Raw genomic sequence first — 57671 nt, forward strand, 5'->3', positions numbered from 1 at the left:
CAGACTGACATTGCTTATGTATTGTAATAGAGATGTCACACTGAGCGGAGTCGAAGTGTCTTTAATTATTTATTTTCCTTCCACTTCGGATTCGCAACAAAAATCTTTTCATTGATTTTACAATTCTCAGAATGTGCGCCTTTCAAAAAACCAATACTCATAAGGAATTCCCCAACGATTTCTCCACCTGTGAATTTGAATGTTTTCTTGAACAATTTCACCCATTCTTCCTTAGTTTTTGGATGGTAATGCTCTAGCCATTTTTCGAATGAACCAAATTCTTTTTTTAGTTCCAAGATGGCTTTAGCATTTTCAATCGCTGCGTTGACCTTTAATTTATTTCTAATAATTCCTGCGTCAGACAACAATCTTTCGCGGTCTTTTTCCGTGTAAGCTGCAATTTTCGCAATACTGAAATTACTGTAAGCTTTTCGGAAAGACTCTTCTTTTTTCAAAATCGTCTCCCAGCTCAGTCCAGCTTGGTTGATTTCCATTATTAATCTTCCAAAAAGCTCATCATCATTATGAATCGGGAAACCGTAATGGTTGTCGTGGTAATTTTGGTGCAATGCTTTTCTATCTTCGGGTTGCATTGTTTCTATGGCGGCGCAATATGACATAATTTTGAATATTAGTTTAATAATTTTGAAAGGTAAAGATAATTAACGACCGACAATTATTAATTAGAATTTACAATTTCTTATCTTCGTCAAAAGCTTTTTTAAAATGTACAGATCATTATCTTTTTCCTTTTTTCTTTTCTCTTTTGTCTTGTTCAATGCTCAGATTGAAGAAAAAAAACTCGACGAACTGATTCAGAATTCACTTAAAACCTTCGACGTTCCAGGAATGTCGGTCGGAATTGTGAAAGATGGAAAAGTGATTTATGCCAAAGGTTTTGGTGTTCGTTCTCTGAAAAATAATCAGCCGATGGATGAGAATACTTTGGTTGGAATTGCCTCCAACAGCAAAGGATTTACCTGTGTGGCTTTGGCAATTTTGGCTGACGAAGGCAAAATCAACTGGGACGATAAAGTCACAAAATATATTCCTGAGTTCCAAATGGCGGACGCTTACGTTTCTCAAAATGTGACGATTAAGGATTTGGTAACGCACAGAGCTGGACTTGGTTTGGGTCAAGGCGATTTGATGTTTTTTCCGGAAGGCGGAAATTTGACAGTGAATGACATCGTTCACAATGTTCGTTACTTGAAACCGGAAAATCCTTTCAGAACGACTTTGGATTACAATAATATAATGTTCATTGTTGCGGGTGAAGTGATTCACAGAGTTTCTGGTTTGCAATGGGCAGATTTCATCGAGCAAAAAATTATGAAACCTGTCGGAATGGCAGCGAGTTTCGGGTCTTACAATAGGGCGAAAAATTCTCAAAATATCATCGACGCACACGCGCCAGTGGACGGAAAAGCCATCGCAGTTCCTCACGACTGGAACGAAACTGCGAATGCGGCAGGTGGCATTATGAGTAACATCACAGATATGACGACTTGGGCAGATTTTCTTCTCAACGGATTTGTGACCAAAGATGGAAAACGTTTGGTTTCTGAGAAAAATGCGCACGAACTTTGGAGTCTTCAAATTCCGGACAAAATTGGAGCGACTTCACCTTATGATACTAAGTTTTATGGTTATGGATTGGGTTGGTTTTTGAGTGATGTGAAAGGTCATTTGCAAGTTCAACATTCTGGTGGTTTGATTGGAACCGTAACACATTTCACCTTGATTCCTGATATGAAATTGGGAATTGTGGTTTTGACGAATCAACAATCTGGAGCCGCATTTTCAACGATTACAAACTCTGTGAAAGATGCTTATTTGAAAGTTGAAAACCGTGATTGGTTGAAAATCTATGGTGATAGAAGTAAGAAAAATGATGAGCATTTTGCTAAACAAAAGAAAGAAGTTTATGACAAAGCTTCGAAATATAAATTGGATTTGAAAGACGACCAGTTCATTGGTTGGTACAAAGACGAGTGGTTTGGAATTGTAGAGATTTCCAAAGTTGGGAAAGCTTACAGAATTATTTCTAAATCTTCTCCAAGACTGAAAGGTGATTTGATTCCATACTCTGCCAACTCTTTTGTGGTGAAATGGGATGACAGAAGTTACGATGCGGATTCATTCTTCACTTTGAATTTTGATGAAAATGGAAAAGCCATTTCTGCGAAAATGAAACCGATTTCTGATGTGACGGATTTTAGTTTTGATTTTGAGGATTTGGATTTGAAAAAGATTAATTAGGATTTTAAAATAAACCCCTTCAGAGTTTGAAACTCTGAAGGGGTTCTGCATTTCAAATGATTTAGTTTAAATAATTTATGTTTATAGAAAACCATAAAACCGAAATCTCTGAAAAAGGATTTACAATCATCAATGATATTTTTTCTGAGGAAGAAATCAATCAAATCATTAATGTCATTGATTCCATCGATACTTCAAAGGAAACTTTCAGGAAATCGGAAGACCTTTTTACGATTAGACAATTTTTGAAAGAAGTTCCGGAAAGTCATCAATTCATCTTTAATGAAAATATTAAGAAAATCATTAATGAAATCTTTGGAGACAATTATTTCGTTGTGAAAAGTATCTATTTTGATAAACCTGAGAAATCAAATTGGTACGTTTCCTATCATCAGGATTTGACGATTTCGGTTGATAAGAAATTAGATTTGAAAGGCTTCGGACCTTGGACGACGAAACAAAATCAATTTGCCGTTCAGCCTCCGATTGATTATTTGAAAAATATATTTACAATAAGAATTCATCTCCATGATACGGATGAAAATAATGGCGCTCTAAAAGTCGTTCCGAATTCTCACAGCAAAGAAATCTACCGCCCAGAAACTATCGATTGGAATGTGGAAACTGAGGAAATTTGTTCAGTAAACAAAGGTGGAATTATGATTATGAAACCGCTTATTCTTCACGGCTCAAACAGAACGACCAACAATCAAAAACGCAGAGTCATCCACATCGAGTTTTCCAATATGGAATTGCCGGAGGAAATCAATTGGTCTGAAAGATTGAATTGAAATTAGTAATAAAATAGTCAGTTTACAAAAACTGGCTTTTATTTTGGCCTTTTGCCAATATCCTGAGAAGCATTGAAAACTGCTTTTACGAGAATGAGTTTTTCAGTCTCATCGATTTGATAAAAGATGATGTAAGGATATTTTGAGAACGTAAGACCTCGAAAGTCTTTATAAAAAATTTGGAAAAAAGGATTTTGTACAATTTTCTTTAAAGTCAATTCATAATCTTCAACAAAATTCTGAGCAACTTTTAATGAAGCTTCTTTTTTGTAATAAGCTACAGCTTTTCTTAAATTAGCTTTTGCAACGGAAGAAATCCTAACTTTATAAGCCATATTCTTTTTTCAATTCGGCTACGAAAGCATCATTGTCCTGATATTCTGAGATAGGCAAATCTTCTTGAGCGTCCAGTATTTTCTTTTGTTCATCGGAAAGTTCGAACATACTGGTTTCCTCAGCAATATTTGGATATTGTTTTTTTAATTTCTCCCATTCTTTGATGGGGATGAAAACGCCGGTCGGTACGCCGTTGTGGTCTTCGATTACTTGTGTTTTCATTGTTCCAAATTTTCAGTGAATCATCTTTTATCAAAATTACAATTTTTTATTAAACCAAAAAGCCTTTCAAAGTTTTAACTCTGAAAGGCTTTTATATATTTTAAATTTAAGAATTAAATCTCTTTAAACTGTAGATTTTCTTCCTTCATTTGCTTATCTGCCAAATCTTTGTAAAAACCGTTCGCCAATTTTTCATAAATCGCTTCAAAAGCCGTTAAAGTTTCATTAATTTCCAAATCTGTATGAGATGCAGTTGGAATTAATCTCAACAAAATCATTCCTTTAGGAATTACCGGATAAGAAACTACTGAGGTGAAAATACCATAGTTCTCTCTTAAATCTTTTGCAAGATGCATTGCTTCTACAGGACCTCCTTGGATGAAAACAGGTGTCACGCAAGTATTTGTATCACCAAGATTATATCCGATTTTTTTTAGTCCACCTTGTAATTTATTAACGTTTTCCCAAAGTTTCGCTTTGATTTCTGGTCTTGTTCTCAAAAGTTCCAGTCTTTTCAAACCTCCGATTACCATTGGCATTGTCAAAGATTTTGCAAAGATTTGAGACCTCAAGTTGAATTTCAAATAACGGATGATTTCCTTGTTTCCAGCTAAGAACGCGCCGAAACCAGCCATCGATTTTGCAAAAGTTGAGAAATAGACATCAATCTCATCCTGACAACCTTGTTCTTCACCAGCACCAGCACCAGTTTCTCCCAAAGTTCCGAATCCGTGCGCATCATCCACCAAAATTCTAAAACCATATTTTTCTTTAAGCGCGATGATCTCTTTCAATTTACCTTGCTGACCTCTCATTCCGAAAACTCCTTCAGTAATAACAAGAATTCCGCCTCCAGTTTCAGCAGTCACTTTTTTAGCTCTTTGCAAGTTTTTTTCAAGACTTGCAATATCGTTGTGTCTGTAGGTGAAACGTTTCCCTGAGTGCAATCTAACGCCATCCACGATGCAAGCGTGAGAATCTACGTCATAAACGATCACGTCATTTCTGGAAACCAAAGCATCGATACAAGATACCATTCCTTGGTAACCGAAATTCAATAGATAAGCTGATTCTTTTTGAACAAATTCTGCCAATTCTCTTTCCAACTGCAAATGCTGATCGGTCTCGCCAGACATTGCTCTTGCGCCCATTGGATAAAACATCCCGTATTCTGCAGCCGCTTTTGCATCCGCTTCCAAAACTTCCGGATGGTTGCAAAGTCCCAAATAATCATTGGCACTCCAGAAGATCACATCTTTCCCTTGAAATTTCATTCTCGGACCAATTGGGCCTTCCAATCGTGGGAAAATATAATAGCCTTCTGCATAATCTGCGAATTGTCCTAGTGGACCTGGATTCTGTTTTATTCTTTCAAAAATGTCCATTTTTCTAACTGATATTTTTTGTCATCGGGCTGAAGCCCGACGCTATTAAATCTTTTATCTTTACTTTATTATCTTTATTCTATTTGATAATTTCTGTTTTGAAGATCTCATCGTAATTGTGGAAACAATTATTAATGAAGCCTTGCTCTTCCATCCATTTGTCGCTGTAAACTTTGGTGATGTAGCGTGAGCCGTGATCTGGGAATATTAATACAACCAGATCATCATTTTTAAACTCGTGAGAATTAGCGTATTGGATCAAAGCTTGAGTAACAGCTCCAGTTGTGTAACCGCCCATTATTGCTTCTTTCAATGCGATTTCACGGGTTCTATAAGCCGACATTTCGTCATTCACTCTTACATATTCATCGATTTTATCGAAAAGAAGTGCACCCGGAATCAAGTTTTTCCCAAGACCTTCGATTTGATAAGGATGGATTTCAGTTTTATTGATTTTTCCTGTCTCGTGGTAAGTTTTCAATATAGATCCGTCTGCATCTACACCGATTACTTTGATATTAGGATTTTGTTCTTTTAAGAATTTTGCAGTTCCGGAAAGCGTTCCTCCCGTTCCTGTGCAAGCGAAAACGTGCGTAACTTTCCCCTCAGTCTGATTCCAAATTTCAGGGCCAGTTGTCTGGTAATGTGCATCAATATTAAGTTCGTTGAAGTATTGATTAATATAAACGGAGTTCGGAGTTTCTTTTGCAATTCTTTTTGCAACTTCGTAATAAGATCTTGGATCGTCTGCCGGAACAGAAGCTGGACAAACATAAACTGTTGCGCCAAGAGCTTTTAAGTAAGCTATTTTCTCTGCTTTTGTTTTGTCACTTACGGCAAGAATGCATTTGTAACCTTTTACGATGCAAACCATTGCGATGGAAAATCCTGTGTTGCCAGATGTAGTTTCCACGATGACCGAATCTGGTTTCAAGATTCCTTTTTTCTCCGCATTTTCTATGATGTGTAGAGCGATTCTGTCTTTCGTAGAATGACCTGGATTGTAAGATTCCAACTTAGCGTATATGGTTGCAGGAATATCCTTGGTAACGTGATTCAATTTGACCAACGGTGTGTTGCCAATCAAACCAAGAATATTATCGAATACATTCGTCATTTTTATATCATTTTTTCTCTCCAAAACTGTCTGCAAAAATAAATAAAAAATTGCAATGTTTCTCTGTTTTGACATATTAATATAGTACAAGACTGATATATTGCAACTTAATTAATGAAAATTCTTTAATTTATATCAATTTCTAAATTTTAAATTTTGTTAAAAACACCGATAACTAAATGAAAAATGCTAATTTCGCCGATATTCTTATTTAAAATATGAAGAACTGGACTTTTAAACAATGGAACACCATTCTCGGATGGGTTGTTTTCGGAATTGCATTACTTACTTATTTGTCAACCATAGAACCTAATTTCAGTTTTTGGGATTGCGGAGAATATATTTCTTCAGCTGTAAAACTGGAGGTAACACACGCACCTGGAGCTGCACTTTTCCAATTAGTTGGCGCTGTGGTAGCCTTATTCGCCTTTGGTGATGGACAAAATTATTCATTGGTAATCAATGCGATGTCGGCAATTTGCAGTGCATTTACCATTTTGTTTTTGTTCTGGACGATTACACATCTTGTAAGAAGATTATTAAATAAAGAATTCGAAAATATTACCGTTGCAGAAGAGGTTGCGGCTTTGTTTTCCGGAGCAATTGGCGCTTTGTGTTTCACATTTTCAGATTCATTTTGGTTTTCTGCAGTAGAAGGCGAAGTTTATGCGATGGCAAGTATGTTCATAGCATTGATTGTTTGGCTCATCACAAAATGGGAAAACGAATATCTTGAAAAAGACAACGAGCGTTGGATCATTCTTTTATTCTTCATCATTGGTCTTTCTGTAGGGGTTCACATGATGTGTATGTTGGCTTTGCCAGCGGTTTGTTTGATTTATTACACAAGAAATTACACCTTCACTTGGAAGTCATTTTTGATTGCCAATGCTGTTACTTTATTAATATTAATCATTGTTTTCAAAATCATTTTCCCAGTCATTATGACGTTGTTTGGAAAATCTGAGGTGTTCTTTGTTAATGGATTAGGATTGCCTTTCCACTCAGGGACCGTTTTTGCCTTTGTGATTTTGATTGTACTTTGTTATTTACTAATCACTTATACAAGAAAAACAGGAAAGTCACTTTATCAGACGATTGCATTATCCGTGGTTTATATGATGATTGGATTCTCTTGTTGGTTGGTGATTCCGATTCGTGCGATTGCAAATCCGCCAATGAACCTGAACGATCCAGATAACGCTCTAGGAATGTTGGATTACTACAACCGTGAGCAATACGGAGATTGGCCAACTTTGTACGGACAAAACTACACCGCTTATTTGGATCCAAATGGAATTCTGAAAAATGAAGACGGAAGTTATAAGACCGAAAAAACCGGCGATACTTACGAGAAAGACCCACAAACAGGACGTTACAGATTGGTAGGAGAGAAATTCAACTATGTATTCAATCCGGAACACGTAAGTTTGTTTCCAAGGATGTTTAGCGAAGACAAGTCCGTGATGCCAAACTATATTTCAATGTACGGCGCGCCGGATTTCACTTTCAATTATGGAAATGAGCAAATCTCAGAAAGTCCGGAAGCAAAACAATTCTTCGACGAACTTCGCCAGAAATATGAGAATGGAACCATCAAAATGGATGATTATCTGAAGGCGAAACAATTTGGTTTGATCAATGTTCAGCGTCCGACTTTGGCTCAGAATCTTGATTATTTTATTACGTTTCAGAATTATTTCTACTTCGTGAGATATTTGCTGTGGAACTATTCCGGAAGGCAAAATGATGTGGAAGGACATATGGAAAACACGCACGGGAACTTCATTACCGGAATTCCTTTTATCGATAATAATCTTTGGGGCGATCAATCCGAAATGCCTGCGAAGTTCCAGAATGAAAGTACCGTCAAGTTCTTTATGCTTCCATTGATTTTAGGATTAATTGGATTTTTCTTCCAACTCAATCGGGATTTCGGACGATTCTATTCTATATTATCATTATTTATTTTAACGAGTGTAATGATCGTCTTCTACACGGGAATGAAACCTTTCGAACCACGTGAAAGAGATTACGCAATGGTCGGATCCTTCTACGCATTTGCAATTTGGATTGGTTTAGGAGTTGCGGCAATCTATTGGTTAATCCAGAAAAAAATTAAAACAAAAGGCGCGCAGATTTTGGTTGGCGTTGTCTTGTTAGGCGTTCCAATGATGATGGGCTTCCAAAACTACAATGTTCACGACAGAAGCGAGAGATATGCAGCCTACGATTACGCTTACTCATCATTAAAATCGTTACCGAAAAACGGAATTATGTTCGTTTATGGTGACAATGACACGTATCCGGTTTGGGCAATTCAAGAAACTGAGGAATTCCGTTCGGATGTGAAAGTGGTGAATTTCACTTTATTATCAACGCCTTGGAATATCGATCAAGTTAAAAGAAGAACTTATAATTCTATGCCTGTTCCTTCAACTTTGGAACATGAAGATTACCGTGAAGGAAGCAACGATCAGGTTTATATGATGAGCAAAGGCGACTGGGAAACTATTTTTGCCAATCTCAAAGATCAAGGCGCTCCAGATACAGAGTTTGCTGCTTTTAGAAAGTATCTGACTCAAGATTCTATGACTTTGAAAGAAGCTGTTAACTTCTTGAAAATGAAATCTCCAGAGAAAGATGAAATCGTTAAAATGGTTTTTGGTGAAGAGCGTTTCCATAAGTTCAATTTTCTTCCGGTTTCGAAGTTTATACTTCCTGTGAATGTCAACAATGCTGTGAAAGCAGGCATCATCACACCAGCCGAAGCTCAGAAAGCAGAGAAGCAAATTGTTATCAATTATAAAGGATCCAGCATGTTCAAAAATAATATGCTGATGATGGATATCTTGGCGAACTTCGATTGGAAAAGACCAATCAATTTCTCCAGTGGCGGAATTTACGATCCGAGCAATCTGTTTTTCCTTTCCAATTATTTGAAATTTGATGGCCACAGCTATAGACTGGTTCCAATTAAAACCGAAGAAGGTGTAGATGGCGAATTGGGAATGGTGAATGCGGATGAGCTTTACAATATTGTGAAAAATTACAGATGGGGTAATTTCAAAGATTTGAATACGCATTTTGATGAAACTTGTACACAGAACATCGTGAGCTACAGATCGTCTGCGAGTCGTGCTGCAGAAGCTTTGGTAATGCAAGGTGACAAGAAAAAAGCCATCGAAATTCTGGATCTTGCCAACCGTGAAATCCCGGTTTCTAAATACAATGATCCAAGATCTCTTAGTTCTATTGTGTACGCTTACATCGTTGCCGGACAAGAGCAAAAAGGTCTTAAGCTGGCAGAAGATCTCAAAAAAGGAATCTTTGCTGAGTATGATTATTACACCAAACTATCTCCGAAATTCCAGGTTTATGCATCCCGACAAATGAAAACCAAACCAATGGAATATTCTCTTATTGTGGGTGCGGTTTCTGATGCTTACAACAAGATTGGGCAAAAGGACAAAGGTTACCAATACCTAATAAATTCTGTGAATGTCATTGATAAGAGATTCAATACATTCATCAAAGATTTGCAGGAAATGGGCAAAGAAAAAGCCTTCAAAAAGGCAGAAGATGTTCAAAAAGTAACATCTTTCTATGCGTACCTTTTTGATATTATGAAGGATTACGATACGACTTACGAAGCTGAAAAGATGGATAATATCACGAAGCAGTTAATGAAAGTGACACAATAATACACTTCTATAAATTAAAAACGGACAAGCGATTGTCCGTTTTTTTGTTTTAATGAATAAAATGGATGTGATTTATCATTCCATATTGCTATCAAATTATAAAATAATCAGTTTAATTGAGTTGATGAATCCACAAATTTATGTTCTGAAATTTTCTTTTCTGTTAAAATTTTCTCTAATTTGATGTAACTATCTGATAGTTAAATTTTTATGAATTTAATACAAGTTGTTTTCTTTAATAATTTTAATATTTTGAATAATATTTTATATAAACTCAAAATTAATATTAATAATAGTTAAATAAGACTGATGTGTTATTGAATTTTTGCTAAAAAAGTCCTTGGTTTATGTTATGTGTAATTTAATCAAAAGTTAAATAATTGTTATAGTGTTGATAATTAGTATTTTGAATATTTGTTGCGTTTGATTAAGATAACATTTAATTAACAAAATTGAAATTAAATTAACGTTTTTTAACATTCTTCGCATTCTCCTTTCTGCAAGTCTATTGAAGCGTTCGGAATTTTGAATTAGCTGGATAAAATGGCGTAAAAGCCAGAATTAGAAGTTCGGGAAGTCATTCGGGGTATCTTTGCAGAGTCAAAACCCAAAAAAATAATTCAAAATGATCAAAAGATTTTTTCTTGTAGTCATAATGATGATTTCCACACTTGGCATTTATTCTTTCAAGAGTTATGCCACAGATGCTAAAACAAGTTTTGCATCGTTCTACCACGATAAGTTTAATGGTAGGAAAACAGCAAGCGGAGAAATTTTCAGTAACAAAGAACTTACCGCTGCCAATAAAACGCTTCCTTTTGGAACAGAAGTAAAAATTACTAATTTGATTTCTGGGAAGAGTGTTGTAGTTAGAGTTAACGACAGAGGACCATACCACTCATCTAGAGCCTTTGATCTCTCAAAAGCTGCGTTTGATTCAATAGGCGATCTTAGAAAAGGAACTATCGCAATTGAATATGAAATTATTGACTAAAATTCAACTTATTTTAAAGTTTAAAAAGCCATCCGGATTCGGATGGCTTTTTTTGTTGCTGGATGATTTTGCAAATTATCTGAAAATATTCTTGATGATATTTCCAATCTCGACAAAATCATCGTGATTACGGACAGATCGGATTTCCGTATTGTCATTGTCCGTTTTGGAGTACGGATAAATCAGTAGATAATTCTTGTTCGGAAGTTTTTTGTTGAGGAAATCCGGAATGTAACGCATCTTCGGAAAGTATGAGGTCATTCCTCGTTTTGCCAAGATGAGAATCAATCCTTCGTTATCTTTTATTTTTTCTGCCTTCTTCTCAGCATCTGCCCAAGAATTAATCACGACAAAGTCTGCCTCAATATTGACTTTCTTGATGATTTTCTTTAAGACATTAATAATATTTTCAGGTGCATAAAAACTGATCACCGCACCAGAATTTTTACCAATGTTCCAAACTCTGGCTAAGGAATGGAAGAATCCCGATTCCAAATGCGCATTCTCGGGAATCATCACCAGATAACGTTTAACCGTCGAAAGTGGTTGTGCAGCGTGGTAAACGAAGATATTGATGTCATTATTCTGCAAATAACCATTATAAAGATTATCAGCGAATGACGCGGAGAAACCTTTCTCGTCTTCCAATCCAATGATGAGGTCGGTGATTTTCTGTTCTTTCACCACATTATTGATTCCGTTGATCACATCGTTGTCGTAACGTGTCAGAGGCTTTAATTTTACATCTGCGGCAGAAGCGGTGTTCACGGCGTAACTCAGGATTTTTTCAGCGTTTTTGATGGACGAATCATTTTTATCTTCATTAATGACATTCAGTCCGAACATATTCTCTGTGTTGGAATGATTTTTTACCAATAATCCAAGGTTTACAGTCTTGTCAACCATTCCTTCATAATTAAGCGCCAGAAGGATATTTTCCTGCTCGTGATTGTTTCCGGTAAGTGTATCTTCATTTTCTGCTTCCGCAATTTTCTCGGCACTCGCCATCGAGATGAAGGATGAAATGGTACATGAAATCAATATTAATAAAATACTACCGTTCAAAACGTGCTCGTTTAATAATCTAATTGGCTCTCCAGATTCACTTTCAGAAAGGATAATGTTGTAACCAACCATTACGGCTGCTAGAGTTGCAGCAGCAGAGGCGGAGCTTAATCCAAAAATCAATTTCCCTTCTTGCTTCGTCAATCGGAAAGTTTTCTGAGTCAAAACTGCGGCTACATATTTCCCTAAAATGGAAGCGACCAACATTACAGAAGCCACTTGAATCGTTTCCCAACTTTTGAAAAACACCGTGAAATCTATCAGCATCCCAACGCTGATCAAAAAGAAAGGAATGAAAATCGCGTTGCCGACAAACTCGACCCGATTCATCAATGAAGAAGTGTGTGGAATCAGTCGGTTCAAAGCTAATCCTGCCAAGAACGCTCCGATAATTGCTTCTACGCCGGCTAATTCTGCCAAAAGCGCGGCCAAATAAATCATTACCAATACAAAAATATATTGCGAAATCTTATCATCCACTTTTTTGAAAAACCATCTGCCAATGATTGGGAAAATTAATAAAACCACCAATCCGAATGCCAGAACATAACCAGAAAGTTTGATCCAAAACTCGCTGCCCACGTCTCCTTGAGACATTCCAACGACCACCGCCAAAACCAATAACGCCAAAACATCGGTAATCATAGTTCCACCGACGGTTATGTTTACAGAGAGATTCTTCGCAACGCCCAATTTGCTGACCAATGGATAAGCGATCAAAGTGTGTGACGAGAACAAGCTGGCAAAAAGAACTGAGGTCAATAATGAAAATCCTAAAAGATAATAGGCTCCCACAAATCCCAGCACAAATGGAACGATGAAGGTGTAGAGTCCAAAAGTCAAACTTTTCCACTTGTTCTTTTTGAAATCGCCCATATCGATCTCCAGACCGGCGAGAAACATAATATAGAGTAGTCCTGTTGTTCCAGTTACCACAATACTGCTATCTCTCGAGAGAACATTGAAACCATTTGGGCCAATGATTGCGCCAGCGATGATGAGTCCCAAAAGATGTGGAACTTTGATTTTGTTGAGTAACAATGGTGCGCTGAGAATGATGATGAGAACCACCAAAAATTTCAGAACAGGATCTTCCAAAGGAAGACTGAGGTTGTGAATACTTAGAAGCATTTGTGTGTTTTTTATTTTGATGGACGTACCAATTCTACAGAAAATACAGCAGAACAGTTGTTGTTTACAGTGATCATTCTTCTTCCACGAATCTTTTCTGGTGAAATCTCATTGAGGCGAATGTTCATATCAACAAGTTTTGAAGAAGTAGAATCGGTTCTGAAATTGAGTTTGATTTCGTTGTTTTCCAGTTTTCCGGCGTAAGTTCTGACCAAATTATTTTTGCTGTAAACATTCACGGAAGTTTGCAGAGAATCATTCACAAATTCCCAAACGTCGGTTCTTTGGTCGCCAATCACATAGTCGGAGCAAGTAGATTCTGTACAGATCACTTTTCCGTTCCATTTCCCGAGAATTTCTTCTGGCCAAGTCGGAATCACCACAGAATCTATTTTTTTCGCGTAGAGACTGTCTCTCATTTTCAAAAGCGCATCAAATTCTGCTTCCTTTTGAGAAAAGACATTTTCTTTTTCAGACAAGAGTCTTTCCCTTGCATCAAGCTGTTTTTCGCGTTCGTTCTCCTTGCAGGAAAATAGAAATAGGGATACACAGCATAACAATAGGATTTTCGTACTTCTCGGCATAATTTGATTTATTTTTGAATTTCAATATAACAAAAAATATGCAAAGCCACAACTTTGGAAAACGCTGGATTGGTAGTTTTGATTAATTATTTTCTCTCAAAATACTAGAACATTGAAGGTTGTGGTGGATTTATTAATGAAAATAATTATAAATATTTAATTCATTAAAATTCTACTCGATGTGATTTTTTAAGTTTCACAATCAATTTAACTTCAAAAAATCGTGAATTTAATATCCAGGAAGTTTTACCAATCTTACAATTTGATAAATTCCGTGATTTTTCAATGAAAGAGATCTCGCAATTTCCGGAATTGCCTGCAAATGGGCTTCGCAGAGATAACCAAATTCCAATTCTTTGACGACTTTGCAATGTTCGGAGATAATTTTCTTCAGCTTCTTGCTGGGCTTGTAAAACTCGACGTAAACCAGAAATTTGCTGTCGGAATAGTCTCGCGGTGTTCCGATGTCTTGGATGTATTTTTCTAAATCTTTCTTTCCCATTTTTAAACTCATTTTAATTGGTTACCTCTTTCTCGAATTTGTTATTAATGAAAATCAATGCCGAACCGCTTATCAAGAAGACGAAAAGCATTATTAATATATTAAGACTAACTTGACTGTAACCAAGGTTTGAAGCATTAAGAAAAGGATAGGGATACCAATTGACAATCGGTCCGCGAATCAACGAATAAATCAAATAAACCAGCGGAAAAATCAGCCAATAGAAACCATTTTTCCAACTCAGTTTTCCTTTTGTCACAAAGAAAAGCCAATACAAAACATACAGAATTGGAATGGCGACGTGCAACATATTATCCAAAAACAATTGCCAACCTGTAGGTTTCCAAATTCCTCGCAAAACGGTATTGTAAACCACAAAGACGATGAATATATACAAAGCAATCGCCGTTTTGACGGAAAGAGTGGAGAAGAAACTTCCCAACTTGGTTTTAGGGAAAAATGTCGAAAACGTCAAACTAATTGCAATCAAAGAATTGCATAAAACCGTAAAATAACTGATAACTGTAATGAAATTATCAGGCGAAATATAAAATTGAAGAACCACGCAAAACCAAGCGAGTAAGGCTAATGTGGAAGCGAAGATTATTTTAAAATTTAAACTTTTCATTATTCTCTGATTTTTATTCGATTGATTTTTAGTTGATTATGCTATTGTGTTTTGACCTTGATATATTTAAAGAAATTTTGAATTCTAAAATTATCATTTTTATTTCAGAGAGAAGAATCTAATAAAAAACCGCTCAAAATAATTGAACGGTTAGAAATTTTAGAACGAAGAAACTTCAGCGTGTTTTTTGTTTTTTTCTAAACTGGACATCTCATCCAAAAGTTTTTTCTTCAAAAGGAAGTAATTTCTTGCAATGTAATATTGATAACTGTTGATGGCAAAAAACAATTGTTGCAGATTTTTGTCAAAATACTCGTTGTGGCTGAAATATATCATCGTATAATTCGCATAATAATCCAAATCTTTCCTGTTTTCCTCGCTGATCTCGTTTTCCAAAAGGGGATTTTTTAGAATGATTTTCAACGCGTCTTTTAGTTTTGCTTCTAAAGGAATGTTGTTTTTGAAATTCTTTGCAATCTGGTCAAAAGGCGTTGTCACACTCACGAAGCCAAACGCGTTGCTGAGATCCACATACAGTTGGAATTGATTTTCGTAAGTCGCATCGCATTCCGCAAAGTCAGAATAGGTTTTTTTGAAATCGGATTCCAGATTTTGAGTTTTCGCAAGATTTAGGAAATAATGGTAAATATTAATGTCATTCTCTGTGACTTCTTTTTCCAGCGTTTTGATCTCGTTTTCCAAAGTTGGAATCAGTTTTTTTGCGTCGGAAGCTTTGTATTTTGTTCCGTCGTAATCAAAAGTTTTGATGTCCAATTCCTTCTTGGAAATTGCTTCGATAGTGCTTTTATCATTTTGAAGCGCAATCAAATTGTAGGCAATTTCAATTTTTTCCTTACCATAAAGTTCGTCAAAACTTAGATTTTCATTGGTCGGCGAAGAATTTTCGATATCAAATTTATCCGGATTTTTGTTGTCGTAATAGTTATTGAAAATTTTATCAAAAGTATCTTTGTTGTAATTCGCTTCAAATTCTTCTTTGAAATGATCAAATTCCAGATTGGATTTCTCACTTTCGTATTGAACATTCGAAAACAATTTGGTGGTTAGTTTTTCCTCCGTCTCCTCAAAGTTTTTGAATAGAAATTTTGCCGGCTGATTGTCTGCATTTTTTTGAATATTCAATTGTCTAAGACGGACAACTCTGTCTTCTGTTGACGGATGGGACGCCCACTGATTCTCAATCACCAATTTTGATTTGTTGAAAAGTCCAGCTTCTTCCAGTTTTACAACAGGCAAATCGTTTTTGTTTTCCAAATCACTTTCCTTCGCCAAAAATCCCATTACATAACTCTGTTCTTTGTAGATGTTTTTGCTGGCTTTGTTTTCCTTGATTTTGTTTTCATAGAAATTGAGGACATTGTTATAAGAATTATCTGCCAAGTCCAGCCTTAAAAGCGATTCTTCCAAAGCCAGCGATCCAGCGATGTTGGCAGAAACTTCATCGGCGTGAAACTCCATTTCCCGGGAAAGCGCCATATGACGGATGTTCACAAAAGAATACATCTTGTTAAGAATCCACTGGATGCCTTGCGTAATTTTAATTGCCAATCCTGCAAAAATGGCAAAATATCCACTTGCATTTGCCCAACTTTGGATGGTGTTTTTATAAGATTCGTCGTCATTCACCAAATTAAAAATGATTTGATTCACATTGTAAACATAGCTTCCCACTTTCATCGATCTTTGGGAAAAATGTCCGAACTCGTGCGCGAGAATTGCCTTCAGTTCTTGTTTCGTACAAGCATTTACAAGACCAATTCCGATGATGAGGTTTTTCTTAATCGGCAAAAACATACTCCAAAAACTGGAATCGTAGAAAACACTCGCATTCACATCATAAGCCAGATAAACTTTTTTCGGGAAATCTGTTCCGGCTTCCTTCACGATTTCGTCTATCATTTGGAAAAGTTGAGGTTCTTGATTTCGGGTGATTTCGGTCAAATAGCTTCGGTCGTTGACGTGTTTTTTGAAAAGAAATTTAATCAGGAAATATGAAATCAAAACACCCAAACTGGCAAGTCCCACACCGAGCATCAAAGTCAGGAACATTGGTTTTGCAATAATCAAAAATATCCCTGCAGTAATGCATCCAACCGTGAGCGCAATGGCAGAAAGGAATAATAAAATGTAAACAATAATGAACAGAATGATGGCGAAAATGGCAGATTTTGCTTTTTTCCTGAAATCTGAGGAAACTTCTACGGTCATAAAATTGATGGCTTATTAATTTTCCGTAAAAATAAAAAAATCATTGATATTTCTAATGTTGATAATATTAAATTATTAATTTATTCACAAAAAAAACCACTCGGAAAAATCCGAATGGTCAAATAAATAAAGTTAGTTTAATAAAAAAATTTATTTCACAATAATCGTTTGGTTCGGTCTGGTTTTACTTTTATAATAAGAAACCGCCACATCTTTTATCGCATTGATTCTCAGTTTTTCCAAAGCTACATCGTCATTATACATTTTCATTTGCAAATCCCATTGCTTTTTGTCCTCTGCACTTATTTTGCTCTCAATATTTTTTACCAAAGCATTGCTTTCTGCGGAACAAGGCGAAGTGCTGTCGATTCCCAAAAGAACGCCAAATGCAGATTCATAGTTTTTGTCAGCGATGTACATTTTCGCTTCTTTGATGAATGATGCACAGTTTTTTCGTTGATAATTTTTATAAGTTTCGATAGATTTTGTCTGAGCCGTTTTGTGACAACTCGCTTTTTCCGGAATCGATAATAGTAAAGCTAAAGATTCTTCATATCGTCCGTTTTTTTCCAGATTGGCAGATTTTGTAAGGATTTGATTACAATTCGCTTGATAGTAAGCCAATAGTTTTTCAGTTCCGTTGTTGATGAATTTTACCAATGCCGGGTCATTCGAGGACAAAGAATTGATGGCGTTGTTCAAAGCGGAATATTGGTCTCTTCCCGTTCCTTTCAATTGTTTGGAATAGCTGGAGAAAACCAAATTTGTTTGGTCTTGTTTGATGAGCAATTGTAAAGTCAGATTGGTGACGTTTACGTTTTGCATTCCGCCTTCTACAACTTCGTTTCCGTTGATGATGAGGTTCGGTTGCAAAACTAATCCATTGTTGTAATCGGTAGAAACCAATCCGTTTTCGGATAACATTTGGGTTAATTTTCCGTCGATTTTTGTCAATAAGTCATAATCAAAACTGTTTTGCTGTTCCTGGCTGAAATGGATAGAAAGTTGGATTTTTCCAATGTCAGCCGAGGTTTGCGAAAAACCAAACGTGCCCAAAAGCATTACGGAGAATAAAAGTATTTTTTTCATCGTTTTGTGTTTATTTTATGGTGATGTAGATGGTGTTTCCTTTGATGTCTTTGTCCGTTTGCATATTCAATGTTTTGAAGAATTTGAAGATTTCCAGAGCAAATTTGTTCGGGTTGTAATTCTTTCCATTCGCGTCTTTCAAAGGGATTTTCACATCATCCAGAATCATTCTTTTGTCAGTTGTTCCTTGGATGTGGTAATTGTTTTTGTAAGCATTTTTCTCCATCCACATTTCGATTTGGTCAGAAAGCGGAAGATTTTCCGGCGCCACTTCAGATGACATTTTGAAATTGGAACTTTGTGCAAAACTAATATCGATGTTGATAGATTTTCCATTGTTCACGATGTCTGTGAATTTGTTCTGCATCGTATTGATGAATTCCTCAGACACACTTTCTACCGCTTTGGAAGCCAGTTTTCCAAAATCGTCTGTGTAGAATTTGCCACTTTGCCCAACTTTGTTTGAAAGTGAATTTCCAGTCGAAGCTTCATAAGCAGAAATTACCACAGAAACTGAGTTTCCGGAATTACTGCTCACTTCATTCACCTCGGTTTGAACGTAGATGTCTGCGCCAGACATTTGTACAATCTGGTCTTTTACATCGGTTTGATTGTCGGAAGTGAAAACGTTGTTGTCTTTTGCAGATTTCAATTTTGCCACGAAATCAACGGTCGTAAATCCTTTGGAATCGAAAATTTCTTTCACTTTTGTGATGGCGATTCTTTTGTTGACATCGTTTTCAAGAACTGTACGCAAATCTTCACCTTCGCCAACATAAGGAATAACCATTATTTTGGGTTGAACGGTTGTGGTATTTGGAGTCGATTGACCAAATATTCTTGAAATGGATAAAACAAACAGGAAAAGGAAGCTTGTTTTTTTATAGATATTTTTCATTGAGTTATTGTTGATTTTTTTAATGAAATGATTTTAATTTATCTCGTAAAATGGTATTTTATTTTCCAATAAGATTTTTGACATCATTGGTAATTTTATCGCTGTATGAGATAAAAGCAATGTAATTTTTATCTTTACTAATTTCCATAGTAATTTTTGCAAAGTCTTTGTTCAATCCCCAAAACTGGCTTTCCAATTTTTTGAAAGTTGCTTCGTCTTGCGAGTTTTTTGCTTTAGTCATTTCGGCTAATAATTTTTCTCTCTTATCAAGAAAATCATTCGCTTTTTGGTTGTCCATTTTTGGACGTTCCATTTTATCATTTTGAACATTAGCTTTTTCTCTAATTGATTCAATTTTTTCTTCCGTAGTTCTTTTGTCGGTGTTTTGAGTCGATTTGGAAATCATAAATGAAGAAATGACCAACACTGGTAGCAAAATCAACATTATGATTGGTTTTCCACCATATTCTGTAAATTTTTTATAGGCAAAAAACATCAATCCCAATCCTAATATTAGAAGCCCGATTGCTAATCCAATATTTCCAAAAAGTTCAAAAACAGGTATCAAAATTCTAGGAACTCTGTACTCTGACTGTTCCTGAAAATAGGTTAATCCCCAAGTGAAAAAGAAAGAGCCGATAAGACCCATTGCCAAGGCTTTCACTTTTTCTGCAATACTAAGTGTTTTATTTTCTTGTGTCATTTTCTTGTATAGTTATGTTAATTTGAGCTTGTTCAATGTTTTTGACCTTAGTACTAAACGTTGAATTGCTCGCAACCCGACTTGAGCGTAAATCCTTTTTTGCTTTTAATTAAGTTCTATTGAATTTGAAATTTTCTGCAAAAAAGATTGGGAGCGGAAGGCGGAAAAGTTGCCCAAATTAATTGATTTAATAACCGAATTTTCTAATGATAGAATTTTGTTCCAAGTCCAATCTTAAAGCTCTTGTGTTTACAACCACTCTTTGGCTTCCATTGCCGTTTTTGGAAGATGAAGTCACAAAGGTTTTGTATCTGTTTTCGTTGAATAGTTTTTTGAAATATTCAGGAAATTGTTTTTCTGTTGCTTCTTCCGATGTGGAAATCAATGGCGTGGTTTGGTTGCTGTTGGGAATTCCACGGAATAACAAATGATAGATTGCTGTGTATTCTGGTTTTTGGTCTGTGATGTTCAAAGTCATCGAACTGTCGTTGGAATCAATTACCTGAATGTCGGATGCGTGATTTCGGCTATTGCAACTCAGTAAACCGATTGCAAAAGCGAATAGAAAAAATAAAGATTTCATAGGCGGAAGCTTATTTTTTAGTGATTAATGTGCATTCCAGTTTTTTGGACTCGGAGAAGTTGGAGCTGATGCTTTGAGCCGATTTTCTGTCAGAAGCGATTGCCTCGCTCAAGTTGTCTCCTGCAAGATTGACCACTTCTACAGTACCAATTTTTTGTGGATATTTTTGTCCGTCTATCAGTTCAATCATTTCTACAGAAAGCTTGTCGCCAACGTTGATTCCAGCGTGTTTTCCTAAGTTTACCAATACTTTAGTTCTGTTTTTGTCATCTGGCAAAAGTTTTACAATTTTACCTTGAAGTGGGAAATTCAATTTAAAATACTGGTTGATTTCTGTTTGGATAGATTTTATCGCGTTTTGAACAGCACTTTCCGGAGAAAGCATCAATTCGCTTGCTTTACCTTCAAAACTCGTTGCATCTGTGCTAAGTCCTGTCGCCACATCCACGATTTTCATCTGAAACGCAACGCTTGCTTTGTAGCCATTCACACCGCCGTTTGCTCCTTTCATAGAATAAACTGGGATTTTGGTAATATGTCCTGTAATGATTTTTTCAGCGGCCAAACTTGCACCTTGTTCCACTACGTTTTTACTGTCTATAAAAGCTTCGGATTTTTGAAGTTCCAATTCGTCGTTCACGCGGTCTGAGCTGGTTCTGTCCACCACACGGAAACGTTTGGCATTCGTCAGCATTTCTACTACTTTTTCCGTCACAAGGCCTACAAATCTAGGATTCTCATCACAAGTAAAAGCGGTAACACCTATGACAATTCTGTCATCTTTTTGCGCAGAAATCCTACTGAAAGACAGAGCAATCAGTAGGAATAATAATTTTTTAGTCATTATAGGTTACCTGCAGATTTTACAGTTTGAATAATGCTTTTGATTGCTTTTGTCTGAAAAACAGATTCTTCGCCTAGAATTGTAGAAGCATTTTTCGCATATTTCACAGCGGATCCTATTTTGGCCAGTTTCAAAGGATTGGTAACAGACATAGATTCTGACGAAACTGAAGTTACATTAGCTGCAAATGCTTGAACATTTTTAGATTGAGAAAAGATTCTAAGCGCCAATTCTTCACATTCTTTCAAAGTTGGTTTCTTCACTTTTACATCGGTTACGCCATCGTTGGTTTGTCCGATTGATCTGTAATAAAGGTTTTGCAGTAAAGGAGAGATTTTCATAGATTCTTTGGCAGAATCTCCAATTTCTGAGTTTAATTTGTCCAGTGTTGTAACACTTGTCGTTTTGGGAGCGGAAAGTTTTCCTAATTTTTCTACACGTTCCATAGAAGCTTTGAAATCTTCTCTCGATGTTTGTGCGATTGCAGAGGTGAGGCTAGCGAAAACGAAGGCAGCCATTAATAGTTTTTTCATTAGTTGAATTTTTTTCAAATGTAAATGAAATTTTCAAAAAACAAAAGATGATTATGATTTATTTTAATAGATATGTTTTGGTTGGTATGATTATTTTATTTGTTTGGTTTGTTTTTGTTTAAAATATTAATTCCGTTTTGGTTATTTATCTATTTTAAACATTTGATTCTGTTTAGATTTTGGCGAATCGTATTTCAATACATTTATGAATTATTATGTCTTAAACGATTATTGTCAATTCTGAATAAAGAATATTGTAATTATGTTGTTATATAGAGGTTTGAATATGAATTTCATTAGAAGAATATTATTTTTTTTTAAATAAAAAAAACCGCTCAGAAAAAATCTGAACGGTTTTAAAATTTATAATTGCTCGAATGCTTATAATTACATCATTCCTGGCATACCGCCGCCCATTGGCATTGCAGGTTCGTTGCTTTTCACCTCTGTGATTACACATTCAGTTGTCAAAAGCATTCCAGAAACTGAAGCTGCGTTTTCTAGAGCAACTCTTGTAACTTTAGTTGGATCGATGATTCCAGCTTCTAGCATATTCACATATTCGTCAGTTTTTGCGTTATAACCGAAATCTCCAGTTCCTTCTGCTACTTTCGCAACGATTACAGAACCTTCGCCACCAGCGTTAGCAACGATTTGTCTCAATGGTTCTTCAATCGCTCTTTTTACGATTTTGATACCAGTTGTTTCGTCAGCGTTATCACCTTGGAAGTTAAGCGCAGAAATAGCTCTTACCAAAGCAACACCACCACCAGCAACGATTCCTTCTTCAACAGCTGCTCTTGTAGCGTGAAGTGCATCGTCAACTCTGTCTTTTTTCTCTTTCATTTCGACTTCAGATGCGGCACCTACGTAAAGTACAGCAACACCACCAGCTAATTTAGCTAATCTCTCTTGAAGTTTTTCTTTGTCATAGTCAGAAGTAGTCGTTTCCATCTGAGCTTTGATTTGAGAAACTCTTCCTTTGATTTGAGCTTCCTCGCCACCACCGTTTACGATAGTTGTATTGTCTTTATCAATAGAAACTTTTTCTGCAGTTCCAAGCATTTCGATCGTTACATTCTCCATTGTGAAACCTCTTTCTTCAGAGATTACAGTTCCACCTGTTAAGATTGCGATGTCTTCCAACATTGCTTTTCTTCTGTCACCAAATCCTGGCGCTTTCACAGCAACAATTTTAAGAGAACCTCTCAATTTGTTCACAACCAAAGTTGCCAACGCTTCTCCTTCAACTTCTTCAGAGATGATTAATAATGATTTTCCACCTTGTGCAACTGGCTCAAGAACTGGCAATAATTCTTTCATTGAAGAGATTTTTTTCTCAACCAAAAGAATATAAGGATTGTCCAATTCAGCAACCATTTTCTCAGGATTGGTTACAAAATAAGGCGATTGGAAACCTCTGTCAAACTGCATACCTTCTACAACATCTACAGTTGTATCAATACCTTTTGCTTCCTCAACAGTGATTACACCTTCTTTCCCAACTTTTCCGAAAGCTTCAGCGATTAATGAACCGATAGTTTCGTCGTTGTTTGCAGAAACAGAAGCAACTTGCTTCACTTTTTCTGTAGAATCACCAACAGTTTGAGATTGAGATTTAAGGTTTTCAACCACTGCAGAAACAGCTTTGTCAATTCCTCTTTTCAAATCCATTGGGTTTGCACCAGCGGCTACGTTTTTAAGACCTTCTCTTACGATTGCTTGTGCCAAAACAGTTGCAGTAGTCGTTCCGTCTCCAGCGATGTCATTGGTTTTGGAAGCAACTTCCTTCACCATTTGAGCACCCATATTTTCTACTCTGTCTTCAAGTTCGATTTCTTTAGCTACAGAAACACCGTCTTTAGTTACGTGAGGCGCACCGAAAGATTTTTCGATTACCACGTTTCTACCTTTTGGTCCCAAAGTTACTTTTACTGCATTTGCTAATGCGTCAACACCTCTTTTCAAAGCGTCTCTTGATTCGATATCGAATTTTATTTCTTTTGCCATTTTTTGTTGTATTAATGTACTTTGTACAATGTATTAATGAATTTAATATCCACGAAAGTTGAAATCGTTTTACGTGAATATGTTTTACTTTTTACAATTAATTATCCAATAATTCCTAAAAGGTCTCCTTCTTTTACTATAAGGTAATCTTTCCCTTCAAATTTCAATTCAGTTCCGGAATATTTTCCATAAAGTACTTTGTCGCCTACTTGTACAGTCGTTGGTTCATCTTTTTTTCCAGGTCCTACGGCAACTACAGTTCCTTCTTGTGGTTTTTCTTTCGCAGTGTCCGGGATGATAAGTCCTGATGCTGTTTTAGTTTCTGCAGGTGTTGGTTCTACCAAAACTCTGTCCGCTAGCGGTTTGAAATTTACTGACATAATTATATTTTGATTTTAATATTATTCTAATTCTTCAAATCTCCAACAATGTGCCAATGGTGATAGAAGTCAAAAGTTAGAGGTTTGAAGTTGTTTTTGGCAGATATTTATTCTTAATACTGGAAATTTTGGCAGACTAAATTTGGAATCATCAAAGTTTAAAATTAATCCTTAATGATTTTTTTGGAATAGGAATTAATGCCGTCTTCTATTACAAGAATATAAATCCCTTTATCTATTTTCCTTAGATCGATGCTGTTGTTAATTATTGTTCCTTTGGATAATAATTGACCTGCAGAAGTGAAGATTTTGTAAGTTGTATTGGATGGTATTTTTTGAATGTGTAAAAAATCTTTCACTGGATTGGGATAGAATGTAATATTATAAGAAGCAGTTTCAGAAACGGCGAGGTTTCCTTCGGTTTCGTATGCTCCTAAATCTATAGAGTTTCCAGATAATCTTGGATTTCCTGCTAAATCTTTGGAGTTTGAAATAGGAATTTGAGAAACATTGTTATAAAGTGCATTTTCTCCAATGTTTCTTCCTGGACTGGTATCTTGTAAGTTGAAATTATTAAGAGAATTCATAAAAAGAGGATTGGTTCCTACAAGATTATTGCTTCCAAAAGTGTTGGCTTGGAAAATATTTCTTCTGAAGTCTTTCGTACTTTGATCATTGCTGTTGGGAGATGTGTGATCTACGTCGGCTAGGTTTGCTGAGCCAGATTTTGCTGTATTGTTGTAGAAAATAGAATTGAATATATGGGTCAAATATGTAGAGTTTACATTCGAGTCAAGGTGTCTGTGGATGATCGCTGAACCTTCATTTGAAACAAAAGTCGAATTAGAAACATAAAGTTCATCGTTATTATAAATTCCGCCGCCCGATTCCAAAGCTGAATTCTGATGGAAAAGTGAGTTTATTACTTTTAAAATTTCCCAACTATAAATAGCACCTCCATTTTGATTACAAGAGTTGGATTTGAAAACGGAATTGGATAAATTAAGCTCAGATTTCGAGTGAATCGCACCGCCAGACACGTCGGAATGGTTGTTCTCAAAAGTACAATTGATGATATTTGCCTTTTGCGTCCAGGTATAAATTGCGCCACCAGGATTTACGGAACTATTATTAATAAATCTGCTGTCGCGGATGGTCACATTATCGTCCCAGTTGTGAATAGCGCCTCCGCCATTTCCTTCGACAGAGTGGTTTTTGTTGCCTTCAAAATCACAATTTTCAACCAAGTGTCCGCCGCCGTTTCTAAGGTAAACTGCGCCTGCACCTCTTTCGGATGTAGAGACGTTATCGGTGAATTTGCAATTTTTTAAAATAAAATTTTCGCCAGCCATGAAGATTGCGCCACCTCCAGAGTTGGGATTTGTGCCTCCTGTGATGGTTCCGGTTACAAATCCATTTCTGAATGTGATACCATTCACTTCGGTATTGTCGCTTCTGAGCATCAGGATTTGGGTGGTATTCTGTCCATCAAGAATTGTAAGATTTGTCGTGTAATTTCTTTGGTTGAGGTTGGTTTCTGTTCCCGCAAATCCACCGTATAATTTTAGATTTGAAATATTATTCTCCAAAACTAAGCTGGAGGTGATATTGTAAACACCAGATTTTAACCACAATTGTGAGTTTGATCCCGCGTTGCTGATGGCGTTTTGTAATGTGGAAGCATTAGCCCAGGAAGATCCGCTTTTGTTTCCGGCGCCGGATTGAGTTACAAATATTTGAGAATTTAATTTTAAAATGAGTAAAAGAAAACCTAAGAAATAATACTTTTTCATAAAATTTTGTTTTGGTGATTAATATATTTTTGATTTTTAAAGTAGCGCTATTCGATGCTTAATTTAATTAGCATGTACTCTAAATCTTGATTCTAAGCCAATTCTACTGAAATATCAAACTAATAATCATTCCATTTTTTTAAGAATTGTTAGTATTGCTATATTTTAATGTTAATAAATCGTTAACAATTTTGGCAGGTGTTTTGTATAATTCTTAACAATATTAAATTATAAGTTATGATTAAACAATTATTTTTTGCTATGAGCCTATTATTGGCAAGTTTTGTATGTCATGCGCAGACAATTTCTTTGACTGGCGCACAATTTAACAATTGGGAAGATGATGTGGATCTAACATCGACTACTGGAATTATCTACACCGCAGCTAATGTTTCTCTGATTCCTGGCGAAATCAAGTTTAGAGAAAATCACAGTTGGGGAAATAGTTGGGGTGCAAATTCTTTTCCTGTAGGAATTGGCGTTCTGAATGTGCAGGCTAACATTCTTGTGAATGTCGCAGGTACATATAATGTCGTTTTCAACAAGTTAACTGGGGTTTACGCTTTTGTCCTCACTTCTTTCCCTAGAGTTTCTTTGGTGGGTAATAACATAGGAACACCATGGGAAACAGATGTTTTCCTGAATACAATCGATGGAATTACTTATAATCTTCAAAATTACAACTTAGTTTCCGGCGAGGTCAAATTCCGTTTGGAAGCTGGCTGGCTAGTGAGTTGGGGAAGTAGCAATGGTGCATTCCCGACTGGTTTAGGAGTTTTGGGAGGTCTTAACATCAATGCAAATGTAGCAGGAACTTATAACATTAGTTTCAATTTGCTTACCGGAGTTTATCTTTTCACGCAAACGCTCGCTGTTTCCGATACGACTAAGAAACAAGTTGTCCTGAATACCCTTGTGAAAGATGATCTTAGATTTTCCGAACAAGTCAATAGGGTAGATCTCTATTCGGCAGATGGAAAATTGATTAAGTCCTATCAAAACATCACAACTGTGAATATGTCAGATCTTTCCAAAGGTCAATATGTTTTGAAAATCCAAATCAAAGGAAACGAAACTTTCAGTCAAAAAATTATCAAAAATTAATTTTCAAACCAAAGATTTTCTCCTTTTAATATCAAAGGACTAGGAAAATTATTTGTAAACAAACTTCCGGTGCCCAATCCTTGCGGCATCGGATTTTTTTTGAGATAAGTGTATTGTGCAATGGCATTCAGTCCAATGTTACTTTCCAGTGCAGATGTGATCCACCAGCCAATATTTTGTTTTTCTGCCAAACTAATCCATTCATCAGATCCGGAAAATCCGCCGATCAGACTTGGTTTCAAAATAATATATTGAGGTTCAACTTTTCGGAGAAGGTCTTTCTTAGATTCCACATTCAAAATTCCGATCAATTCTTCGTCCAGCGCAATGGGAGTTGGTGTGTTTTTGCAAAGTTCTGCCATCGCTTCCCAGTTTCCGGCTTGTATCGGTTGTTCGATCGAATGAATATCGAGTTTTGCCAATTCTTCCAAAACGACTTTAGCTTGTTCTGGAGAGAAAGCGCCATTGGCATCTACGCGAAGTTCAATTTTATCTTTCGGGAATTTCTTTCTTAGAGACTTTAATATTTCTCTTTCAGAATCCCAATCAGTTCCGATTTTTAGTTTGATGCAAGTGAAACTACTTTCCAGTTTTTCTTCAATTTGAGATTGCATATAATCTGTATCGCCCATCCAAATCAATCCATTAATCATAATAGAATCTTTTCCATCTGTGAAATCACTAGGAAAATAAAGGTCTCCCTGATGTTCAAGGTTCAACAAAGCTTGTTCGATTCCAAAAATAATGGAAGGATGATTCACGAGTTCTTCCTGCAAATCTTCTAATTTAAGATTGATGTTTCTGCAAGCCCATTCCAAAGCATTTTCATAATCGTCATCGTCATCAAAACTCAATCCTCGGAAAAGAGAACATTCTCCGATTCCTTTTTTGTCATCTTCAAAGATTTCGATAAAATAAGTTTCTTTCGTGTCCAATATGCCGCGCGAAGTTCCGCTTGGACGTTTAAAATTGAGAATATATTGGTGAAATTTTGCAGTCTTCATTTTACAAAAATAAGAAAAGACCGAGAAAATCGGTCTTTTATAGAATAATCTAAAAAAAATAAGTTTAATTTTTATTTACCGCTTTTGCCATAAATTCCTCTGCTTTCGTTACCATTGCTGCACTTCCGCAGAAAAAAGGAACACGCTGATGAAGCTCTGTTGGCTCAATTTCCATAATTCTTTTGAAACCGTCACTGCATTTTCCGCCGGCTTGTTCTGCCAAATAGGCTAATGGATTACATTCGTAAAGAAGTCTAAGTTTTCCTTTTGGAGATTGCGATGTGGAAGGGTAGATGTAGATGCCGCCTTTCAGCATATTTCTGTGAAAATCCGAAACCAACGATCCGATATATCTGGATGTATATGGTCTGTCGCCTTCTTCCTCCTGACAATATTTGATGTAATCTTTCACGCCTTGCGGAAATTTAACATAATTTCCTTCGTTGATAGAGTAGATTTTCCCCGCAGTTGGGAACTTGATGTTTTCGTGAGATAAGTAGTAAGTTCCGATTGATGGATCCAAAGTAAATCCATTCACGCCATTTCCAGTCGTGTAAACAATCATTGTAGATGAGCCATAAACCACGTAACCTGCTGCAACTTGATTCACACCTTTTTGTAAGAAATCTCTCAATTCTACAGGACTTCCCGGATCCGAAACTCTCCTGTAAATAGAAAAAATGGTTCCCACAGACACATTCACATCGATGTTGGAAGAGCCATCCAAAGGATCAATCAAAACCACATATTTGCTGAGGTGTGCGTTTTCCGTGCATTTCACTTCTATAAAGTCATCGTTTTCCTCAGAGGCAATTCCGCAAACCACTTCTCGCTGAGAAAGAGCAGCGATGAAGATGTCATTCGCCAGAACATCCAGTTTTTGCTGTTCTTCGCCTTGGATGTTTTCTGTTCCCACTTTTCCAATGATGTCGGCAATTCCTGCTTTGTTCACTTCGCGGTTGACGATTTTCGTAGCAATCCTGATGGAACTGATAAGTCTGGAAAGTTCTCCGGTGGAGTATTTGAAATCATCTTGTTTTTCGATAATGAATTCTCCTAAAGTCTGCAAAGCCTGATTTGACATATTTTGGTTAATTTGATTTTTACAAAACTATATTTTTTTTTAATTCAATGAAACAAAATTTACCATTTTTTGATGACACTTATCATAATTTCATTAATATGTTTTATATCTCAAATTGAGGCATTGGAAAAAGAAGTCTCTAATTTTTATATTTCGTTCATTATTAATATTTTTGAAAGTTAATATTCGATTAACAGCTTCTTAATTTTATAAGAAAAAAATCTAACGGTAAAAATCTAATGAAAATTTACAAATTTGGTGGCGCATCTGTAAAAGATGCCGATGGTGTGAAAAATGTGGCTTTGGTTCTGGAAACACAAGGTTTTGAAAAATGTCTGCTGGTGGTTTCCGCTATGGGAAAAACGACGAATGCGCTGGAAAAAGTAGTAGAATATTACTTCAAGAAGCAGGATTACCAGGCAGAAATAGAATTGATAAAGAAATCTCACATCGATATTGCCAAAGGTTTATTCTCAGAAGGTCATCCCGTTTTTGGGGAGATATCATTATTTTTTGATGATATTGATTCTTTTTTGAGAAGAAACAAATCGCCGAATTATAACTTCGTTTACGATCAGGTTGTAAGTTGTGGTGAGATGATTTCTTCCAAAATTCTCAGCGAATATCTAAATGAAATTCAGTTTTTCAACCATTGGTTGGATGCGAGAGATTATATTAAAACCGATACAAATTATAGAGAAGGAATCGTAAACTGGCAGGAGACAGAACAGAATATTTCCAAACTGGATAAGATCAATTGCTATGTGACGCAGGGATTTATAGGGTCAGAAAGTAATAATTTCACGGTGACATTGGGTCGTGAAGGTTCAGATTACACCGCTGCGATTTTCGCTTATTGCCTCAATGCAGACGAAATGACGATCTGGAAAGACGTTCCCGGCGTGATGACTGGCGATCCAAGAAAATTTGATGATGTGGAATTGTTGACGCATATTTCTTACGAGGAAGCGATTGAGATGGCTTACTACGGCGCATCTGTCATTCACCCAAAAACTTTACAACCGCTGAAACAGAAGAATATTCCGTTTTTTGTAAAATCATTTGTTGAGCCGAAAGAACCGGGAACTAAAGTTGGGAATTCCGCAGAAAACGAACTTACAGAAAGTTATATCCTGAAAGAAAATCAAACGTTGCTGAATGTTGAAACGCGAGACTTCTCTTTCATAGCCGAGGATCACATCAGTTTGATATTTACACTTTTGGCAAAATATAAAATTAAAGTTTCTTTGATGCAGAATTCAGCAATTTCATTAGCTTTATGTTTGGAAGACAAATTTGGAACAGCAAACGATTTCAATGAAGAATTGCAACAAAACTTCATCACACAAATGACAAAAAATGTAGCGTTATTTACTGTCAGAAATGCAGAATTGGATAAGCTGGACAAATTCTACAAAGACAAAAAAGTCTTGCTGGAACAGATTTCCAAAAAAACATTTCAAATGGTAACTATGTAAAAAAACTATGAGCTTAATTTCCAAAGAAGACTTGATAAAAGCTGCCGGATTAGAAAAAATTGGTTTTCTCAAAAGACCAGTGGCTTCGGCAATTATGAATCTCACAAAAATAAATGAAGTCAATGATCTCTATAACAAACTGATTCACACCAAAGGCGTAGAGTTTTTTGATGAGTTCATTCGCGAGCAGGAACTCAGCTACATCGTGTTTGAAGAAGATCTTGCCAAAGTTCCAAAAACCGGTCCGTTCATTATCGTTTCCAATCATCCGCTGGGAGCATTGGATGGGATTTTGATGTGCAAAATTCTGTTGCGCGTGCGTCCGGATTTCAAAGTGATGGGGAATTTTCTCCTTTCGAAAATTAAGCCAATGGATCCATTTGTGATTTCGGTTAACCCATTCGAAGAAAGAAAAGATGCTTTCAACAGTTCTGGCGGGATGAGAGAAACTTTCAGGCATTTGTCGGAAGGAGGGTGTCTTGGAATTTTTCCTGCAGGCGAAGTTTCTAATAAAAATAATGAGTACGGAGAAATACTAGACAGACCTTGGGGAAAAACAGCTTTGAAAATCATTAAAAAAGCTAAAGTTCCGGTAATCCCGATGTATTTCCACGCAACTAACAGTAAAATGTTTTATAATGTTTCTAAGCTGCATCCGGATTTGCAAACCTTGATGCTACCAACAGAAATGATGCGCAAAAGGGATAAGCCCATCCGAATCCGAATTGGAAAACCAATCTCTGTAAAACAAATGGATGAGGAAGAAACGCTGGAAGAATTGGGCGATTATCTGTACAACAAAGTCTATATGCTGAAGTCTTACTACGAAAGAAGAAAAAGCATAACAGAGAAACTGAAGCTGCCCAATATGTCATTGAAAAATCCGCTTCAGAAACAAAACAATATTGTTCAGAATATCATAGATGCAACGCCGACTGAAGATATTGAAAACGAAATTAATACGCTGAAACAAACCGAAAATAAGAAACTTTTTTCACACGGCGATTACGATGTGTTTTTCACCAAATCCGAAGAGATTCCATCCATAATGAGGGAAATCGGAAGGCAGAGAGAACTCACATTCCGCGCCATTGGAGAAGGGACAAATCTTCCTTTTGATCTGGATGAGTACGATAATCATTACCATCATCTTTTCCTTTGGGACAATGCGGATAAAAAGCTGGTTGGCGCTTACCGAATGGCTCTGGGTTCCGAAGTCATGAAAAAGCATGGCATAGATGGATTCTACACCAGTTCTCTCTTTGAATATGATCCGGAATTGCAACCATTTTTCCGAAAAGTGATAGAAATGGGAAGAGCTTACATTTCCATAGAATATCAGCAAAAACCATTTCCATTATTCCTGCTTTGGAGAGGAATTGTTCACGTTTGTTTGAGAAATCCGGAACACAAATTCCTGATGGGAGGCGTGAGCATCAGCAACAAATTCTCAGAATTCTCAAAATCATTGATGATTGAATTTATGCGTTCTCATTATTATGATTCTGCAGTTGCACAATATATTCATCCAAAAAATGAATTTAAAGTAGTGATGAAAGAGCGTGATAAAGCATTGTTCTTTGAAGATATGGATGCTGATCTTAATAAGCTTGATAAAATTATTGACGATCTTGAACCTGAATTAAGATTGCCGGTTTTGATTAAGAAATATATTAAACAAAATGCAAAAATGATCGCCTTCAACGTAGATCCAAACTTCAATGATGCGATTGATGGATTGATGTATATCAGAATCAGTGATCTTCCGGAAGATACAATCAAGCCGGTTTTGGAGGAATTGAGTGATTTTTTCAAAGCGCAAACTGAAAAAAAATCGTCTGAAAATCAGTGATTTTTGCATTAATATTCAAGGAATTTTCAATATAACTTGCACAGTAAGAATAAAGAATATATTTTTGCACCACTCAAAATAACAATGCGAGTGTTGGTTTCTTAGCTCAGTTGGTAGAGCAATGGATTGAAAATCCATGTGTCCCTGGTTCGATCCCTGGAGAAACCACAACATCTTAATTTAAGATTTAAAAAATTAAAAGATGTATTTATTACATCGAACAGAACAAAAAAGTTTTGGTTTCTTAGCTCAGTTGGTAGAGCAATGGATTGAAAATCCATGTGTCCCTGGTTCGATCCCTGGAGAAACCACTTAAAACCGCCTAATTTTAGGCGGTTTTTTTGTGCATTAATTTTAAAAATATTTGTTAATGTTTTCTTAAAAAAGAATATTTTTGTAAAAACTTATTTCCATAATCTTAATTGCATGAAAAAGTACTACTTTCTGTTATTCTTTTTTCTAATTTCTTACTTCAACGCTCAGAAAAATGATAATCTTAATTATCTAAACAACGGAATCGTAGAGGATAAATCGGGGAAAATCATCACGGATAAAAAACTCAAAGATAATTTTCTGAATGACCGTGCAAACAAAGTTCTCCAAGAAAATAGAATGTTGCGAAAAGCTGCTGCGCCGGTTTTGGTAGAGATGTGTTCCAACGGCGGTTTTGAACAAGTAGAAAGCGTAGGTGGGAAAAATTATCTTAAAAATTTCTTACACACCATCGGAGATCCTCCCGGTCCTACGCAATGTAGATCAATTTCCAACAAGGCAGATTCCTACATAGACCAATACAGTCCAACAGCCAATAATCTGATGGCAACCACGGTGCCTTCTAATCTCATAGACCAATTTATGGGAGACATCAAGGCATTTGACCAATATGCTCTGAAAATCAATCATACCAATTCTAGCACTTATGGTGCAATAGTACAAGGAAAAAGATTCAAAACTAATAATGAAAATTTCCTGAAGTTCAATTACAAAGCCATTCTGCAAAGTGTTTATGATAACAGTCACACAGACAATCAGGCGTTTTTCAAGGCAAGAATTCTTAATAAATCCAATGTAGTTGTAAGTGAGTTTTGTCTTGTGGGAGATGAGAAAAACTGTATTTTCACAAAAGTTCCTGATGGGGGTTATGGCTATGTGACGCTTTATACCGCCAATTGGCAATCTGGATTGCTGGATATTTCAGGGATTCCGAATAATGAAGAATTTACAGTCGAATTTATGGCTTCCAGATGTGGATTGGGAGGTCATTTTGGTTATGCTTATGTAGATGATATTTGCCTACTGCATTCCGATGAAAGTTTTGTCGGAAGTATTACGTTGGATCCTTTGAATGCGGTTTGTCCTACTTTGCCAATCAATGTTTCTGGTGTTTTCACTTTACCCAATTCTGGTGGCGTCACGGCATCTGTAAAAAATATAACTTTAAAATTGTACAATGATGCAGGAACTGTGGTTCATACGACGCAGGCGGCTACAATTGATAATGTAAATAAGAAATTTAATTTCGTTCTCAATAATTCCGATATTCCGAATATTGTGCAGGGAAATTACAACGTGGGAGTGGATATTAATTATGATATCCAAGGAAGTTCCTGTGGAGGTGGTAATTTTTTCTCCAATGCCTCTGATAATGATGCTAATGATGGTTGGGATATTAGTTTTCTCAATTGTTCATCGTCCTGTAATATTCCTGTGACTACCGCAAAGTTGAATAAATGTGATGCAGGACAAGATGGTGTTGAGAATTTTAATCTTACCGATTTGGATAGCAAAGTAGTGACTTCTACTGCGGGACTCAGCTTTACTTACTTCAGAAATTATAACGATGCTTTTAGCAATTCTAATAATATCTTAGGATTTACAAGTTACTCATCGGGAACAAGTACGATTTATATCCGAGTATCCCGAGATCCTAGTTGTTTTAAAATCATTCCTGTTTCGCTGGAAGTTAGAAATCCAACCGCCAACATTACCGGAATTCTGAATGTCTGCTCCGGAAGTACAGAACTGACAGCTTCGCCGGGAAGCTCTTATCAATGGAGTCATAATAATCTGACGACTCAAAAAATTACCGTCACAGATGTTGGAGTCTATTCTGTAATAGTTACTGATAGCTACGGTTGTAGCAGTACGGCAAGCGTAAGTATTGAGCCAAGCCAGACGGCTGTTTCTCCTACACTACTGGTAACACAACCTTCTTGTTTTGTGTCTTCTGGAACAATTAAGGTTACTTCGCCAGCTTCCGAATATAGTTTTGATGACGGCGTAACCTGGACCACCAATGCAACAAAAGCCAATCTCTATCCAGGAAAATATTTTGTTAAAATAAAAACGGCGAAAGGTTGTACCTCCTACTCGCAAGAAGTAGATATCGTGCAGTCCTTATTACCATACCCTAATGCCAGTCCAACGCAACCGAGATTTTGCGGTGATACAGGAATAATTACAGTAAGCACTATTGCAGCGTATTATAGTTTTGATAATGGTCTAACTTGGGTCAATAATCCTGTAGCAGACAAATTGCAGCCGGGCAGATATGTGGTGAGAACAAAAGATGTTGCAGGTTGTATTTCGAACGCACAAGTCGTATTGATAGAAAGCCAGACTTTAGGCAATGCAGAATATACTTTGGTAAGTCCTGCATGCTCTGTTCTTGGAAGTATCACGATCAATACGCCAGCGGATCTTTATACTTTCGATGGAGGGACGACTTGGGTAACATCTAACGTTTTGAGTAATGTAGGAGCAGGAAATTTTTCCGTGGGTATCAAAAATTATTTAGGCTGCATTTCGTATTACACGCCAATTTATGTTAACAAATTTGAAAGCCAATCTCCTCAGACAGAAGCAATTCAACCAGAATGTGGGACAGATGGTATGATCTATATTAAAACTGAAGCTGCACAATACAGTTTTGATAACGGCGTGACGTGGACCACAAGTAATTTGGCAGAACTGCCACCAGGCACCTATCGAATCAAAATTAAAAATGCGGCAAATTGCGTTTCGCAGGCACAAACAGTTACATTGTATCCGCCTATGCTTCCGGATCCAATTCATACCGTGGAGCAGCCGGGTTGTGGTGTCAATGGAAAAATTACAATCAACAGTGTTTATGATTTTTACAGTTTTGATAATGGTGCAACTTGGGTGACCACAAATTCTAAAGTTTTACCCGCAGGAACGTATCAGATTCTTGTGAAAAATAGTATTGGATGCAAGTCTTATCCAAGATCTGTTTATCTATCAGAGAAGAAATTGCCTCAGCCCAACTTCACCGTGACGCAACCAACTTGTACTACGAAAGGAAGCATTACGATTACCACAATTGCCGATCAATACAGTATTAATGGAGGCTCGTCTTGGACTACCAATCCTGTTTTCAGTAATTTGAACGGGAGTGGTTACACGATAGTTATTAAAAATAATTTGAATTGTGTTTCGGAAGGATCTTATGCTTCTTTGGATCAGGCTTATTTGGAAAATCCAACTTATACAGCGGTAAGTCCTAGTTGTGGCAATACTGTGGGAAGTATCAAATTTATTTCTGTTGCGGATCAATACAGCATCAATGGAGGAAGTTCTTGGTCCACCAATCCAGACTTCAATAATGTTGCAAAAGGTTACTATTATCTGATGGTGAGAAAAGGAGGTTGCAGTTCCAATTATATCAATGTTGAACTTAATGATTATAATCTTGCAACGCCATCAGTTTCATCTGTTCAGCCTACTTGTGGTACCAAAGGAAGTATCACAGTTAATGCTGTTGCAGATTTTTACAGTATAGATGGTGGAAATACTTGGGTTACAACGCCTGTTTTCAATAATCTTAATTATGGTTATTATTATGTTTCAATCAAAACCGGAAGTTGCACATCATCAAGTACTTCAGTTAATCTCAAACAGTTCTATCTGGATAATCCGGATTATACATTCACGCAACCTTCTTGTGGTGTTGGAGGGACTATAACTATTACAACACCATCTGCTTCTTACAGTATCAACGGTGGAAACACTTGGAGTTCCAATCCTGTCTTTTCAAACCTTCCGCAAGGGTCGTATAATATAGCTGTAAAAAATAGTTTGAACTGTACCTCTAATCTTTACGGAAGATATTTGACGCTTGACAAGTACTACCTTCCAAAGCCAGATGTGGAAATCATCCAACCAAAATGCGGATTGAATGGAAGTATCAAAATATTGACTCCAGCAGCTCAATACAGCTTTGATAACGGAAATACTTGGACTACTAATCCTGTTCTCAGTAATTTGACATCGGGTTATTATTATATCGTTGTAAAAAACGCGCAAAATTGTATTTCAGAATCATTTTCTGTGAGTATTGCAACATATTATTTACCAAGACCAATGACGAAAGTGGTGCAGCCAACTTGTGCTAATAATGGTAGTATCACAGTGGTTTCCAACGCTGCTTTCTATTCTTTTGATAATGGCGTTACTTGGGGAACTAGCTCTACTTTACTTAATCCTACTCCGGGATATTATAGTATTAAAATTAAAAACTCAGCAGGTTGTATTTCTACAGCGACGAATGAGAACGTACAGAAATATTTCTTAAGCTCACCACTGATTACTACAATTCAGCCGACTTGTGCTGCGCCTTCAGGTAGCATAATCGTGAACACCATTGCAGATCTTTATAGTTTTGATAATGGAACCACTTGGGTTACCAATCCCATTAAAACAAACGTTGCTTCCGGATCATATAATGTTTTGATTAAAAATAGTTTTGGATGCGTTTCCCAGGCAGCTTATGCATATATCAATTCCAGTCCTAATATTCCAGCTGCTCCAGCGGTTACGATTGTGCAACCAACGGCTTGTGACAGTACAGATGGTAGCATCAAAATTAACACAACAGCCATCAGTTATTCATTCAATGATGGGGCATCTTGGACTACAAATCCTGTTAAAAATAACCTTGGAGCAGGAACTTATATCATCAAATTAAAACTAAATTCCTACAGTTGCGAATCAAAAACCACGGTAGTAACTTTAGATTCTGGAATTGCGATTGCTGCACCAGATGTTTCGGTGACGGCTCCTACCTGTAGTGTCGCAACAGGAAGTATTACGGTCACCAGCCCAGCGTCAACCTATAGTTTTGATAATGGTTTGACTTTTACATATTCTAATACGAAAAGTAATCTCTTACCAGGAACTTATCAAGTGAAGGTGAAAAATGCGGCAGGCTGTATCTCAAATGTTGCAACAGCAGTTGTTTCTACTCCCGCTCCTCTGCCGGCTCCGGTTTATGCTGTCAATCAACCAGATTGTAGTAATGCCCTGGGAGAAATTAAAATCACAAGTCCGGCGGCGGAATTCAGTTTTGACAATGGATTGACGTATGGAACATCAGACACCAAATCAAATTTGTCTCCGGGAACTTATAATCTCATGATAAAGGATGCGGCAGGATGTATTTCGCTAGCTGCAATGGTTACGGTTAATACCAAACCAATTACACCAGATTTACCTCAAGTTGCCATCACTCAGCCATTGGGTTGTACGGCAAGTACTGGGAAAATTTCTGTCATTTCTCCAGCAGGATTTTATAGTTTTGATGATGGCGCAACTTGGGGAACAAGCTCAAATGCAACCTTAGCGCCCGGAACATATCTTGTAAAACAAAAACTAACGACCAATGGTTGTTCATCATTGGCACTTAGTGTTACAATAGATTCTCCTCCGGATGCACCAATTTTACCGGTTTATTCCGTCAATCAACCTGCGTCTTGTACCAATCCGTTTGGGGATATTACGATCTCAACAGTTTCGGCATTGTATAGTTTTGACAACGGCGTCACTTATTCACCAAATTCAAATTCAGGACAATTGGCGCCGGGTAATTATCAGTTAAAAACAAAAAATTCTGCAGGTTGTGAATCGGGAGCTGTTTTGGTAACTGTTAAGAAACCCATTGATACACCAGTGATGCCAGTGGTTCAAGTTCAACAGTTGGATTGTCATCATTCTAGTGGAGAAATTGTCATCAATACTTCAGCAGTTCAATATTCTATAGATGATGGTTTGACTTGGGTAAGTTCTAATTCTTTCAAAGGATTGGCGCCAAATACCTATAATGTAAGATATAAAAACACAATTGGCTGTACGTCGGATCCTACAGAAGTTATTATTAAAACATATACCAATAATACGCCTTTGCCTATTGCTTCTGCATTACAAAATTTCTGTGTACAAAACCAATCAAAAATTTCTGATATCAAGATTACAGGAAACGGTGTGCAATTTTATGATGCATTGATTGGAGGTAATCAATTATTGGCTTCTACAACTTTGACAGACGGAACCACTTACTATGCTTCTCAGATTGTGGCGACTTGTGAGAGTAATCGTATTCCGGTAACGGTTAAGATTTTATCTACATTGCCACCCGCAGCAAGCTCTCCTCAGTTATTTTGTATAAGCCAAAATGCAAAACTTTCTGATATTAAGATTACAGGTAACAATATCAAATGGTACTCGGATAATACTTCTACAGTTTCCTTGCCTGCTACAACAGCTCTGCAGGATGGATTTACTTACTATGCCACGCAAACTGTTGATGGTTGCGAAAGTGTGTTGAGGACTCCGGTTACAATTAATATTACTTCTAATGCAATTCCTGGATTAGTAGGTCCGGAAATTACAAATGTTAATATCGAAAATACCACAGCAACTATCATTGTAAAAGGTTCTTCAGTTTATGAATATTCTCTTAATAATCAAAACAGCTGGCAAGATTCTAACGTTTATCGTGATTTACCGACTGGACTGTACAAAGTTTATGTAAGAGAGAAAACCAATATTTGTGCGGTTTCTACGAAAGAATTTACTGTTTTCAAAATCAATAACATCATCACACCAAATGGAGATGGTGTGAATGACGGTTGGGAAATCGAAGGTTTGGAAAATTATCCTGGAACTGTGGTTCGTGTGATGGATAAAAATGGTAGAGTAGTCCTGGAAACAACTGTGAAAGGCAAGTTTTTCTGGAACGGATCTTTCTTGGGAAGACCTTTACCAACGGATAATTACTGGTATCACATCATCTTGACAGATGGGAGATTACTCAGTGGATTTATAGTCATTAAGAATAGAAATTAAGACAATAAATCACATAAAAAAAGACGCTTATTTTATTTAAGCGTCTTTTTTTTATGTCTAAAATTATCATCAAACTCTCACCGCATCCGGAACCATAATCTCATAGTTTCCGCCATAAGAAATAATCTCCCTAACAATACTGCTGCTGATATACGATTTGCCAGAAGATGTCAAAAGGAAAATCGTTTCAATCGTGTTTTCTCTTGTCAAAGCTCTATTGGTTTGAGCAATCGACTTTTCAAATTCAAAATCGGCTGGATTTCGCAAGCCTCTCAAAATGAAATTCACGTTTTTACTTTTACAGTAATCGATGGTCAATCCTTCAAAATCATCTACTTCAACATTAGGAAATTTTTCAAAAGTTTTTCTGATGAATTCCTTGCGTTGCTCCAGAGAGAACATATATTTTTTCTGAGAATTCTTTCCAATGGCGATGATGATCTTGTCAAAAAGCGGAACAGCGCGCTCTACAATGTCATAATGTCCAAGTGTGATAGGATCGAATGATCCAGGGAAAACAGCAATTTTCATTTATTTCAGATTTAAAAAAAATTAAGCCAAAGACTTTTCTCTGGCTAATTTATAATTATTTTTTTAATGCTTTCTCAACTTCGCTTCCGCAAAGGTCTTTGATGGAAATTCCGTAGATCTTCGCCTGTTGCGGAAGAATACTTGCCGGCGAAAAACCAGGATTCGTATTCATTTCCAAAAGATAAGGAATTCCGTCCACAATGATAAATTCTGACCTCGAGAATCCACTCATTCCAAGTGATTTATACGCTTTGATCGATATTTCTTCAACCTTTTTTGTCGTCTCTTCGTCGATTCTTGCAGGCGTAATTTCCTGTGAAGCGCCTTCATATTTGGCTTCGTAGTCGAAGAATTCTTTGTCGGGAATAATCTCAGTAATTCCCAGCACGATGACTTCACCTTTGTAATCCAAAACGCCCACAGAAACTTCAGTTCCGTTCAGAGCACTTTCGATAAGGATCTCGTCGTCTTCTTTATAAGCAACTTCAAGTGCGTTTTTCAATTCGCTTTTTTCTTTGACTTTCGAAATTCCAAGTGAAGAACCACTTTGATTGGGCTTTACGAAAAGTGGTAATCCAAGCTCTTCCACGATCTTGTCATCAGAAATATCTTCGCCTTTTCTCAAATAAATACTTTTTGCAGAAGGAATTCCGTATTTTGAAAGAACCGCTAACGTATCTTTTTTATTGAAGGTCAATGCACTTTGGTAGAAATCGCAACCTGTATATTTTTGTCCAACGGCGTCCCAATAAGCTTGTAAGATTCCGTTTTCGCCAGGTGTTCCGTGGATGATATTGAAACAAGCATCGAATTTCAGACTTTCGCCATTTCCTAGATTGGCAGAAAAATCCGCTTTGTTGATAGGTTTTTTATTTTCGTTTTCATCGAGAAAATACCATTCATCTTTTAGGATGACGACTTTGTAAACATTATAAATTTCACGGTCCAAAGAATCGAAGATCAGTTGTCCACTTTTCAGCGAAACTTTGTATTCATCAGAATATCCGCCCATTACGACGGCGATGTTTTTTTTGCTCATTCTAGAATTATATTGAAAACAAATGTAAAAATTTTATGTAAAAAACGATGATTAAATCTTGTAATCTTTCAGTAATTAATTTCAATTAAAGTCATAATAAAAAAGTTAGAATTCAAAACTCCCAAACGCTACGACTCTCAAACCCTCAAACTCAAATAAGGCCAGTAAACCAAAACCCCAACACAAATTGCAGAAATTGTCGCCAGCAAAACTGCTCCGCCAGCCAAATCCTTAATGATTCCAATTCTGAGATCAAATTCCGGTTGGATGTAATCACAAATCTTCTCAACGCAAGTATTCAAAGCTTCCGTCACCAAAACAAAAAATGAAACCAAAATAATCAAAGCAGTTTCAAAATTCGAAAGTCCAAAATAGACAATTAGGAAAAGATTAATGATTAATCCCAAAATATGAATCTGGAAATTACGCTCGTTCCTCAATATCCACAAAATCCCACGGATTGTGAACTGAACGCTTTTATGAAATGGCGGTTTTTTCATACTTTGTCAAAGTTTAAATCTTTGACAAAGTTATTAAATCAAAGTAATTTCAAATAAAAAATCAAAATTGTTAATAACTAAATAAATACAGCTTTTAAAATCACATCAAAATCATTATCTTTGTAGAATTGAAATAAATACAGTTTATGAGATTTATTGTTGCCAGTGGCGATTTGCAAAAAGCTTTACAGACCGTTAGCGGTGTGATTTCCGGTTCACAGTCCAGACCGATTTTGGAGAATTTTCTTTTCGAGTTAGATCAGAACTTGTTGACTGTTACCGCATCAGACGGCGAAACAACGCTGATCACTTCTCTCGAAGTGAAGTCAGATGACAAAGGAAAAATAGCAGTTCCAGGAAAGATTTTTCAGGATTTCTTGAAAACTTACGGCGAGCAACCTTTGACTTTGGCCGTGAAAGATTCCGAAGACGGGAACGGAAGCGTTCTGGAGATCTTGGATGAGAAAGATAACTTTGCAGTAGCGCTAGACAATGCAGACGATTATCCGGAATTGCCGGAATTCGATGCGTCTCAAAAAGTGACCATTTCCGGTGGCGTTTTGGCAGAAGCTCTTGCAAACACTTTGTTTGCGACGAGTAATGATTCTCTTCGTCCAGTGATGACGGGTGTTTTGTTTCAATTCAAAGAAGATGAGACCAATTTTGTGTCCACAGATTCTCACAGATTGGTGGTTTACAAAAGAACCGATGTCACGCATCCTGAGACTTTGGAATTCATTATGCCAAAAAAACCATTGGCGATCTTCAAAAATATCCTGAACAATTCAACGGAAGATGTGTTGATCGAGTTCAGCGACAATATGGCGAAATTCACTTTTGGAAACAACACTTGGATCTGTCGTTTGATCGATGGGAAATATCCAAACTACAACGCGGTAATTCCGAAAGAAAATCCAAACGTTTTGACCATCAACAGAGGTCTGCTTTTGAGTTCAATCAGAAGAGCGTCCATTATGTCAAACAAATCTACAAATCAGGTAAGGTTCAAATTGTCTGGAAACGTGCTCCATCTTCACGCAGAAGATACAGAATACGCAAACAAGGCAGATATGCAGATTCCTTGCGATTACAATGGCGACGATATCAACATCGGTTTCAGTTCAAAATTCCTGACAGAGATGTTATCTGTTTTAGCTTCTGACGATGTAACAATGAAAATGTCTCAACCAAACAGACCAGGAATCGTAGAACCAGTTGACGGATTGGAGGAAAACGAAAGTATCCTTATGCTTTCAATGCCGGTGATTGGTTTATAAATGATAATTGATAATTGATGAATGATTTTATTCATTAATTTTATAGATAAAAAATGAGACTTGAATTTTTTGAGTCTCATTTTTTTATAGTTTAAAGAACTATTCTTCATTTAATAATTCAAAATTGTAGCAAGCAATTCTACTTCCATCATCATAATCATAACCGAGATTTGGAACATCTGGACTAAACCAAATTTCTTTGACACCTAACGTATTAACTTCTATTACATAAGTTGTTGCAACTAATCCTTCTTGCTTATAAAAACCATTTATAGGATATTTAAATGTCATCATTTTTCCATTTGTTTTTGTTTTACAAGTGACAATTTTATTTTGAAAATCAAAAGTATGATATGTAGTTTCCTTATTTGTCTGTATAATAGTGCCATTAATTTCTTTATCATTTTCATAACTAATATAAGAATAGACTTTACTCATAGATTCAATGTTTAAACTGTCATTGTTGCTTTCTACATATTCTTTTTTGTTAAGTAAAGTGTCATTGTTCTGTTCTCTTGAAAGCCAATAGACAATAAATATTGTAATTAATGATGCAACTGTAATAACAATCGCTATTTCGTAGCGTTTACAAAAAACAGATAATTCTGAGTAAGTATTAAAATTATTATTGGTACTCTTTTGATGTATTTTTTGTTTTGAATTTATAGTATTAGATGTGTTTTGATTTGTAAAGCTATTTGAATGTATTATTATCCATTGCTTTGGAAATGTTTGTGTCTGATATGCGTTTGTGATTGTGCCACTTTCTAAGAGTTCTTTTAAATCAATTTTTTCATCAACATCAGTTAAAGTTTTTCTTAAAATTTCATTTGCGGTTTTTAATGTAATAGAATGTTTGTTGTTATCTATTAAATAACTGTCAAATATTTTTACTATTTCATCGACTCTGTCAGATTTCATAAATTTTAGTTTTTTTGCTAAAGTAGAATTATGTTTTTGATTTAATTTACGGAAAACCGTATTTGTCTGAAATAATTTCAAACTTTAAATAATCAAATAGTTTTTATGGATTTTTATAAAAATAATTTCTATTTTTTACAAACTTTCCATTTTTATATCTTTTAAAAAATCACGATATTTGCAAGCTTAAAGGTTTTGGAATTTCATATTTCAAACCTCAAATTTCAAATCAATCAAATGAAAATCTCAAATAATTGGCTTAAGGATTATATCAAAACTGAACTTTCTACGGAGAAGATCAGTGCTTATCTTACAGACATCGGTCTGGAAGTGGAAGGCGTGGATAAATTTGAAAGTGTAAAAGGTAGCTTGGAAGGAATCGTTGTTGGCAAAGTTTTGACTTGCGAAAAACATCCGAATGCAGATAAACTCAACAAAACAACAGTCGATGTTGGCGGAAAAGTTTTAGAGATCGTTTGTGGTGCACCAAATGTGGCTGAAGGACAAACCGTTCCCGTTGCAGTGGTTGGAACCAAGATCTATGCAAAGGACGGAACTTCTTTCGATATCAAAAAAGCAAAGATCCGTGGTGAAGTTTCCGAAGGGATGATCTGCGCAGAAGACGAATTAGGTTTAAGCGACGATCACGGCGGAATTATGGTCCTGGATTCAGAAAAATTCGAAGTTGGAAAAAACTTTGCAGATTATTTTGAATTGACAAACGATGAAGTTTACGAAATCGGATTGACGCCCAACAGAACCGACGCAATGTCACATTACGGCGTTGCCAGAGACTTGCAGGCTTTCTTGGTTTCCAATAACCTGAAATCAGAATTCACGAAAATCGAATCCAAAGTTTTAAATATTGAAGGTTCTCACGATTTCAAATTACAAATAGAAAATTCTGAACTTACGCCAAGATATTTGGGCGCAGTAATCGAAAATGTAGAAGTGAAAACTTCTCCAGATTGGTTGAAAGCAAGATTGAAAGCCATCGGTCTTTCGCCGATCAATAATGTGGTCGATATTACCAATTATATTCTTCACGGCTTTGGACAACCGCTTCACGCTTTTGATGCAGACAAAATTGCAGACAAAATTGTGAAAGTTGGGACCGTAAAAGAAGGAACAAAATTCAAAACTTTGGATGGTGTGGAAAGAACTTTGAATGGTTCCGAGATCATCATCAAAGACGGAAAAGACAATCCACTTTGCATTGCCGGCGTTTTTGGCGGAAGCGAAAGTGGCGTTTCTTCTGAGACCAAAACGATATTTTTAGAAAGTGCTTACTTCAATCCGGTGGCGATCAGAAAAGCTTCGAAATTCCACGGACTAAATACCGACGCATCTTTCCGTTTCGAAAGAGGTGTGGACCCGAACAACGCAAGAACTGCTTTGACACACGCGATTCAGTTGATCGAGGAATTGGCTGGTGGAAAATTGGTTGGTGAGATCCTGGAAAGTTATCCGGAAAAGATCAAAGACCATTACGTTGTTTTCAGATATTCGAAGATCGATCAGATTCTTGGCACCAAGATTCATAGAGAGAAGATCAAAGAGATTTTAAAGTCTCTTGAAATTACCATTCTTAATGAAATCCAAAACGGATTGGAATTATCAATTCCAGTTTACAGAGCCGATGTTACCAGAGAAATCGACGTCATAGAAGAAGTTTTAAGAATCTACGGCTACAACAAGATTGAAGCGCCAAAGAAAATATCCTTCACACCTGTAAAATTGGATTTCGAAGACCAAGATGCTTTAGAAAATGCCTGGGCAAGGACTTTACAAGGAAACGGCTTCAATGAAGTGATGAACAATTCATTGACCTCAGTAAAAGACGAAACCGATGCGGTAAAGTTGTTGAATCCATTGAGCAACGATCTGGCATTTATGAGAAAGTCTCTGTTAGAAGGACTTTTAGGAAATGCAATTTACAACATCAATAGAAAATCTGCCGACATCAAGTTTTTCGAATTAGGAAAAATTTATCATAAAAAAGAAACTTACGAAGAAAGAAAACAATTGGCGATCCTGACAACTGGGAGAGAAGTTGCAGAGAACTGGCTTCAGCCGAAAAGCGCGACAGATTTCTATCATTTGAAAGCTTACGTGAAAATTCTTTTGGAAAAATTAAACCTTGACCTTCACGAATCCGCCTTGGAAGACACACGTTTTTCCGATGCTTTGGAAATCAAGGCAGAAGGGAAAACTTTGGCCAGATTAGGGAAAGTTTCCCCACAATTGTTGAAGGATTTCGACATCAGCCAAGACGTTTTCTATGCAGAGATCGAGCTGGAAAATTGCCAGTCTTTCAGAAGCAACGAAAACCTGAAATTTGTCGATATTCCAAAATTCAACAAGATCAGAAGAGACCTTGCGTTGTTGGTGGACAAGACGATTTCTTACTCAGAATTGTACGAGCTGGCGAAGAAAAACAAATCGCCTTTCCTCAAGAAAATCAACCTTTTCGATGTTTACGAAGGCAAAAATCTTCCAGAAGGCAAAAAATCTTACGCAATGAGTTTCGAACTCTTGAACGAAGAGAAAACCTTAGAAGACAAAGACATTACAGAAGTAATGAACTCGCTCATCAAATCGTTCACAAAAGAATTGAACGCAGAATTGAGATAAATTCCACTTTGTCAAAGTTTCAAATCTTTGACAAAGTTATTAGTACAAAAGCCCTGTCAGAATTTCAAACACTGACAGGGTTTTTTCTTTGTCAGTCTGAGGTGTAGTTTATCCTGAGCTTGTCGAAGGGAAGACATATAAAAATAAAATTCCTTATAAATTATAACAAGATTAAATAATAGAGTTAAATTATTAGAAGCTTAATCCCGCTATCCACTATATCTTTTTTGCTTTCACAACGTTTGGTCATCAAAAGAAAGTTTGTACCAAAAAGCAAAAAAGGATGCCGTACCTATCGGGGCTATGGATTTTGTCGTTTTATACAAATTTGGACATCCGTTATAGAAACTACCAATCAAAAGTCATCCTAATTCAAATTCATTCCAAACTCAATTTTTGTAACTTTGCCCCAATGAATTCTTTAGTTGACAAATATAATATTCCAGGTCCGCGTTACACCTCTTACCCGACTGTTCCTTATTGGAATGAGGAGGGTTTTACCGCAGATCTTTGGAAAAGCTCAGTGATAAGATCTTTCTCGGAAAGCAATTCTGAGGAAGGGATTTCCATTTATATTCACCTGCCTTTTTGTGAGGCGCTTTGTACTTTTTGTGCTTGTCACAAGAGAATTACGAAGCAACATTCTGTAGAAATTCCATATCTGGAAAGTGTTTTGAAAGAGTGGAAATTGTACTTGGAATTGTTCGATCACAAACCAAAACTGAAAGAACTTCACCTTGGAGGCGGAACTCCGACTTTCTTCTCACCAGAAAATTTGAGAACACTTTTACAAGGCATTTTTGATACAGTAGAAATTGCCGAAGATCAGGAATTCAGTTTTGAAGGTCATCCGAATAATACGACCAAGCAGCATCTTCAAACTTTGTTTGATCTTGGATTTACGAGGGTAAGTTTTGGCGTTCAGGATTACGATCCGAAAGTTCAAAAGGCGATCAACAGAATTCAGCCTTTCGAAAATGTTGAAAATGTGACCAATTGGGCAAGAGAAATTGGCTACAAAGGCGTGAGCCACGATCTCATCTTCGGATTGCCACACCAAACCTGGGAAGCGATGGAATTCACCATTCGTAAAACAATGGTACTGAAACCAGACCGATTGGCTTTCTATTCCTATGCGCACGTTCCGTGGGTAAAAGGCGTTGGTCAGCGTGGTTTCGATGAAAATGACCTTCCAAGTGGCGACGAAAAAAGAAGACTTTATGAAGACGGAAAAAAATTATTGGAAGAACTTGGTTACATAGAAATCGGGATGGATCATTTTGCTTTGGAGCACGACGATCTTTATCAATCATTGATTCAGAACAAGTTGCACCGTAATTTTATGGGTTACACATCCAGCAAAACCCAATTGATGGTTGGTTTGGGAATGTCTGCAATCTCTGATTCTTGGTACGCATTTGCACAAAACGTTAAGACTGTTGAGGAATATCAAAAGTTGGTGGAAGAAGGACAGATTCCTGTTTTCAGAGGTCATATTTTGGATGATGAAGATTTGAAAATTAGAAAACATATTTTGAATCTAATGTGTCAATTGGAAACCAGTTGGGATTTGCAAAATTCTTTCCCTGAGATTGGAAATTCAATTGAAAAATTGAAAGAAATGGAATCTGACGGATTAGTTGAAATCTTTGATAGTAAAATTAAAATCACAGAAAAGGGTAGAGCTTTTACAAGAAATGTTGCAATGGTTTTTGACCTCAGAATGTTGAGAAACAAACCGGAAACACGGATTTTTTCGATGACGATATAATATCTAAAGGAAGTTTCATTAACTTCCTTTTTTATTTTAATACAATCTCAAATGAACTTAATCAAACAAAAAAATATTGTTCTAAAAGGTGAAAAAGATTTTCTTGCAGACGCAATCTTTCATAAAACTGAAAATCAACTTCCTTTAATAATTTTTGTTCACGGCTACAAAGGTTACAAAGATTGGGGCGTGTGGGAATTGATGGGAGTAAAGTTTGCAAAAGCTGGATTCTATTTTGTTAAATTCAATATGTCGCATAACGGAACTACAATCGAAGATCCAAATAACTTTGCTGATTTAGAAGCTTTTGGTCAAAATAATTTCTCGAAAGAATTAGCAGATTTGGAAGTTGTGATTGATTATTTCAAAAATCAAAAAGAAGTTGATTCCAATAATATTATTTTAATTGGTCACAGTAGAGGTGGAGGCGTTTCTGTTATCAAATCTTCAGAAAATAAAAATATTACCAAACTAATAACGCTAGCGAGCATTTCTACACTTGACAGATTTCCAAAAAACGAAGATTTTGAAAACTGGAAAAAAGATGGTGTTTATTATATAGAACACGCCAGAACGAAGCAACAACTTCCACATTATTTTCAATTTTTTGAGGATTATGAAAACAATAAGGAAAGATTTGACGTTGAAAATTCTTGCAAAAATCTGATAATTCCGAGTTTGTTCATCCACGGTTCGGCTGATGAAGCGGTGGAATCAAAACATTCCGAAAATCTGCATCATTGGACAAATAATTCTCAATTCGAAATTATAGAAAATGCAGGTCATACTTTCGGTGCAAAAGAACCTTGGGAAAGCGATTCTTTATCAAAAGAATTAAGTGAAGCTGTAGAAATTTGTATTGATTTTCTAAAGGAAAATAATTTTCAAGGCAAATAGCCAAACGCCAATTTACTTCTTCTTTTTTACCAAATTATTGTTCTCGATCCAACGTTTGCTGTTGTTGATGTCCTTCAAATACCAAATGTCGCTAGCATTCATCAAATAAAGATTTTTTGAGATTGGCATTGCGATTTTTTTGCCTTCAAGGAAGTTGGCTCTCACAGAGATTGCATTTCTTTTTCGGATATAATCGCCTGTGAAAATATTGGAAAAAGATTTGCCAGAAGCTTTGTCATCTATCAGTTCAATCATTGTTAAAGTCCCATCAGCATTGAATTCCAAGATATGACGCTCGCCGTGATCTTCAAAATCTTCTACCAAAACAAATTTTTTACCTTTGATGTCATAGCTGGAAGCATCTTTTATTTTTTTGCCTTTTTGCTCGATTTTTTCAAGAATTTTGTTGAGTCCGGAATAATCTTGAGAATAGAAATAGACTGAGGAAATTAGACTGAGAAAGAGAAATGTTTTTTTCATTATAATGTTTGTGTCTTTACTTAACAAAAGTAGGCATTCCAAAAGACGACAACAAATCTTTAACTAAAATTATAAAAACAGATTTTTAATTATCTTTGCACTATGATTAGGATTACAAAAATTTTCACTTTCGAGACGGCACACGTACTTTACAATTATGATGGAAAATGCAAGAATATGCACGGCCATTCCTACAAATTATTCGTTACGGTAAAAGGAAATCCTATCAACGATTTGGAAAATCAAAAGAACGGAATGGTGGTGGATTTTGGTGATATTAAGAAAATCGTGAAAGAAGAAGTTGTGGATGTTTGGGATCACGCGGTGATGGTAAACGGCGCTTCTCCTCACAAATTGCTGGGTGAAAGTCTGGAAAACCAAGGTCACCGAGTTATCTTTTGTGATTACCAACCGACTTGCGAAAATATGCTTTACGACATCGCTTCAAAGATCCAATCCAAGCTTCCAGCCTCAGTTCAATTGGCTTATCTCAAACTTCACGAAACCGAAAATTCCTACGGCGAATGGCTGGCTGAGGAAAATTAAATTTCCATTTTAAATAATTTTTAACATTTTTTTTGTTGAATATTTGGTGTTTTAATAAAAATTAATACATTTGCATCCTTAAATTTAACAAACTATGAAAAAATTATTAGTTCTTGGTGCATTTGCACTTTTCGGAGCAATGAATGCTCAAACAGAAAAAGGATCTTGGGTTATTGGTGGAACTACAAACTTAGGTTTTAACAACCGTACAGATAAAGTTGAATATGACGGAGAAAGCGGAGATGGAAAATTCAAAACATCGACTTTTGGTTTTTCTCCATCTGTAGCTTATTTTGTAGCTAACAAAATTGCGGTTGGTTTAGATGCTTCTTTTATCTCCACAACACAAAAATATGATGGTGTTGGATCTGATGATAAATTTACAACTAGTACTTTTGCGATAATGCCTACAGGAACTTATTATTTTAAATCTGATTCAAAAGTTCTTCCATATTTAGGAGTAGGACTTGGTTTCGCTTCTCAAAAAGAAGGTGATGATGATAGTGATAAATTCAGCGGTTTTGCTTGGAAAGGAAAAGGAGGTGTTGTTTTCTTATTAAACCAAACTGTTGGTATCGATTTAGGTCTTTCTTATATGGGAGGAAGTCTTAAAAATGGAGAAGACAGCAAATTAGTATTGAAATCAAACCAAATTGGTGTTAACGCAGGTATTTCTATTTTCTTGAAATAATCTCAGCCAAAATTTATAACACGAAAACCTCGCAATTTGCGAGGTTTTTTTTATGTCTGCTGCGATTTTCTTCGTAATTGTAAAAAGAATAAAAATTAATGTTTACTTATCATTAATCGTTTTGTTCCATCTTAAAATAATCTTTAAGTTGCAGATATAAATTGTAACTATGAAAAAAATATTATTAGCGAGTGCAATCCTAGTCTTCGGTTTGATAAATGCCCAGACAGAAAAAGGTTCGTGGATTGCGGGTGGATCTACTGCAATAGGATTTAATAATTCGACGACAAAGTATAAAACTAACGGGAATTCATCAGATGGGCCAAAGGTTACATCTTTTGCAGTGACTCCTTCTGTTGGCTATTTTGTAATCAATAACTTGGCTGTAGGAATTGATTTTGGATTAAACTCAGAAACTACCAAAGAAAGAGAATACCACTGGGGATACTCCTATGATATGAAATATAAATCTAATATTTTTTATCTAATGCCGACTGTCACTTATTATTTCAATTCAGGTAAAAAAGTGTTACCTTATTTGGGAGCGGGTATAGGTTTAGCTTCAATAAAATCAAGTTTTGATTTGTATGAAATCGAAAGCAATTATTCTTTGGATAACGAATTCAAAAAAAAGGGTTATGCTTGGAAAGGAAAAGCAGGAATTATTTATCTAATCACACCATCTATCGGAATCGATTTGGGCGTAACATTTAATCAAGCTTTCTACGACCAGGATTTTCCGAGTTATGTATATGATGCTCCTCGTCTAGGCTTTGTTCAAAATGGTACTTATCAGGAAAAAACAACCAAGAATACTTTCGGTGTCAACGCTGGTTTTTCTTTTTTCTTTAAATAATTTTTACTTTTAATAAAATAAAAAACCTCGCAATCGCGAGGTTTTTTTAGTTTGGATAAACAATATATTTCTGTCTTATTTTCTCAAAATTCTCAAGGTCATTTTTCCAGCTTTCGCGGATTTCTTTTTCCGATTTTCCGGCGATCATTTGTTTTCTGAGTTCATCGCTTCCTGCGAGTTTATCAAAGAAGAGATTTTTCAGGAAATAATCTTGTTGTGGATTCTTATAATCTTTATAGGATTTCAAAAGCCATTCGAGATTCAGTTGTCGCAGGTCTTTCGAATATTGACTGAGGTTTTCGCCGTAGCATAATTTTCCGTTCAGGAAAGGGTCTTTTGCCCCTTCAGTAGGTTTTGGCGTGAATTGATAAGCGAAATTTTTCGTCCAAGGACTTCCATAAACTTGAAAAGGTAAATCCGTTCCGCGTCCCACAGAAACCTGCGTTCCTTCAAAAAAACAAAGACTTGGATAGAGGTTGATGGATTTATCATTAGGCAGATTTGGCGAAGGTTTATCAGAAACGCCATATCTTTTTTGCTTATGATAATTTAGCATCGGGATCAAAGTGTATTTTGCGGTCACATTATTTTTAAGCCATTTTTCTCCGTTTACCATTTTTCCATATTCACCGATTGTAAGTCCATAAACCACGGGAACATTATGAAGACCGATAAAACTTTTCCATTGATTTTTCATCATTGGTCCATCGGTATAGCCATCGTGCGGATTTGGTCTGTCGAGAACGATCACTTCAATGTTATTTTCTGCCGCTGCTTCCATTATATAAGACAATGTCGAAATGTAAGTGTAAAATCTCACACCAACATCCTGAATATCAAATAAAATCACATCGGCGCCTTTCAGATATTCTGCTTTTGGTTTTTTGTTGTCGCCGTAGAGCGAAACGATTGGCAATCCAGTTTTTTTGTCAATGCCACTTTTCACGTGTTCGCCAGCATCTGCAGTTCCGCGGAAGCCGTGTTCTGGGGCGAAGATGGATTTTATTTTAATATCATTCTCAACCAAAAAATCCACCAGATGTTTTTTATTTTTCAAAAGGCTGGTTTGGTTGGCTGCGACGATGACGTTTTTATTTTTCAAAAGCGGAAGATAAAGCTCCGGTCTGTCGGTGGCCGTTTCAAAACAGTCTTTGGATGGACTTTGACATTTAATAAATGGGATTGAACTAAAATAAATTAGCAGGATAAAAACTAAAGTTTTATTTTTGAGGCTTAAAATCATTGATTTGAATTTTCCGTTATATTTCTCGAAAAAGATAGCGTTTTCCAAAGATAACAAAAATAATCTCTCCAAAGTGATCGTCCACATCGGCAGGCTTTCTGTGGCGTTGGGCATCATTGTTTCCTTGATTACGATTTCCACAGGTCTGGGTTCCAAAAGAGCCATAGAAAACAGAATTTCCAATTTCAGTGGTGATGTTTCTGTGAAATCGACACGTTCCAACTCGTCGTACAATTCTTCGATTCTGGACACAAAAGGTTTGGATGTAAATGCACTGAAGCAGATTCCGGAAGTTGCTGGTTTGCAATCCTACGCCTCGGTCAGCGGAATTTTGAGAACAGAAACCAACTTCGCAGGCATCATCCTAAAAGGCGTTGGGAAAGATTTTGATAAAGAAAGATTCCAGCCGTTTATTGTTTCTGGAAGCATTCCCGATTACAAAGAAGATGGTTATAATAATGAAGTTATTCTCTCCGAAAAAATTGCCAACGATCTTTCCCTGAAAGCAAACGACAGCATTGTCACCATTTTTTCCAAAGAAGATCAAAAACCGATTTACCGAAAATTTCTCATCAAAGGAATCTACAAAACCGACATCAAACTCGTGGACGATCTTTATATGATTGGCGACATCAACCACGTTCGCAAAGTGATGAATATGGGCGAAAATGAAGTTGGCGGATTGGATGTTTTCCTTAATGATACAGACAAAATAGACAACGCATTTCCTCAGATTGAGCAGTACATCGGTTACCGAAATTATGCAGAAAAAGTAACCGAAAAATATCCGCAGATTTTGGATTGGATCAATATCTTTAATCAAAATATCACCTTGATCATTGCAATAATGCTGATCGTGGTGGTCATCAACATCATTATGGTTCTCCTGATTTTGATTATCGAAAGAACCAATTCCATTGGTGTTTTGAAAACAATGGGTGCCTCCAATGCGCAAATCAGATCCATTTTTATCAATTACACTTTGTTGATTATGGTTCCAGGATTGTTCGCGGGCAATGCAATTGGATTGGGATTATTGCTCATTCAAAAATATACCTGCTTCATCAAATTGGATCCAGAAAATTACTTCATCAGTACAGTTCCGGTAGATCTCAATCCGGTTTACATTATTGCAGTTTCCGTCGGCATCTTTATTGTTTCAGGGATAGCGATGATTTTGCCGAGTTATTTAATCAGTAGAATATCACCATTGAAAGCGATTAAGTACAGTTAGAATATAAATAATGATAGTTGATAAATGATTATTGATTAATTATCATTGCAATCAAACAATTAAAAATAATTAATGTAATTTGGGCAACTATTTCCGTCTTCCGCTCCCAATCTTTTTGCCGTCGCTTTTCCAGCCACAAAAAAGGATTTCCGCTCAAGCCGGGTTGCAGATTCAATATAAAAACATTATTAGTTATTATTTAGAACCAATTACAAATTAAACACAAATAGAAATATCAGATAAACGATAAATAATCATTGATTCTTCAATCATCGCAAATCATTTATCAACTATCAATCATCAATTATAAAAATTATGAAATATTACAACAACATCGTAGAAACCATTGGCAACACGCCACTTGTCAAGATTAACAGAGTTTTGGGAGAAGATTTTCCAGCTTTGGTTTTGGCAAAAGTTGAAACTACGAATCCAGGAAACTCCGTAAAAGACAGAATGGCGCTCAAAATGATCGAGGACGCCGAGAAAGATGGTCGTCTAAAACCAGGCGGAACAATCATCGAAGGAACTTCCGGAAACACAGGAATGGGGTTGGCTTTGGTAGCAATTCAAAAAGGTTACAAATGTATTTTCGTAACCAACTCCAAACAATCTAAAGAAAAATGTGATATTCTGCGTGCAGTTGGTGCAGAAGTAATTGTTTGTCCAACAGACGTGAAGCCGACAGATCCAAGATCTTACTATTCAGTTTCAAAAAGATTGGCGAAAGAAACAGAAAACGGCTGGTATGTGAATCAATATGACAATCTTTCCAACAGACAAGCGCACTACGAAAGTACAGCACCAGAAATCTGGGAACAAACCGAAGGAAAACTGACGCACTTTGTGGTTGGAGCTGGAACGGGCGGAACGATTACAGGTTGTGGAACATTCTTCAAAGAGAAAAACTCAGACATCAAGGTGATTGGTGTTGATACTTACGGTTCAATCCTAAAGGAGATTCACGAAACCGGTGAGATTCATTTGGAAAATGCTTACACGTATATCACAGAAGGCATTGGCGAAGATATTCTTCCTGAAAATTACGATATGAGCGTTATCGATCATTTCGAAAAAGTGACGGACAAAGACGGTGCAATCTATGCTAGAAAACTGGCAAAAGAAGAAGGGATTTTCTGTGGTTACTCTGCGGGAAGTGCGATGGCATCTTTGGTTCAGATGAAAGACCAATTCACGAAAGATGATGTGATTGTAGTTTTACTACACGATCACGGAAGCCGTTATGTAGGGAAAATCTACAACGACGATTGGATGAAGGAAATGGGTTGGCTGGACTAACTATAATTGATAAATCATCAATGATAAATGATAAATGATAAATAATAAAACCGTCTTGTTTTGAAGCAAGACGGTTTTATTTTATCAGTAGGAGGATTTAGCTCGCTTTTTTGTTGGATTTAAAAATTGTTTTTTTTAACGAACCTAAACTCTTAATAATATGAATTCTATTATTAAATGCATTAAATACCACTCCTACGGAGCTGAATTAGGAATTATTAGAACAAAATTTCTACAAACACATTGCCCCTACGGAGCATTTAAGTATTGCAATTTAAAATAAATATGATGCGAGATTTTCAGGATTTACCAAAATAAAAAAACTCCAAACGATTTTTTTGTGTAAAAATTTGAGAGTCAATTGATTTATTAATTTTATGAATGAAAGTGCTCCAAGAAAAGTAAAATGTTTGTAGAGGAATATATGATAATCAATTAATGATATTAAATTTTACGAATGAAAAATGCTCCGTAGGAGCAATATGTTTGTAGAAAAAATGAAGAAATCAAACGGAACTCCGTAGGTGTTCAACGTTTTAGGTTAATAATATTTTCAAAAAATAACTTCATCAATTTTCAAAAAAATAAATTACAAAATTCCACCACCCAAAATCAATCTGATGAATCCTAAAAATACCGCCGTTGCGCACATTATAATTCCTGCGGTAGCATTGTTTTTCGGGAGATTGTCGTCTTGTACATAGGCTACGATGCTGATGACCAATCCAACCAATGAGAAAGGAATGTTGATCCAATTAAATGATCCTAAACAAGGGATAAATCCCAATAACATCCCAAAGATGGCTAAGATTCCCATTACGAGACTTGCTGTTTTCATAGTTTTGTGTTTATATATTTTTTAATAATTGTTTTTAAACATAAGATGGCGTTGATGAACAATGCTCCAAAAATGAAAAAACTGAATTTGTTTAAAGACCAAGCCTTTTCAAAATTCATATTTTTAATTTCAATGAAAGCTCGTGTGGATCCGCAGAGGAAACATTCTTTTCCGATTTTCTGATACTCGCAAGTTGGCATTTTTGAGAGAATCAGGTTTTCATCCACAAAAAACAGAATCAGTAAAATCAAAATAGACAAAACACCTGAGATTTGCCAAACAATTTTGATGGCGTTTTTGAGCTCTTGGTTTTTGTGATTTTTTTGGGTGAGGTTCATCAACTGAGTTTATGTGATCTCCAATTTTAACTTACATTCTTCAGCGTCTAAAATATCATTTCCAATCACCAATTTCTTTTTATCCAATTCGATAATTAAACCATAATCATCAAAGTGTTTGAAAGCTTTAATTTTATCAACAGCAAATTTTCCCGAGACTTCATAATTCAGTTGACTATTGAAATTTGATTTGAGTAAACTAAGTTGAAATCGATGATTATCTTGTGAAAAGGAATAAATCATTTTTTTATCAGAGGAAACATAGGGTTTGGTCTCAAAGAAATAAAATTTTTTGTCTTTAGAATTAAAAACATAATAACCGCTATATTCAAAAGCTTTTACTTTGAAAAAATACCAGTCATTTGATTTATTTACTAAGTCAAAACTTCCTTTCATATAGGCTACTTGTTTGTCTTGATTTTCAAAGTTTACAAAATCTCTGCATATTGTAAAAGGGAAATTAGAAGGGTTTTTTGAATTGATGTTGATGCATTTATCATTAATTATTTCTGGGAATAATTTTATGAAGTCAGCTTGAATTTTGGTATTTTCAACTTCAACAAGTTCATCAATTTCAATAAAAGTTTTATTCTTGTCAATAACAATATTATCATTTGTTTTGATTCTAAAAATACCTTGCGAATCTACTGTCTGACTAATATTTGTACATTTTTGAGCTTTTGAAATATTGATTATTAAAATTAAAATAAGCAATAATTTTTTTTTCATAATAAGGATTTTGATTTGATATTCAACTACCCAAAAACCTCAAAATCAACCCCATCAAAACTTGCAAAAACCATCGTAGGATAAGAATCCTGATGGAACATATTTCCCTCAGAATCAATTCCAATCGCGCCAGCAAAACCATCAATTTCTTTCAATTCTACAAAGGTTCTGTCAAAGGCATTTTCGATCGTAAGTCCGTCTGTAACTCTCGTCACGATTTTTGCTGAAGTCGCATTGCTCACAATATCTTCTCCAACACCAGTACAACTTACCGCACAGAATTGGTTCGCATAGTTTCCTGCAACCGTCGCAGAATCCGAGATTCTTCCAGGTATTTCAAAACCTTTTCCTCCCGTGGAAGTCGCAACTGCCAATTTTCCATTTTTGTCAATCGCAACA

The 57671-nt window shown here is 36.1% G+C and carries 48 protein-coding genes and 2 tRNA genes (1 of these 50 only partly in view); 19 read left to right on the top strand and 31 right to left on the bottom strand.

The window, feature by feature from the left end; all coding sequences use genetic code 11:
- Positions 1-65: 65 nt before the first annotated feature.
- Complete coding sequence (locus B0I22_RS01935; RefSeq protein WP_133942926.1) at positions 66-620, bottom strand: DNA-3-methyladenine glycosylase I; 555 nt, start codon at positions 618-620, stop codon at positions 66-68.
- A gap of 106 nt (positions 621-726) precedes the next feature.
- Here B0I22_RS01935 and B0I22_RS01940 point away from each other — a divergent pair, with 106 nt between their 5' ends.
- Together B0I22_RS01940 and B0I22_RS01945 are read left to right on the top strand one after the other, a co-directional pair.
- Complete coding sequence (locus tag B0I22_RS01940) at positions 727-2262, top strand: serine hydrolase (RefSeq protein WP_133942927.1); 1536 nt, start codon at positions 727-729, stop codon at positions 2260-2262.
- Positions 2263-2339: 77 nt separating this feature from the next.
- Positions 2340-3053 (top strand): phytanoyl-CoA dioxygenase family protein, encoded by a 714-nt coding sequence (locus tag B0I22_RS01945; RefSeq protein WP_133942928.1) that lies wholly within the window; start codon positions 2340-2342, stop codon positions 3051-3053.
- Between the two features lie 38 nt (positions 3054-3091).
- Here B0I22_RS01945 and B0I22_RS01950 read toward each other — a convergent pair whose 3' ends face one another.
- From B0I22_RS01950 to B0I22_RS01965, 4 genes are all read right to left on the bottom strand, one after another.
- A complete protein-coding gene (locus B0I22_RS01950) occupies positions 3092-3388 on the bottom strand; it encodes a type II toxin-antitoxin system RelE/ParE family toxin (protein ID WP_133942929.1) in 297 nt (98 codons plus the stop codon).
- Positions 3378-3611: a hypothetical protein gene (locus B0I22_RS01955; protein ID WP_133942930.1), complete on the bottom strand. Its 234-nt coding sequence runs from the start codon at positions 3609-3611 to the stop codon at positions 3378-3380. The genes B0I22_RS01950 and B0I22_RS01955 overlap by 11 nt, the downstream gene beginning before the upstream one ends.
- A 113-nt stretch (positions 3612-3724) precedes the next feature.
- Complete coding sequence (locus B0I22_RS01960) at positions 3725-4996, bottom strand: aminotransferase class I/II-fold pyridoxal phosphate-dependent enzyme (RefSeq protein ID WP_133942931.1); 1272 nt, start codon at positions 4994-4996, stop codon at positions 3725-3727.
- 79 nt (positions 4997-5075) lie between these two features.
- Complete coding sequence (locus tag B0I22_RS01965; RefSeq protein WP_133942932.1) at positions 5076-6113, bottom strand: PLP-dependent cysteine synthase family protein; 1038 nt, start codon at positions 6111-6113, stop codon at positions 5076-5078.
- A 218-nt stretch (positions 6114-6331) separates the two neighbouring features.
- Between B0I22_RS01965 and B0I22_RS01970 the strand changes: the two genes are divergently transcribed.
- Together B0I22_RS01970 and B0I22_RS01975 are read left to right on the top strand one after the other, a co-directional pair.
- The gene (locus B0I22_RS01970) at positions 6332-9817 is read left to right on the top strand and encodes a glycosyltransferase family 117 protein (protein ID WP_133942933.1); all 3486 of its coding nucleotides are present in this window, start codon (positions 6332-6334) and stop codon (positions 9815-9817) included.
- Between the two features lie 625 nt (positions 9818-10442).
- On the top strand, positions 10443-10811 hold the full coding sequence (locus tag B0I22_RS01975; RefSeq protein WP_133942934.1) for a septal ring lytic transglycosylase RlpA family protein: 369 nt from the start codon (positions 10443-10445) through the stop codon (positions 10809-10811).
- 75 nt (positions 10812-10886) lie between these two features.
- Here the strand turns inward: B0I22_RS01975 and B0I22_RS01980 are convergent, their stop codons facing one another.
- The 14 genes from B0I22_RS01980 to B0I22_RS02045 all read right to left on the bottom strand — a co-directional run bounded on the left by B0I22_RS01980 (position 10887) and on the right by B0I22_RS02045 (position 25783).
- On the bottom strand, positions 10887-13007 hold the full coding sequence (locus tag B0I22_RS01980; protein WP_133942935.1) for a cation:proton antiporter: 2121 nt from the start codon (positions 13005-13007) through the stop codon (positions 10887-10889).
- A gap of 11 nt (positions 13008-13018) precedes the next feature.
- Positions 13019-13591: a hypothetical protein gene (locus B0I22_RS01985; RefSeq protein WP_133942936.1), complete on the bottom strand. Its 573-nt coding sequence runs from the start codon at positions 13589-13591 to the stop codon at positions 13019-13021.
- A gap of 229 nt (positions 13592-13820) precedes the next feature.
- Complete coding sequence (locus tag B0I22_RS01990; RefSeq protein ID WP_166668157.1) at positions 13821-14105, bottom strand: hypothetical protein; 285 nt, start codon at positions 14103-14105, stop codon at positions 13821-13823.
- A gap of 1 nt (position 14106) precedes the next feature.
- On the bottom strand, positions 14107-14721 hold the full coding sequence (locus B0I22_RS01995; protein ID WP_133942938.1) for a Pr6Pr family membrane protein: 615 nt from the start codon (positions 14719-14721) through the stop codon (positions 14107-14109).
- Between the two features lie 159 nt (positions 14722-14880).
- Positions 14881-16950 carry a M48 family metallopeptidase gene (locus B0I22_RS02000; RefSeq protein ID WP_133942939.1) on the bottom strand — a complete coding sequence of 690 codons (2070 nt, stop codon included), beginning with the start codon at positions 16948-16950 and terminating at the stop codon, positions 14881-14883.
- 150 nt (positions 16951-17100) lie between these two features.
- Complete coding sequence (locus tag B0I22_RS02005; protein ID WP_133942940.1) at positions 17101-18039, bottom strand: hypothetical protein; 939 nt, start codon at positions 18037-18039, stop codon at positions 17101-17103.
- A 10-nt stretch (positions 18040-18049) separates the two neighbouring features.
- Positions 18050-18937 (bottom strand): DUF6175 family protein, encoded by an 888-nt coding sequence (locus tag B0I22_RS02010; RefSeq protein ID WP_221411210.1) that lies wholly within the window; start codon positions 18935-18937, stop codon positions 18050-18052.
- Between the two features lie 58 nt (positions 18938-18995).
- Positions 18996-19640, bottom strand: a complete 645-nt coding sequence (locus tag B0I22_RS02015) for a hypothetical protein (RefSeq protein ID WP_133942941.1) — start codon at positions 19638-19640, stop codon at positions 18996-18998.
- A 187-nt stretch (positions 19641-19827) separates the two neighbouring features.
- Positions 19828-20223 (bottom strand): hypothetical protein, encoded by a 396-nt coding sequence (locus B0I22_RS02020; RefSeq protein WP_133942942.1) that lies wholly within the window; start codon positions 20221-20223, stop codon positions 19828-19830.
- 10 nt (positions 20224-20233) lie between these two features.
- Positions 20234-21067, bottom strand: a complete 834-nt coding sequence (locus B0I22_RS02025; protein WP_133942943.1) for a CsgG/HfaB family protein — start codon at positions 21065-21067, stop codon at positions 20234-20236.
- A complete protein-coding gene (locus B0I22_RS02030; protein WP_133942944.1) occupies positions 21067-21600 on the bottom strand; it encodes a hypothetical protein in 534 nt (177 codons plus the stop codon). Before B0I22_RS02030 ends, B0I22_RS02025 begins: the two co-directional genes overlap by 1 nt.
- Positions 21601-21987: 387 nt before the next feature.
- Positions 21988-23610 carry a chaperonin GroEL gene (groL, locus tag B0I22_RS02035; RefSeq protein ID WP_133942945.1) on the bottom strand — a complete coding sequence of 541 codons (1623 nt, stop codon included), beginning with the start codon at positions 23608-23610 and terminating at the stop codon, positions 21988-21990.
- A 101-nt stretch (positions 23611-23711) separates the two neighbouring features.
- On the bottom strand, positions 23712-23990 hold the full coding sequence (locus B0I22_RS02040; RefSeq protein ID WP_133942946.1) for a co-chaperone GroES: 279 nt from the start codon (positions 23988-23990) through the stop codon (positions 23712-23714).
- Positions 23991-24154: 164 nt separating this feature from the next.
- The gene (locus B0I22_RS02045; protein ID WP_133942947.1) at positions 24155-25783 is read right to left on the bottom strand and encodes a T9SS type A sorting domain-containing protein; all 1629 of its coding nucleotides are present in this window, start codon (positions 25781-25783) and stop codon (positions 24155-24157) included.
- Between the two features lie 237 nt (positions 25784-26020).
- Between B0I22_RS02045 and B0I22_RS02050 the strand changes: the two genes are divergently transcribed.
- Positions 26021-26887, top strand: coding sequence for a T9SS type A sorting domain-containing protein (locus B0I22_RS02050; protein WP_133942948.1), 867 nt, complete (start codon positions 26021-26023; stop codon positions 26885-26887).
- On the opposite strand, the gene B0I22_RS02055 is transcribed toward B0I22_RS02050, so the two are convergent.
- Both B0I22_RS02055 and fbp read right to left on the bottom strand, forming a co-directional pair.
- Positions 26884-27891: an o-succinylbenzoate synthase gene (locus B0I22_RS02055; protein ID WP_133942949.1), complete on the bottom strand. Its 1008-nt coding sequence runs from the start codon at positions 27889-27891 to the stop codon at positions 26884-26886. The genes B0I22_RS02050 and B0I22_RS02055 overlap by 4 nt on opposite strands.
- A gap of 64 nt (positions 27892-27955) precedes the next feature.
- On the bottom strand, positions 27956-28975 hold the full coding sequence (gene fbp, locus B0I22_RS02060) for a class 1 fructose-bisphosphatase (protein ID WP_133942950.1): 1020 nt from the start codon (positions 28973-28975) through the stop codon (positions 27956-27958).
- 239 nt (positions 28976-29214) lie between these two features.
- Between fbp and B0I22_RS02065 the strand changes: the two genes are divergently transcribed.
- The 5 genes from B0I22_RS02065 to B0I22_RS02085 all read left to right on the top strand — a co-directional run bounded on the left by B0I22_RS02065 (position 29215) and on the right by B0I22_RS02085 (position 39448).
- Complete coding sequence (locus tag B0I22_RS02065; protein ID WP_133942951.1) at positions 29215-30453, top strand: aspartate kinase; 1239 nt, start codon at positions 29215-29217, stop codon at positions 30451-30453.
- Positions 30454-30460: 7 nt separating this feature from the next.
- Entirely contained in the window at positions 30461-32305 is a 1845-nt protein-coding gene (locus B0I22_RS02070) for a bifunctional lysophospholipid acyltransferase family protein/GNAT family N-acetyltransferase (protein ID WP_133942952.1), read from the top strand.
- A 95-nt stretch (positions 32306-32400) separates the two neighbouring features.
- Positions 32401-32473 (top strand) — tRNA-Phe (locus B0I22_RS02075).
- Positions 32474-32543: 70 nt separating this feature from the next.
- Positions 32544-32616 (top strand) — tRNA-Phe (locus B0I22_RS02080).
- 115 nt (positions 32617-32731) lie between these two features.
- A complete protein-coding gene (locus B0I22_RS02085; RefSeq protein WP_166668158.1) occupies positions 32732-39448 on the top strand; it encodes a T9SS type B sorting domain-containing protein in 6717 nt (2238 codons plus the stop codon).
- Between the two features lie 69 nt (positions 39449-39517).
- On the opposite strand, the gene coaD is transcribed toward B0I22_RS02085, so the two are convergent.
- The 3 genes from coaD to B0I22_RS02100 form a co-directional block, all read right to left on the bottom strand.
- Positions 39518-39979 (bottom strand): pantetheine-phosphate adenylyltransferase, encoded by a 462-nt coding sequence (gene coaD / locus B0I22_RS02090; protein ID WP_133942954.1) that lies wholly within the window; start codon positions 39977-39979, stop codon positions 39518-39520.
- A 55-nt stretch (positions 39980-40034) separates the two neighbouring features.
- Entirely contained in the window at positions 40035-41018 is a 984-nt protein-coding gene (locus B0I22_RS02095; RefSeq protein WP_133942955.1) for a D-alanine--D-alanine ligase, read from the bottom strand.
- A gap of 137 nt (positions 41019-41155) precedes the next feature.
- Positions 41156-41518 carry a diacylglycerol kinase gene (locus B0I22_RS02100; protein ID WP_133942956.1) on the bottom strand — a complete coding sequence of 121 codons (363 nt, stop codon included), beginning with the start codon at positions 41516-41518 and terminating at the stop codon, positions 41156-41158.
- 146 nt (positions 41519-41664) lie between these two features.
- Between B0I22_RS02100 and dnaN the strand changes: the two genes are divergently transcribed.
- Positions 41665-42795, top strand: coding sequence for a DNA polymerase III subunit beta (gene dnaN, locus B0I22_RS02105; RefSeq protein WP_063968383.1), 1131 nt, complete (start codon positions 41665-41667; stop codon positions 42793-42795).
- A gap of 99 nt (positions 42796-42894) precedes the next feature.
- Here dnaN and B0I22_RS02110 read toward each other — a convergent pair whose 3' ends face one another.
- Positions 42895-43716, bottom strand: a complete 822-nt coding sequence (locus B0I22_RS02110) for a hypothetical protein (RefSeq protein WP_133942957.1) — start codon at positions 43714-43716, stop codon at positions 42895-42897.
- A gap of 195 nt (positions 43717-43911) precedes the next feature.
- On the opposite strand from B0I22_RS02110, the gene pheT reads away from it, so the two are divergent.
- The 3 genes from pheT to B0I22_RS02125 all read left to right on the top strand — a co-directional run bounded on the left by pheT (position 43912) and on the right by B0I22_RS02125 (position 49018).
- Positions 43912-46350: a phenylalanine--tRNA ligase subunit beta gene (pheT, locus tag B0I22_RS02115; protein WP_342772839.1), complete on the top strand. Its 2439-nt coding sequence runs from the start codon at positions 43912-43914 to the stop codon at positions 46348-46350.
- 412 nt (positions 46351-46762) lie between these two features.
- On the top strand, positions 46763-48121 hold the full coding sequence (gene hemN, locus B0I22_RS02120) for an oxygen-independent coproporphyrinogen III oxidase (RefSeq protein WP_133942959.1): 1359 nt from the start codon (positions 46763-46765) through the stop codon (positions 48119-48121).
- A gap of 51 nt (positions 48122-48172) precedes the next feature.
- Positions 48173-49018 carry an alpha/beta hydrolase family protein gene (locus B0I22_RS02125; protein WP_133942960.1) on the top strand — a complete coding sequence of 282 codons (846 nt, stop codon included), beginning with the start codon at positions 48173-48175 and terminating at the stop codon, positions 49016-49018.
- A 12-nt stretch (positions 49019-49030) separates the two neighbouring features.
- Here B0I22_RS02125 and B0I22_RS02130 read toward each other — a convergent pair whose 3' ends face one another.
- Positions 49031-49498 carry a hypothetical protein gene (locus B0I22_RS02130; protein ID WP_133942961.1) on the bottom strand — a complete coding sequence of 156 codons (468 nt, stop codon included), beginning with the start codon at positions 49496-49498 and terminating at the stop codon, positions 49031-49033.
- 102 nt (positions 49499-49600) lie between these two features.
- Here B0I22_RS02130 and B0I22_RS02135 point away from each other — a divergent pair, with 102 nt between their 5' ends.
- The 3 genes from B0I22_RS02135 (at position 49601) to B0I22_RS02145 (ending at position 51591) form a co-directional block, all read left to right on the top strand.
- On the top strand, positions 49601-50044 hold the full coding sequence (locus B0I22_RS02135; protein WP_133942962.1) for a 6-pyruvoyl trahydropterin synthase family protein: 444 nt from the start codon (positions 49601-49603) through the stop codon (positions 50042-50044).
- Between the two features lie 94 nt (positions 50045-50138).
- Positions 50139-50735, top strand: a complete 597-nt coding sequence (locus tag B0I22_RS02140; protein ID WP_133942963.1) for an OmpW family outer membrane protein — start codon at positions 50139-50141, stop codon at positions 50733-50735.
- Between the two features lie 169 nt (positions 50736-50904).
- Positions 50905-51591 carry an outer membrane beta-barrel protein gene (locus tag B0I22_RS02145; protein ID WP_133942964.1) on the top strand — a complete coding sequence of 229 codons (687 nt, stop codon included), beginning with the start codon at positions 50905-50907 and terminating at the stop codon, positions 51589-51591.
- Positions 51592-51637: 46 nt separating this feature from the next.
- Here the strand turns inward: B0I22_RS02145 and B0I22_RS02150 are convergent, their stop codons facing one another.
- Positions 51638-52834 carry an exo-beta-N-acetylmuramidase NamZ family protein gene (locus tag B0I22_RS02150; RefSeq protein WP_133942965.1) on the bottom strand — a complete coding sequence of 399 codons (1197 nt, stop codon included), beginning with the start codon at positions 52832-52834 and terminating at the stop codon, positions 51638-51640.
- 4 nt (positions 52835-52838) lie between these two features.
- Here B0I22_RS02150 and B0I22_RS02155 point away from each other — a divergent pair, with 4 nt between their 5' ends.
- Positions 52839-54068: an ABC transporter permease gene (locus B0I22_RS02155; protein WP_133942966.1), complete on the top strand. Its 1230-nt coding sequence runs from the start codon at positions 52839-52841 to the stop codon at positions 54066-54068.
- A 315-nt stretch (positions 54069-54383) separates the two neighbouring features.
- Positions 54384-55367, top strand: coding sequence for a PLP-dependent cysteine synthase family protein (locus B0I22_RS02160; protein ID WP_133942967.1), 984 nt, complete (start codon positions 54384-54386; stop codon positions 55365-55367).
- Positions 55368-55956: 589 nt separating this feature from the next.
- On the opposite strand, the gene B0I22_RS02165 is transcribed toward B0I22_RS02160, so the two are convergent.
- The 4 genes in view from B0I22_RS02165 to B0I22_RS02180 are tightly spaced (at most 26 nt apart) and all read right to left on the bottom strand, a layout consistent with a single transcriptional unit that may run on beyond the window.
- A complete protein-coding gene (locus B0I22_RS02165) occupies positions 55957-56205 on the bottom strand; it encodes a hypothetical protein (RefSeq protein WP_133942968.1) in 249 nt (82 codons plus the stop codon).
- On the bottom strand, positions 56202-56543 hold the full coding sequence (locus tag B0I22_RS02170) for a DUF2752 domain-containing protein (protein ID WP_133942969.1): 342 nt from the start codon (positions 56541-56543) through the stop codon (positions 56202-56204). Before B0I22_RS02170 ends, B0I22_RS02165 begins: the two co-directional genes overlap by 4 nt.
- A 9-nt stretch (positions 56544-56552) precedes the next feature.
- Complete coding sequence (locus tag B0I22_RS02175) at positions 56553-57272, bottom strand: hypothetical protein (protein ID WP_133942970.1); 720 nt, start codon at positions 57270-57272, stop codon at positions 56553-56555.
- A 26-nt stretch (positions 57273-57298) separates the two neighbouring features.
- A protein-coding gene (locus tag B0I22_RS02180) for an isoaspartyl peptidase/L-asparaginase (RefSeq protein WP_133942971.1) crosses the window boundary here: on the bottom strand, positions 57299-57671 show its end. It continues 470 nt past the right edge of the window; only the last 373 of its 843 coding nucleotides appear in the window; its start codon lies beyond the right edge, outside the window; it ends in the stop codon at positions 57299-57301.

Source organism: Epilithonimonas xixisoli (assembly GCF_004365655.1).
Taxonomy (GTDB): Bacteria; Bacteroidota; Bacteroidia; order Flavobacteriales; family Weeksellaceae; genus Epilithonimonas; species Epilithonimonas xixisoli.

Bases quoted from the DNA above. Each gene is read 5' to 3' on its own strand.
- dnaN (WP_063968383.1), top strand. From the start codon at position 41,665: ATGAGATTTATTGTTGCCAGTGGCGATTTGCAAAAAGCTTTACAGACC.
- B0I22_RS02135 (WP_133942962.1), top strand. From the start codon at position 49,601: ATGATTAGGATTACAAAAATTTTCACTTTCGAGACGGCACACGTACTT.
- B0I22_RS02130 (WP_133942961.1), bottom strand. From the start codon at position 49,498: ATGAAAAAAACATTTCTCTTTCTCAGTCTAATTTCCTCAGTCTATTTC.
- B0I22_RS01980 (WP_133942935.1), bottom strand. From the start codon at position 13,007: ATGCTTCTAAGTATTCACAACCTCAGTCTTCCTTTGGAAGATCCTGTT.
- B0I22_RS01970 (WP_133942933.1), top strand. From the start codon at position 6,332: ATGAAGAACTGGACTTTTAAACAATGGAACACCATTCTCGGATGGGTT.
- B0I22_RS02050 (WP_133942948.1), top strand. From the start codon at position 26,021: ATGATTAAACAATTATTTTTTGCTATGAGCCTATTATTGGCAAGTTTT.
- B0I22_RS02095 (WP_133942955.1), bottom strand. From the start codon at position 41,018: ATGAGCAAAAAAAACATCGCCGTCGTAATGGGCGGATATTCTGATGAA.
- B0I22_RS01990 (WP_166668157.1), bottom strand. From the start codon at position 14,105: ATGAGTTTAAAAATGGGAAAGAAAGATTTAGAAAAATACATCCAAGAC.
- B0I22_RS02160 (WP_133942967.1), top strand. From the start codon at position 54,384: ATGAAATATTACAACAACATCGTAGAAACCATTGGCAACACGCCACTT.
- B0I22_RS02010 (WP_221411210.1), bottom strand. From the start codon at position 18,937: ATGAAAAATATCTATAAAAAAACAAGCTTCCTTTTCCTGTTTGTTTTA.
- B0I22_RS02045 (WP_133942947.1), bottom strand. From the start codon at position 25,783: ATGAAAAAGTATTATTTCTTAGGTTTTCTTTTACTCATTTTAAAATTA.
- hemN (WP_133942959.1), top strand. From the start codon at position 46,763: ATGAATTCTTTAGTTGACAAATATAATATTCCAGGTCCGCGTTACACC.
- B0I22_RS02055 (WP_133942949.1), bottom strand. From the start codon at position 27,891: ATGAAGACTGCAAAATTTCACCAATATATTCTCAATTTTAAACGTCCA.
- B0I22_RS02145 (WP_133942964.1), top strand. From the start codon at position 50,905: ATGAAAAAAATATTATTAGCGAGTGCAATCCTAGTCTTCGGTTTGATA.
- B0I22_RS02125 (WP_133942960.1), top strand. From the start codon at position 48,173: ATGAACTTAATCAAACAAAAAAATATTGTTCTAAAAGGTGAAAAAGAT.
- B0I22_RS02005 (WP_133942940.1), bottom strand. From the start codon at position 18,039: ATGAAAAAAATACTTTTATTCTCCGTAATGCTTTTGGGCACGTTTGGT.
- B0I22_RS02170 (WP_133942969.1), bottom strand. From the start codon at position 56,543: ATGAACCTCACCCAAAAAAATCACAAAAACCAAGAGCTCAAAAACGCC.
- B0I22_RS01940 (WP_133942927.1), top strand. From the start codon at position 727: ATGTACAGATCATTATCTTTTTCCTTTTTTCTTTTCTCTTTTGTCTTG.
- B0I22_RS01960 (WP_133942931.1), bottom strand. From the start codon at position 4,996: ATGGACATTTTTGAAAGAATAAAACAGAATCCAGGTCCACTAGGACAA.
- B0I22_RS02025 (WP_133942943.1), bottom strand. From the start codon at position 21,067: ATGACTAAAAAATTATTATTCCTACTGATTGCTCTGTCTTTCAGTAGG.
- B0I22_RS02020 (WP_133942942.1), bottom strand. From the start codon at position 20,223: ATGAAATCTTTATTTTTTCTATTCGCTTTTGCAATCGGTTTACTGAGT.
- B0I22_RS02040 (WP_133942946.1), bottom strand. From the start codon at position 23,990: ATGTCAGTAAATTTCAAACCGCTAGCGGACAGAGTTTTGGTAGAACCA.
- B0I22_RS01950 (WP_133942929.1), bottom strand. From the start codon at position 3,388: ATGGCTTATAAAGTTAGGATTTCTTCCGTTGCAAAAGCTAATTTAAGA.
- B0I22_RS02000 (WP_133942939.1), bottom strand. From the start codon at position 16,950: ATGACCGTAGAAGTTTCCTCAGATTTCAGGAAAAAAGCAAAATCTGCC.
- B0I22_RS02065 (WP_133942951.1), top strand. From the start codon at position 29,215: ATGAAAATTTACAAATTTGGTGGCGCATCTGTAAAAGATGCCGATGGT.
- B0I22_RS01955 (WP_133942930.1), bottom strand. From the start codon at position 3,611: ATGAAAACACAAGTAATCGAAGACCACAACGGCGTACCGACCGGCGTT.
- B0I22_RS02175 (WP_133942970.1), bottom strand. From the start codon at position 57,272: ATGAAAAAAAAATTATTGCTTATTTTAATTTTAATAATCAATATTTCA.
- B0I22_RS01945 (WP_133942928.1), top strand. From the start codon at position 2,340: ATGTTTATAGAAAACCATAAAACCGAAATCTCTGAAAAAGGATTTACA.
- B0I22_RS02165 (WP_133942968.1), bottom strand. From the start codon at position 56,205: ATGAAAACAGCAAGTCTCGTAATGGGAATCTTAGCCATCTTTGGGATG.
- B0I22_RS02030 (WP_133942944.1), bottom strand. From the start codon at position 21,600: ATGAAAAAACTATTAATGGCTGCCTTCGTTTTCGCTAGCCTCACCTCT.
- groL (WP_133942945.1), bottom strand. From the start codon at position 23,610: ATGGCAAAAGAAATAAAATTCGATATCGAATCAAGAGACGCTTTGAAA.
- B0I22_RS01975 (WP_133942934.1), top strand. From the start codon at position 10,443: ATGATCAAAAGATTTTTTCTTGTAGTCATAATGATGATTTCCACACTT.
- B0I22_RS01985 (WP_133942936.1), bottom strand. From the start codon at position 13,591: ATGCCGAGAAGTACGAAAATCCTATTGTTATGCTGTGTATCCCTATTT.
- B0I22_RS02015 (WP_133942941.1), bottom strand. From the start codon at position 19,640: ATGACACAAGAAAATAAAACACTTAGTATTGCAGAAAAAGTGAAAGCC.
- B0I22_RS02100 (WP_133942956.1), bottom strand. From the start codon at position 41,518: ATGAAAAAACCGCCATTTCATAAAAGCGTTCAGTTCACAATCCGTGGG.
- B0I22_RS02085 (WP_166668158.1), top strand. From the start codon at position 32,732: ATGAAAAAGTACTACTTTCTGTTATTCTTTTTTCTAATTTCTTACTTC.
- B0I22_RS02070 (WP_133942952.1), top strand. From the start codon at position 30,461: ATGAGCTTAATTTCCAAAGAAGACTTGATAAAAGCTGCCGGATTAGAA.
- B0I22_RS01935 (WP_133942926.1), bottom strand. From the start codon at position 620: ATGTCATATTGCGCCGCCATAGAAACAATGCAACCCGAAGATAGAAAA.
- B0I22_RS01965 (WP_133942932.1), bottom strand. From the start codon at position 6,113: ATGACGAATGTATTCGATAATATTCTTGGTTTGATTGGCAACACACCG.
- B0I22_RS01995 (WP_133942938.1), bottom strand. From the start codon at position 14,721: ATGAAAAGTTTAAATTTTAAAATAATCTTCGCTTCCACATTAGCCTTA.
- B0I22_RS02150 (WP_133942965.1), bottom strand. From the start codon at position 52,834: ATGATTTTAAGCCTCAAAAATAAAACTTTAGTTTTTATCCTGCTAATT.
- B0I22_RS02140 (WP_133942963.1), top strand. From the start codon at position 50,139: ATGAAAAAATTATTAGTTCTTGGTGCATTTGCACTTTTCGGAGCAATG.
- B0I22_RS02110 (WP_133942957.1), bottom strand. From the start codon at position 43,716: ATGAAATCTGACAGAGTCGATGAAATAGTAAAAATATTTGACAGTTAT.
- coaD (WP_133942954.1), bottom strand. From the start codon at position 39,979: ATGAAAATTGCTGTTTTCCCTGGATCATTCGATCCTATCACACTTGGA.
- fbp (WP_133942950.1), bottom strand. From the start codon at position 28,975: ATGTCAAATCAGGCTTTGCAGACTTTAGGAGAATTCATTATCGAAAAA.